General features: G+C 58.5%; 48 protein-coding genes and 2 pseudogenes (1 of these 50 only partly in view). 19 read left to right on the top strand and 31 right to left on the bottom strand.

Going from position 1 to position 57,671, the window contains the following annotated elements:
- Positions 1-46: 46 nt before the first annotated feature.
- A complete protein-coding gene (gene tssM / locus QIY50_25520; GenBank protein ID WGV20572.1) occupies positions 47-3,712 on the top strand; it encodes a type VI secretion system membrane subunit TssM in 3,666 nt (1,221 codons plus the stop codon).
- A gap of 69 nt (positions 3,713-3,781) precedes the next feature.
- On the opposite strand, the gene tssK is transcribed toward tssM, so the two are convergent.
- The 12 genes from tssK to QIY50_25460 all read right to left on the bottom strand — a co-directional run bounded on the left by tssK (position 3,782) and on the right by QIY50_25460 (position 16,350).
- Positions 3,782-5,119 (bottom strand): type VI secretion system baseplate subunit TssK, encoded by a 1,338-nt coding sequence (gene tssK, locus QIY50_25515; GenBank protein ID WGV20571.1) that lies wholly within the window; start codon positions 5,117-5,119, stop codon positions 3,782-3,784.
- A gap of 26 nt (positions 5,120-5,145) precedes the next feature.
- Entirely contained in the window at positions 5,146-5,895 is a 750-nt protein-coding gene (gene tssJ / locus QIY50_25510) for a type VI secretion system lipoprotein TssJ (GenBank protein ID WGV20570.1), read from the bottom strand.
- On the bottom strand, positions 5,892-6,470 hold the full coding sequence (locus QIY50_25505; protein ID WGV20569.1) for an FHA domain-containing protein: 579 nt from the start codon (positions 6,468-6,470) through the stop codon (positions 5,892-5,894). The genes tssJ and QIY50_25505 overlap by 4 nt, the downstream gene beginning before the upstream one ends.
- Positions 6,467-7,480 (bottom strand): type VI secretion system baseplate subunit TssG, encoded by a 1,014-nt coding sequence (gene tssG, locus QIY50_25500; GenBank protein ID WGV20568.1) that lies wholly within the window; start codon positions 7,478-7,480, stop codon positions 6,467-6,469. Before tssG ends, QIY50_25505 begins: the two co-directional genes overlap by 4 nt.
- 459 nt (positions 7,481-7,939) lie before the next feature.
- Positions 7,940-8,494, bottom strand: a complete 555-nt coding sequence (locus tag QIY50_25495; protein ID WGV20567.1) for a DUF2589 domain-containing protein — start codon at positions 8,492-8,494, stop codon at positions 7,940-7,942.
- Between the two features lie 71 nt (positions 8,495-8,565).
- Entirely contained in the window at positions 8,566-9,225 is a 660-nt protein-coding gene (locus QIY50_25490; protein WGV20566.1) for a DUF2589 domain-containing protein, read from the bottom strand.
- Between the two features lie 515 nt (positions 9,226-9,740).
- Positions 9,741-12,146 carry a hypothetical protein gene (locus QIY50_25485; protein ID WGV20565.1) on the bottom strand — a complete coding sequence of 802 codons (2,406 nt, stop codon included), beginning with the start codon at positions 12,144-12,146 and terminating at the stop codon, positions 9,741-9,743.
- Complete coding sequence (locus tag QIY50_25480; protein ID WGV20564.1) at positions 12,140-13,081, bottom strand: ATP-binding protein; 942 nt, start codon at positions 13,079-13,081, stop codon at positions 12,140-12,142. The genes QIY50_25485 and QIY50_25480 overlap by 7 nt, the downstream gene beginning before the upstream one ends.
- Positions 13,071-13,514 (bottom strand): hypothetical protein, encoded by a 444-nt coding sequence (locus QIY50_25475; GenBank protein ID WGV20563.1) that lies wholly within the window; start codon positions 13,512-13,514, stop codon positions 13,071-13,073. The genes QIY50_25480 and QIY50_25475 overlap by 11 nt, the downstream gene beginning before the upstream one ends.
- A gap of 4 nt (positions 13,515-13,518) precedes the next feature.
- A complete protein-coding gene (locus QIY50_25470; protein ID WGV20562.1) occupies positions 13,519-15,006 on the bottom strand; it encodes a transposase in 1,488 nt (495 codons plus the stop codon).
- 27 nt (positions 15,007-15,033) lie between these two features.
- Entirely contained in the window at positions 15,034-15,663 is a 630-nt protein-coding gene (locus tag QIY50_25465) for a hypothetical protein (protein ID WGV20561.1), read from the bottom strand.
- A 39-nt stretch (positions 15,664-15,702) separates the two neighbouring features.
- Positions 15,703-16,350, bottom strand: coding sequence for a hypothetical protein (locus QIY50_25460; GenBank protein WGV20560.1), 648 nt, complete (start codon positions 16,348-16,350; stop codon positions 15,703-15,705).
- A gap of 712 nt (positions 16,351-17,062) precedes the next feature.
- Between QIY50_25460 and QIY50_25455 the strand changes: the two genes are divergently transcribed.
- Positions 17,063-17,929: a hypothetical protein gene (locus QIY50_25455; protein WGV20559.1), complete on the top strand. Its 867-nt coding sequence runs from the start codon at positions 17,063-17,065 to the stop codon at positions 17,927-17,929.
- Between the two features lie 63 nt (positions 17,930-17,992).
- Here QIY50_25455 and QIY50_25450 read toward each other — a convergent pair whose 3' ends face one another.
- The 3 genes from QIY50_25450 to QIY50_25440 all read right to left on the bottom strand — a co-directional run bounded on the left by QIY50_25450 (position 17,993) and on the right by QIY50_25440 (position 20,288).
- Positions 17,993-19,000, bottom strand: a complete 1,008-nt coding sequence (locus QIY50_25450) for a DNA-binding protein (protein ID WGV20558.1) — start codon at positions 18,998-19,000, stop codon at positions 17,993-17,995.
- A 119-nt stretch (positions 19,001-19,119) separates the two neighbouring features.
- Positions 19,120-19,881: an NAD-dependent deacylase gene (locus tag QIY50_25445; protein WGV20557.1), complete on the bottom strand. Its 762-nt coding sequence runs from the start codon at positions 19,879-19,881 to the stop codon at positions 19,120-19,122.
- Positions 19,882-19,982: 101 nt separating this feature from the next.
- Positions 19,983-20,288 (bottom strand): hypothetical protein, encoded by a 306-nt coding sequence (locus tag QIY50_25440; protein WGV20556.1) that lies wholly within the window; start codon positions 20,286-20,288, stop codon positions 19,983-19,985.
- A gap of 417 nt (positions 20,289-20,705) precedes the next feature.
- Here QIY50_25440 and QIY50_25435 point away from each other — a divergent pair, with 417 nt between their 5' ends.
- The 3 genes from QIY50_25435 to QIY50_25425 all read left to right on the top strand — a co-directional run bounded on the left by QIY50_25435 (position 20,706) and on the right by QIY50_25425 (position 24,498).
- A complete protein-coding gene (locus QIY50_25435) occupies positions 20,706-21,614 on the top strand; it encodes a site-specific integrase (GenBank protein ID WGV20555.1) in 909 nt (302 codons plus the stop codon).
- A 611-nt stretch (positions 21,615-22,225) separates the two neighbouring features.
- Positions 22,226-23,668 carry an AAA family ATPase gene (locus QIY50_25430; protein ID WGV20554.1) on the top strand — a complete coding sequence of 481 codons (1,443 nt, stop codon included), beginning with the start codon at positions 22,226-22,228 and terminating at the stop codon, positions 23,666-23,668.
- Between the two features lie 53 nt (positions 23,669-23,721).
- Positions 23,722-24,498 carry a hypothetical protein gene (locus QIY50_25425; protein ID WGV20553.1) on the top strand — a complete coding sequence of 259 codons (777 nt, stop codon included), beginning with the start codon at positions 23,722-23,724 and terminating at the stop codon, positions 24,496-24,498.
- 514 nt (positions 24,499-25,012) lie between these two features.
- Here the strand turns inward: QIY50_25425 and QIY50_25420 are convergent.
- Positions 25,013-25,135 carry a hypothetical protein gene (locus tag QIY50_25420; protein ID WGV20552.1) on the bottom strand — a complete coding sequence of 41 codons (123 nt, stop codon included), beginning with the start codon at positions 25,133-25,135 and terminating at the stop codon, positions 25,013-25,015.
- 104 nt (positions 25,136-25,239) lie between these two features.
- On the opposite strand from QIY50_25420, the gene QIY50_25415 reads away from it, so the two are divergent.
- Positions 25,240-25,671, top strand: a complete 432-nt coding sequence (locus QIY50_25415) for a DUF1524 domain-containing protein (GenBank protein WGV23119.1) — start codon at positions 25,240-25,242, stop codon at positions 25,669-25,671.
- 19 nt (positions 25,672-25,690) lie between these two features.
- Positions 25,691-25,810 (top strand): DUF1524 domain-containing protein, encoded by a 120-nt coding sequence (locus QIY50_25410; GenBank protein ID WGV20551.1) that lies wholly within the window; start codon positions 25,691-25,693, stop codon positions 25,808-25,810.
- A gap of 121 nt (positions 25,811-25,931) precedes the next feature.
- On the opposite strand, the gene QIY50_25405 is transcribed toward QIY50_25410, so the two are convergent.
- From QIY50_25405 to prpR, 4 genes are all read right to left on the bottom strand, one after another.
- Positions 25,932-26,837 (bottom strand): plasmid partitioning protein RepB C-terminal domain-containing protein, encoded by a 906-nt coding sequence (locus tag QIY50_25405; protein ID WGV20550.1) that lies wholly within the window; start codon positions 26,835-26,837, stop codon positions 25,932-25,934.
- Positions 26,834-27,727 carry a plasmid partitioning protein RepB C-terminal domain-containing protein gene (locus QIY50_25400; protein WGV20549.1) on the bottom strand — a complete coding sequence of 298 codons (894 nt, stop codon included), beginning with the start codon at positions 27,725-27,727 and terminating at the stop codon, positions 26,834-26,836. Before QIY50_25400 ends, QIY50_25405 begins: the two co-directional genes overlap by 4 nt.
- Positions 27,727-29,280, bottom strand: a complete 1,554-nt coding sequence (locus QIY50_25395; GenBank protein ID WGV20548.1) for a recombinase family protein — start codon at positions 29,278-29,280, stop codon at positions 27,727-27,729. Before QIY50_25395 ends, QIY50_25400 begins: the two co-directional genes overlap by 1 nt.
- Positions 29,281-30,317: 1,037 nt before the next feature.
- Positions 30,318-32,270, bottom strand: coding sequence for a propionate catabolism operon regulatory protein PrpR (prpR, locus tag QIY50_25390; protein WGV20547.1), 1,953 nt, complete (start codon positions 32,268-32,270; stop codon positions 30,318-30,320).
- Between the two features lie 202 nt (positions 32,271-32,472).
- Here prpR and QIY50_25385 point away from each other — a divergent pair, with 202 nt between their 5' ends.
- The 7 genes and pseudogenes from QIY50_25385 (at position 32,473) to QIY50_25355 (ending at position 39,649) form a co-directional block, all read left to right on the top strand.
- Entirely contained in the window at positions 32,473-33,531 is a 1,059-nt protein-coding gene (locus QIY50_25385) for a phosphotransferase family protein (GenBank protein ID WGV20546.1), read from the top strand.
- Positions 33,528-33,884: a 4-hydroxypentanoyl-CoA kinase subunit LvaB gene (gene lvaB, locus QIY50_25380; GenBank protein WGV20545.1), complete on the top strand. Its 357-nt coding sequence runs from the start codon at positions 33,528-33,530 to the stop codon at positions 33,882-33,884. Before QIY50_25385 ends, lvaB begins: the two co-directional genes overlap by 4 nt.
- Positions 33,885-33,937: 53 nt before the next feature.
- Positions 33,938-35,110, top strand: coding sequence for an acyl-CoA dehydrogenase family protein (locus tag QIY50_25375; GenBank protein ID WGV20544.1), 1,173 nt, complete (start codon positions 33,938-33,940; stop codon positions 35,108-35,110).
- Complete coding sequence (locus tag QIY50_25370) at positions 35,110-35,877, top strand: SDR family oxidoreductase (GenBank protein ID WGV20543.1); 768 nt, start codon at positions 35,110-35,112, stop codon at positions 35,875-35,877. Before QIY50_25375 ends, QIY50_25370 begins: the two co-directional genes overlap by 1 nt.
- A gap of 83 nt (positions 35,878-35,960) precedes the next feature.
- Positions 35,961-37,614 (top strand): annotated as a pseudogene (locus tag QIY50_25365) (acyl-CoA synthetase).
- Positions 37,615-37,670: 56 nt separating this feature from the next.
- Positions 37,671-37,994, top strand: coding sequence for a DUF485 domain-containing protein (locus tag QIY50_25360; GenBank protein WGV20542.1), 324 nt, complete (start codon positions 37,671-37,673; stop codon positions 37,992-37,994).
- Positions 37,991-39,649 carry a cation acetate symporter gene (locus QIY50_25355; GenBank protein WGV20541.1) on the top strand — a complete coding sequence of 553 codons (1,659 nt, stop codon included), beginning with the start codon at positions 37,991-37,993 and terminating at the stop codon, positions 39,647-39,649. Before QIY50_25360 ends, QIY50_25355 begins: the two co-directional genes overlap by 4 nt.
- A 49-nt stretch (positions 39,650-39,698) precedes the next feature.
- Here QIY50_25355 and QIY50_25350 read toward each other — a convergent pair whose 3' ends face one another.
- The 11 genes and pseudogenes from QIY50_25350 to QIY50_25300 all read right to left on the bottom strand — a co-directional run bounded on the left by QIY50_25350 (position 39,699) and on the right by QIY50_25300 (position 51,134).
- Positions 39,699-39,851: a hypothetical protein gene (locus QIY50_25350; protein ID WGV20540.1), complete on the bottom strand. Its 153-nt coding sequence runs from the start codon at positions 39,849-39,851 to the stop codon at positions 39,699-39,701.
- 66 nt (positions 39,852-39,917) lie between these two features.
- Positions 39,918-40,826, bottom strand: a complete 909-nt coding sequence (locus QIY50_25345; protein ID WGV20539.1) for an NAD(P)-binding domain-containing protein — start codon at positions 40,824-40,826, stop codon at positions 39,918-39,920.
- Positions 40,827-40,880: 54 nt separating this feature from the next.
- Positions 40,881-42,260 carry an aspartate aminotransferase family protein gene (locus tag QIY50_25340; GenBank protein ID WGV20538.1) on the bottom strand — a complete coding sequence of 460 codons (1,380 nt, stop codon included), beginning with the start codon at positions 42,258-42,260 and terminating at the stop codon, positions 40,881-40,883.
- A gap of 96 nt (positions 42,261-42,356) precedes the next feature.
- A complete protein-coding gene (locus QIY50_25335) occupies positions 42,357-42,566 on the bottom strand; it encodes a hypothetical protein (protein ID WGV20537.1) in 210 nt (69 codons plus the stop codon).
- Entirely contained in the window at positions 42,563-43,567 is a 1,005-nt protein-coding gene (locus QIY50_25330) for a diaminobutyrate--2-oxoglutarate transaminase (GenBank protein ID WGV20536.1), read from the bottom strand. The genes QIY50_25335 and QIY50_25330 overlap by 4 nt, the downstream gene beginning before the upstream one ends.
- A 91-nt stretch (positions 43,568-43,658) precedes the next feature.
- The gene (locus tag QIY50_25325; protein WGV20535.1) at positions 43,659-45,083 is read right to left on the bottom strand and encodes a gamma-aminobutyraldehyde dehydrogenase; all 1,425 of its coding nucleotides are present in this window, start codon (positions 45,081-45,083) and stop codon (positions 43,659-43,661) included.
- 79 nt (positions 45,084-45,162) lie between these two features.
- The gene (locus tag QIY50_25320; protein WGV20534.1) at positions 45,163-46,494 is read right to left on the bottom strand and encodes an APC family permease; all 1,332 of its coding nucleotides are present in this window, start codon (positions 46,492-46,494) and stop codon (positions 45,163-45,165) included.
- Between the two features lie 12 nt (positions 46,495-46,506).
- Positions 46,507-47,664 carry an iron-containing alcohol dehydrogenase gene (locus QIY50_25315; GenBank protein ID WGV20533.1) on the bottom strand — a complete coding sequence of 386 codons (1,158 nt, stop codon included), beginning with the start codon at positions 47,662-47,664 and terminating at the stop codon, positions 46,507-46,509.
- Between the two features lie 194 nt (positions 47,665-47,858).
- Positions 47,859-48,734 (bottom strand): alpha/beta hydrolase, encoded by an 876-nt coding sequence (locus tag QIY50_25310; GenBank protein ID WGV20532.1) that lies wholly within the window; start codon positions 48,732-48,734, stop codon positions 47,859-47,861.
- Positions 48,731-50,258, bottom strand: a pseudogene (locus tag QIY50_25305) (NAD(P)/FAD-dependent oxidoreductase). Before QIY50_25305 ends, QIY50_25310 begins: the two are co-directional and overlap by 4 nt.
- Before the next feature lie 294 nt (positions 50,259-50,552).
- Positions 50,553-51,134 carry a TetR/AcrR family transcriptional regulator gene (locus tag QIY50_25300; protein ID WGV20531.1) on the bottom strand — a complete coding sequence of 194 codons (582 nt, stop codon included), beginning with the start codon at positions 51,132-51,134 and terminating at the stop codon, positions 50,553-50,555.
- A gap of 464 nt (positions 51,135-51,598) precedes the next feature.
- On the opposite strand from QIY50_25300, the gene QIY50_25295 reads away from it, so the two are divergent.
- The 5 genes from QIY50_25295 to QIY50_25275 form a co-directional block, all read left to right on the top strand.
- Positions 51,599-52,516: a phytanoyl-CoA dioxygenase family protein gene (locus QIY50_25295; GenBank protein ID WGV20530.1), complete on the top strand. Its 918-nt coding sequence runs from the start codon at positions 51,599-51,601 to the stop codon at positions 52,514-52,516.
- A gap of 36 nt (positions 52,517-52,552) precedes the next feature.
- A complete protein-coding gene (locus tag QIY50_25290; protein WGV20529.1) occupies positions 52,553-53,920 on the top strand; it encodes an FAD-binding oxidoreductase in 1,368 nt (455 codons plus the stop codon).
- Positions 53,921-53,937: 17 nt separating this feature from the next.
- Positions 53,938-54,645 carry a hypothetical protein gene (locus QIY50_25285; GenBank protein WGV20528.1) on the top strand — a complete coding sequence of 236 codons (708 nt, stop codon included), beginning with the start codon at positions 53,938-53,940 and terminating at the stop codon, positions 54,643-54,645.
- 392 nt (positions 54,646-55,037) lie between these two features.
- Positions 55,038-56,459, top strand: a complete 1,422-nt coding sequence (locus QIY50_25280; GenBank protein ID WGV20527.1) for a DUF1329 domain-containing protein — start codon at positions 55,038-55,040, stop codon at positions 56,457-56,459.
- 84 nt (positions 56,460-56,543) lie between these two features.
- On the top strand, positions 56,544-57,671 hold the 5' portion of the coding sequence (locus QIY50_25275) for a DUF1302 domain-containing protein (GenBank protein WGV20526.1). Its footprint extends 459 nt past the window's final position; 1,128 of the gene's 1,587 nt are visible here — the first part of the coding sequence; its start codon is at positions 56,544-56,546; its stop codon lies beyond the right edge, outside the window.

The following is a 57,671-nucleotide window of genomic DNA, read 5'->3' as shown; positions in this document are numbered from 1 at the left end:
AGCGTGCGTCAATTCATCGAAAGTGCAGTCGGTAAGGTTTGCCGCTATGAAAGTGAAGAAGGACAGTCTGCTGCGTGGTTTATCGTTGTTGCAGCGTCAGGCGATGCCCGTAGTTGTTATCGCCACAGTGCTCTGCGTGGCAGCTGCCGTGATCGGGGTATGGTGGTGGGGGCCGCAGTGGCAGTGGCGTGACCAGCAGCCATTGGCCGAGCAGCCCATGCGTATTACCGTCACCGTGCTGCTTGTGGTGTTACCGCTGCTGGTGTGGAGCGCGTGGGTGCACCGTCGCAATCGCTTGATCGTGCAAGAGCAGCAACGACAGCAGCGTGAGGTGGAGGACCCCGGCCTGGTGTACCTGCAGGCCCAGCAGCGCGCCCTCGATGGCAGCCTGACTCGCCTGCGCGACAGCCAAGGCAGCCGCAGGCATCGCTACGATGTGCCGTGGTACCTGATCCTGGGCGAAGAGAATGCGGGCAAATCGAGCTTTGTCAGTCGCTCGGACCAGCGCTTTGCCTTGGCTCGCACCGAGCGCAGTTCGACGCAACGGGCCAGCACCGATCCAGACCTGCTGTTCGATATTGACTGGTGGGTGGGGGACGATGCGGTGCTGATCGATCCGCCCGGCGAGTTCATCAGCCAACCGGAGCGGCCCGTGCCGGTTCCCGATCCGCTGCCGCCTCCGGCAACGCTTGCAGACGGTCAGAACGATGCGCCTGTACCTGCAGAGGCAGCTGCCCCCGTCGAGCTCAAGCCGGCCGATCGGCCAGGGCTGCCGGCAGGTATCGAGCGCCGCCTGTGGCGGCACATGATCGGTTGGTTGGCGCAGAATCGCAGTCGTCGGCCGCTCAATGGCGTGGTTCTGCTGGTGGACATGACCAAGCTGTCCGCGCAAACCGAAAAAGAGCGGCGTCACCTGGCCTTCGTGCTGCGCGCACGCCTCACGGAACTGGGTGGCGAGTTAGGCACGCGCCTGCCGTTGTACGTGGTGATGAGCAAGTTCGACCTGCTGGACGGCTTTGAGGAACTGTTTGCCAAGCTGCCTGCACGCGAGCGCGAAGAGGTGCAGGGCTTCACCTTTACGCTGGCGTCGGTGAAGGATTTCGACAGCTGGCTGGAGGAGCTGGGCGAGGCCTACCAGCACTTCATCGAGCAGCTTGAGGATACGCTGGAATCCGCCAGTGGTGCGATGCCTCCAGCGGCGCGCAAACGTGCCTACTCGCTGCTCAGGGAGCTGAGTGGTGTCCGCAAGATGTTGCTGAGTTTCCTGGGCGACGTGTTGAGCAGCAATCGATACACCACGCCTGCGCTGGTGCGAGGGCTGTACTTTTCCTCGGTCTACCAACGCGGCGAGGTACGTAACCTGCTCGCGGATGCCTCCGCTCGTGCTTTCGCCTTCAACCCACCGGCGCTGTCAACCAAGCCACAAGGCACCTCGGTGGTCTATTTCGCTCAGCAGCTGTTGCAACGTGTGATCTATCCCGAGGCTGGCCTGGCCGGCGACAACCAACGGGTGGTCGAGCACAAGGCCCGGTTGTTGAGAGGCGGCGCCATTGCTGCGAGCGTGTGCGGGTTGGCCATAGCCGGTGGTTGGCTGTACTTCTACAGCGTCAACCGTGACAAGGCCGAGCAGGTGCTGGAGAAAAGCCAGGCGTTCACCAACACCCGCGCCGACGGCAAAGGTGACCTGACCGGGCGCAGCCTGCTGGCACCGCTGGATGAGATCCGCGATGCGGTGAGCCTGTACGGTGACTATCGCTCAGGCTGGACCGTCTTCACGGACATGGGCTTGTACCAGGGCAAAGCCATCGGCCCCCAGGTGGACCAGGCTTACCTGAATGCATTGGCCCGGCGCTTTCTGCCAGCGATTGCGGGCGGAGTGGCGGCGACCATCCAGCGGGCGGCACCCGGTAGTGACGAACAGCTGGCCGCCCTGCGCGTCTACCGCATGATCGAGGATCGCGACAATCGCCGACCGGAGCTGGTTGAACAGTGGATGGCCCGTGAATGGCAAAAGGCGTTTCCGAATCAAGGCCAGTTGCAGGCCGCGCTGATGCGTCATCTGCAGTACGGCCTCGCTTACGCTGATGTCGAGCTGCCGAACTACCAGCGCGTAGTAGCTGAGGCACAACAGCAACTGCGCAAACTGCCCCTGGCCCAGCGTGTGTACATCAGTTTGAGGCAGCAGGCCCAGGAGCAATTGCACGGCGAACTCGACCTGCGCAACGAAATCGGACCGGCCTTCGACATCGTCTATGTGCCGTTGACTGAGCGCAACCATCAGGCGGCCGTCGATGGCAGCCTGTCGCTGCCGCCCCTGCTCACCGCGCGGGGCTTCCGGGATTACTTCGACCAGCATAGCCAGAACGTGGCCGACCTCGCCCTGATCGACCAATGGGTGCTGGGCGAGCGGCGCACCCTGGACTATTCCGAGGCGGACCGCCAGGCCCTGACGGAGCGCTTGCGCGCCTTGTACAGCGCCGATTACATCGACAGTTGGCGGCGGGTGCTGAACCAGTTTTCGGTTACAGAATTTACCGACATGACCCATGCGTTGAGTGTCCTGGAGCAGGTTACCGGCCCGGCAGCGCCCATGCGGCGATTGTTGGAAACGGTGCGCGGCAACACGCTGATCTACGCTGAGCCTGCGGACAGCGAGAAGCAGCCACAAAGCACTCAACCAGGCCGCCTACAGGCCATGGGGATCTATCGGTCGTTTGCCGGGCTTTCGGGGATGCTCGATGTGCAGGGTGACAAGCCGTCCTACTATGACGAAACCCTGCAAGCCGTCAGTGCCGTGTACGACTATGTGAAAGCGGTGCAGGACAACCCGAATCAGGGCAAGGCCGCCCTGGCGGTGGCGCTGAGTCGGTTCTCGGAGAAAGAGCCTGATCCCATCCGTAACCTGCAGCGCGTTGCCACTGGCTTGCCGGAACCGCTGAACCGGCATGTTCGACAATTGGCGCACCAGACATCTCAGGTGTTGATGGTCATGGCGCTGCGCGAGCTGGAGCAGCGCTGGGAGGCGGAGGTGTACAGCGTCTACCAGGAGCGCCTGGCTTCACGCTACCCCATCGATCCGGCCGGGCCGGATGTTTCGCTCAAGGACTTCGAGGCGTTTTTTGGCCCGCAGGGGCAGCTCAAGCGCTTTGAGGATCAGTACCTCACAGTGTTTTTGAAAGACAACCTCAATGCGCTCTATTCCAGCGCCGATGACGGCTATCTGGTGCGGCCTGAGGTGATGGAGCAAATGAAGCAGGCGGAATCGATTCGCAACGCGTTCTTCGACAACCGCGGTGAATTGAACGTGAGTTTTGGCCTGGAGCCGGTAGCCATCAGCAGCGGGTTGCGCGGCAGCGTCTTTGGTGTGGATGGTCAACTGCAGGCATTTGCGGACAAGAGTAAAGACCCGATTGGCATGATCTGGCCAGGCCCTGGCGGGGAGAGTGGGCATAGCCGCGTCACCTTGGTACAGGCAGCGGGTACGACGGTCAGCCTGGGCTATCAGGGGCCGTGGTCGTTCTACCGCCTGCTCAGTCGAGGTGGCTTGAACGCTCGCACGCCTACCAGCGTCGATCTAAGCTTCAGGATTGCTGGTGAGACTGGGCGTTACAAGTTCCACGCCACCGGCGCGAACAACCCCTTCACTCGCCAGTTGTTTGCAGGGTTCGCGTTGCCGCAGCGGTTGTTGCGCGACGGTGCGGCAGAGCGCTGACATAGACCCAAAATGAAAAATCCCGATGCCTGGAGTGGATCGGGATTCTTCTTCAGCTGCACCAGCGGTTCAGTCTGGCCTGATCGCCCAGAGCTGCATTTCAAGGTTCGGGAACTCCCCCGCGATGTGGAAGCCAAAGCCACTCGCATCCTTGAACTGCTGCCAGGTTTCGTGCTGTCGATCCAGCTCGAAGTACACGAAGCCGGAGTGATGAGGCAGATAGCGGGGCGTTACCAGCTGAGGGATCAACGGTAAACCCGGCATTTGCAGTTGGATGAAGTGGTGCAGCTTCTCAAGCGGGGCGACCTTGCCCTGCTGCTGGAACCGCTTGCGCAGATCGTCGCCGGGCAAGTCGGCACGCACGGCAAGAATGAACGTCGCATCCTCCAGCAGCTTGCGCTCATGCAGAACGGCTGTCAGTTCACCGTACTTTCTCTCCTGGATCGGCAGGGAAACGGCCCGAGGCTGCAGGACCGTGCTCAGTGATCGGCGCAGGGTTTCCTCCAGCACATGGAAGGACTCTGAGAGGTTGTCATGCTGGTAGGCGGGGTAGTCCATGGGCAACCGACCGTCATCGGTGAACGTCACCAGTTCACCGCAGGCCTGGCCCAGGGCGATATGCAGCTGCTCGGGGTGCACGTTGCGGCGACGCGCCAGGTGATGGAAGTAAGGGTGTAGGCGGTTCAGTACCTGCAACAGGGCGAAATCGGTGACATCGGCGATGCCGGACTGGCCGGGTGAGCAGATCCGTTCGGCGAGGTTGCGTGCGCGTTCTCGGATGAGCCCCGTGGTTTCCTCAAGGAACCGGTGCAGGGCAGGGGCGCCCTTGAGGGAAACGCTGGTGGGGTAAAAGTGCTGATCGAGCAACAGGCTGCCGTCGGCGCGCTTGTCCAGGACCTTGGCCGTTGCAAGGCAGCTGTAGGCGCTGTTGTCGTCATCCTGAAGCTTGAGCTGCAGGTTAGGAATGGCGACATCCAGGATCATCGAATCGCCGCTGCCGCCGTGGTTGTCCATGACGGGAACACCTTTGGCGATGAAGCGGCCGTTCACATCCTCGCTGTCGGGCCAGCGTACTGCAGGGGCGCCTGGAGCATGCAAGGGAAGTGTCAGGTACACCTTTTTATTGGCAGTGCCTTGGGGAATTTCCAGTGGCGCGGGCGGTGGCATGTCACCGGGGATGTCGAAGACCGTGCCATCGGGCATCACGCCACGAGCGCGGACGATGGCCACCTTGCCGAAGCTCAGGTACTCCGCATTCAACTCCAGTTCGCTGAACCCATAGAAGGCATCGTTCAAACTGGACACGCGTTGTTGCAGTGCCGATTCGGCGGCGAAGGCCATCTGCTGGAAGTGCTGGGGTTTGACGAACACGCCTTCTTTCCACAGTACAGCGTTACGTGAAGTCATCGGGTATTCCTTCTTTCAATAGGGCTTTACGGGTTGCGGAGAAGTTCGCTGTCCTGACGCAGTTCGACGCCGTTGTTCTCGAAGTGGACGTGCACGGTGTGGCTGTAGCCGCGGGGCTTGATGCGTATGGAATCCTTCCACTTGCCCTGTGGGTCATCCAGGCTCGCCACGACAGCGATGTAACGCGTCCGCTCGTTCATCTCTTCATGCTCAATGAACTTGAAATGGCCCGGCATCAACCGGAAGTCGTCAACGCTGATCAGGGTGCTGCCCAGTGCTTTGTCCAGATCTTCTTCCAATTGCTCATACGTGGCGTCCAGCAACAGGGAGTCGTCCCTGAGTTGAAGCACTTTGAACGCGATGGAGGAAGGTGCTTGTCGCTGCGCTTGGCTGGCGGGTTCTGGCGTCTCGGATTGCGCTGCTGTGTAATTGGCCAGCTGGGCAGGCGCACTGGGTGAGGCGGGGTAGTTCTGGTGCAGTTGTTCAGCCAGCGCCCCCATCTTGTCGGTCAACCCAACAGCATCTGTGGCACTGAGGGTCACTGCCAGCCTCGCCGATTGGTCAGGCGGCGGAGCAGGCTCCTCCAGGGTTGCGTGAGCTGAGCGGGCAACAACAGGTGGATCAGCCGCATACAGACTGAGCCCCACATGGCTGATGTCATTGTTGGGCCCGCCGACAGGGAGTGTCGGGTCCTTGATCAACTGGTACGCCTTGCTGATCGAGGTACAGCCGCTGAGTGCCAAGCAGGCCAGAGCCAGGCCGATGCGCTTGTTCATCGCATCTCCCCGCCGAAGATCTCGGCGATTGTGGGGTCAATGCGGGATTGCGCGACCCGGTCCAGATACGCCTGGGGATCAAGCTCATCTGTATGAACGGGCTCTGAGGGGCGGAACAGACTCAATGTATCGGTAGCCGGTTCGCCGAGGACCTGCAGTGGACACAGGCGCTGTGTGGCCTGCATGGCTGAAAGTGGATTGTTGGCAGAATGAAGTTCCGGCCGTTCTTCTACCTCGTTCTCATTGCCCAAGCGAATGGCAATCTGGTAGTCGCCGATTTGCAGCCTGTCGTTGTGCCTGAGGCGGATGGGCGTGCCAGCTAGTAGAGCGGTGTCACTGCCGTTCATGAAGCTCATGCTGCTGTGGTTAATGAGGCAGAAATGGCCTTCATGCCAGCGGATTTCGCAGTGCACCGGCAGGATGCGTGCCTTGCGATCATGCAGCCGCCAGGTCGCTTGCGTGCCGAGGGTGCCACCTGCTGTATCGAAGCGGTGCTGTGGCTCGCTGCCATGCAACAGGGTTTGTGGGTTGAGGACGGCCAGGGTCAGGTTGGGGGAGAGAACATGTGAACTCATGCGCGTACCATGATGCGAACAGGGGGGGGAGTGGAGTCTTTGTGGTCAGCTATGAAGCTGGTCCAACCCAGGTGAGTGCCATGCTCGGCCCGGAGGCTGAAAGGCGGCGCCTCTTCGGCACGCATGCGCAATTCCAGGTCGTACGCCCCGACATCGCGAAGCAGAAACTCCACCAGCCGGGCCAGGCGGTGGTAGTTTTCACCGCTGGGCAGGAATTCGCGAAACTGCTGTTGGTCCAGCCCTGCGATCACGATAGTGAACTTGCTGCTGCGTGACTCGGTGCTGCCGCCCACCAGGAAGTTGTCGTTGAGCGTGCAATTGCGCAAACCCAAGCCATTGCGCTGAGACTGCGGTATCCGCACGACGCGTTTCTCGAACTCGCGGATCGTCACGTCCTGAAGGTCGAAGCAGTGCGCGATCATGCCAGCCACCATGCCCGGTGATCGGCTGCGGCTGGCGATCATTCCCACGAAGCTCAGCAACCGGCTCCAGGGCAGGGGAGTCGCCCCGCGCAACGCCGCGTCATCCAGACCGATCATGGCAAATACGTAGCGGGAGAATCCGTCCGTGGCACCCGGTTGGAAGCGCCGGTAATAGCGATACTTGCGCCAGCCCTGATGCAACAGGGTATGCATGCGATGATTGAAGAAGTTGAAGTAGGCCGGGCGTACACCGATGCCCTGCGCATTCTCATAGGCCACTTGGTCAAGGTAATAGCTGGGCAGCGGCGAGTCGGTGCCATGCAGGCCCAGGAAGGTGACTTGGATGCGGTAGCGATCATCCTTCAGACGGTCGGCACTCAGCACATCTGCGACGGGGAAGGACAGTTTCGGCGAAACCTCCAGTCGCAGCCGTCGTCGTGTCTCGTGAGACAGTGGGCGTTGCTCAAGATCATCCCCGTGGATTTGATACATTAGCTCCAAGAGCTGGAAGTACGAATACTGGTGGGCGTCGTTTAACAGGATATCCGCTATTTTACGGACTTTTCGTTTGTCAGATTCAGCGTCCATGTGAATTCCTAAAGGGAGAGAAGCGCTTATATAAGGTGATTTGTAGGAATACATACCAGCCGAGCTCGGCTGATTAAACAAAACTGCCTGATGGTTGTCAGCGCCGAAAAAGAAAACCATGCAATAAGGAAGGGCTTCTGGTCGAGGAGCTAAGTGTAAGGAGATGTTTTAATTGAGGATTCTCCGATCAAGTCAGCACAGGCCGTCTGACCTGTGCTGAACTCGAAATCGGAAGCGCTCATCTTGAGATGGAGGGCACGCTTTTCGGCATCCCCAAGCCGTCCATTTCCGGATGATGGGTAACTTGTTCGGAGTTCCCTTAAGTTGTGGGGCTCTATTGCGCAGGGCTCAGGTTTTGAGCGCGATATTGCTACATATCTTTTCGTAGAGACCTCAATCAAGTTTATCGATTAATTCGAGGTCTATGGATTAGCAAAGCTTGGCCAGTACGTGCTGTCGTCAACGAACGGTGGCCGCCTCGATGAACTCATTGGTATCGGGTGAGGGTGGCGAGCCGGGGGTCCGTACCGGGACGATCAGGCTGGTGTATTCCTCGATCAGCCGGTTGAGCGCTTCTGGTGGTTCGCTGGCCTGGAACTGCATGCGGATCTGTACTTCGTCGGGGTCACGGCTGTCGCCCTGACGGCCTTGGCCGCCGATGGTGACCTTGAAGCTTGCGGCCTTGTTTTCATCCGCAGTCAGCAGTGCCTGTCGCGCTTCGGTGCCTTTGACCCGCACCGACAGGTCGACCTGCATGCGCTCCAGGGCCAGGCCCTTGGGTGACACCAGTGCGAACAGCGGCACACGCATGATGTGCTGGCCGTCCATCGCCACCTCGACCATTTTGGCTTTCATCGGCGCTCCCAACGCCTCGCTGTCGCATTCGAAGAACTGATCGAACAGTTTGATGTACTGCTGCGCTATCAGGCTGTTGGTAGCGCTGGCGGCTTCCTGCAGGCCGCGGGTGATTTCGCGCAGGTCGATGGAGGTCATGGGGGCGGGGGAACTGTCCATTGGTTCGACTCTTCAGGCCAGGTGGTGCCCCCTGGTTGGTCAGGGGGCTGTTGGGGGCGGGGAGGCGCGCCTCAAGGGGTGCCGGCACTAACGGCCGGAGTGGCTTCGGCGGTTGGGTTCTTCAAGATATCGGCCTGGGAGATCTCGTCCGGGCTGTCCAGTGTGGCGGTTTTCACGACGGTCGGTTTTGTCGCGGCGTCGGTCAGGAATTCGATCACTCGCATCATCGCTTCAGGCGGCTCCTGGCGTTTCAAGGTCGTGTTGAAAGCGTAGCGGGCGCGGGTGTCTGTCTTGCGCGTTTGCGTGGACTTGTGGCTGACGCTGCCTTTCACGTTCAACCTGAACGGCCCCCAACCCAGCGAGCCGGTCGCCTCGGCGTTCATGTCCTTGCTGGAAACGTCTTCCGACATCTGGTTGATGACCAGCTCGAACTCGACATTACCTTCTTCGATGGAGATGTTCGGGTGGGTGATGGCCGCCACCAGCGGCACTTTCATGGTCTTGCTGACCACGCCCTTGTATTCGCCTTGTTCGTCGACGATGGTTTCGTCGTAGTCGAACTGGATGGCAACCGCCTTGCCGTCCTGGACGCACACTTGCATCAGGAAGTCGGCGTACGATTTGCTCGCGGTGACCTGTGCCTGGACCATGGCCTGCAGAGGGCCTGCAATCATGCGGTCCATCGGCAGGGCATTGATTACGGAGCCGATGAGGCTGTTATCTATTGACATGGCTGGATGCTCTTTCTAATGGGTAAAGTGGCCGTCAAGTGCGGCCACGATGAGTGGGCTTCAGCGAGCGCAAGGTTCCTGGCGTAGCTGTTCAAATTTCTTCGAAATTGCCTCGTTGAAAAAGCACAAGTTTTATTTGCGATGTTCAAAGAATATTTGAAGCCCTTTTCAAAAAAATTGTAATGTAGGTTGGTTATGTCAATTAGGGCTGAACTGGGTAGCCTCAGAGTGAGGTTCTGAGTGAGGCCTGGTTTCGAAAGTTTGAATTTCTTGCGCAGGATCTAGAGAATAAGATGGCATTTCGGCGCGAAAATCGTCACGGCTCTGGATTTGAGGCTCATGATTTATCATGGGTCTGATGGAATTTTTTTGAGAACTCTTGTGTTAGGGAAGCCCGGGTAACACAATTCGTGCTCGGATTAATTAGATAAAGTTGGATTGCGGCAGGCGTAGCGTGAGTGCTTTTGAGTGAGAGTCGCGAGAGGCTATCGTCGTACGGAGATACAGTGAACAGTCTATTGGCGAGGTTTGGTATAAGTGTTCGCCATAAAAGCATGCGTCTGCAGTGAGTGCGAACGACTATGAGTCAGAAAGCGTTCGTGGACTTTCTGTAATGCGTTTTTTGTAATCATGATCTCGGAGCTTTTTCCGCCTAGTGGTATTTTGGCGGCCTTTATGAATCCAGTCCATACGAGATGGTGTAAGTAACCATTGGCGGCGCCGATGATTGCTGTAGCTTCAGCTAAGGAGTAGTGTGTACTATAAAAATGCTTGATGGCGTTGAAGTCGTGAGGCTTTATATAAATCTGTTGGTTAATTGTAATCCGGAACAGGTGTGCTGGTTTTATAAAGGTGTTGTAGATCTTTTTTTGTTCTCGGTGCGTGATTTTTTCAAGCTTGGCAAGGGGTTGAAGGTTTTTAATGGCGTTTTCGGCGATTTCCACCTCGTTAGGGGTTAGGGTCGTCTGGAAGGCCAAGGTTCGGAAATGCGCTGGGCGCGCCAAGATTAATTGGTCAGTTATTTTTCGTAACTCAACAGGATTGATTTTGTATTTCTGGCACAGTGAACTGCTTTTGATCAGTTGGCCATGGTCTCGGAGGTTTCGGTAGTCCGAAGTGTTGGGGTTCAGCGTTGCGATGATTTCTGGAGTAATGTCTTTGCGATAGTAGACACTATAGAATTTAGGTGTTGTGTTTTTTGTTTCAATGGGGAAGATGCCAAGGTGGGCAAGGTGAATAGGTGGGAAGCTTTTTTGGCTTCCTATCAGAAGTTTTAGTTCTGTGGAGAGTACCAAGTTTTCACGGCACTTTGATACCACGGATTTTGGTACCTGCAGCTTACCGTTTTGTCCGGAATAGCATGGGGTCAGCAGATTGGAGTGAATGAGAAAACGTACCTCGTTTTTTGTGCATTCCAGATATTTCGAGATTTCGACCAGATCCATTACCGGACTATTTATATCGGGTGGTAATGGTGTGATCTTAGCTAGGGAGACCTTTAGGTTGGTGCTTGCAAACAGGGGGTGCTCGTTGGAAACTATTTCGACAGTGCTTACGTCTTCGTTCAGAATGAATGAGGGCGTCGGGGAAATGTTTCGGCGTGAGAGTGCAGTGGAGATGCACTCAAGGTTAAGGTAGTTAACGATTCTTCGTATATGACGAGTCTCTTTGTGGAGATTGGCGGCAATTGACCGCACAGATGTATATCTTTCTAGAAACCTCTCTACCGCTTCACGCTCGAGATAAGCTTCTCCTGGCATGATTTTTGTGGGCCTTTTGCCAAAATAACCTTGGCTGACAAGCTGCGCGAAGTGAGGTCTTGGAATATGCAGTAGTAGTGCCGCCTCGGAATAAGAGATTTGATTGATTGGTGTTGTTGCTATCACTTTGCTGTGATGTGGTGAAATAATTTTATCCGCAATTTTTTTTATGAGAATGATCTCCTCGCGACAGTAAGATGGCTTGGTCCGAGATGAGTGTGGGAAGGTGGGGTGTTTACGTACTTTATGCCAGTTATGCGGACTAATGCTCAGGAAGTTACGGGTCTGTTCCGTTGTCAAGGTCAGATTTTGTGGGGGTGGATTTTTTGAGTGGGACAAAGGCCGTAATTGATCAATGGTCGCACAGAGTGCTGAGTAGGCTTTGGGGCTCAAGATAGGCAGCAGCTTCATCAGGAACATACGTTTTCTAACTGTTGATAGTGGCCCAATCAGGAAGCGGAACGAGGGTGCACCCAGATCAAAGTGCTCTCCTGCAATGCTGATTGCAGTTATGAATATGTGCCTATTCTCAATCTCGGGCTTTGATTCGCTATGACCCAGCGTATGCATGATGTCAGCGTACAAATCGAAGCGTTCCTGCTGCTGAGTTTGCACCCAGCCCAAGAGCAGTTGCTCGGGGGATGCGTCCATTGTTGTAACGGGTGGCGATACCAACTTGACGCCGCAACGACAACGGTCCGCGATCTGGTTGGACCAGGTAAACTGCCGGCTACAAGCCGGGCAGCGGGTCAGATAGCGTCTAGCATGGACAGGACATACTCCAGTCCCTCTGATATCCTTGAAATATTTTTCAACGCCAGTCTCCCAGCATTCCGTACAAATAGCACTCTCGTTGAATCTCAGCAAGGAAAGTGGTATCACCAGAGCATCGAGCCTGGCGCACAGTGCTCTGCTTGTTGGGTGTAGCAACGTGGAATAAAATCCGCTTGAAACGGTGATCCCATAAGTTGTAGCCGCCCGATCCAGGTGCTGGGCTAGGGCCTGTGATGCGAACAGGCAATTCTTCATATAGTCCTTACCAATTAGTCGATCGATGAACACTGTACAGCTGGAATATCCGTTATTGAGAGCTCCCCGTCTGATCACGCTACTAGGAGACTCTCCAGCTTGAGGGATCGGTATGAAGCCGAGCGTCAGCATGTGTATGCCTCCAGCATTTTATCTAAACGGGAAGGCGCTAGTTCGAATGGGTTTTCATCGGTTGCCAAATTCTCGGAAATGTACAATTCAGCTGTTGCGTCACTCAGGTCACTGATGCGCAAAATTCCATCGTTGCGCAGAAGGCAAAACTCTAAGGCATTGCAAATAATGAGTTTCAAGTACTCGAGATTACCTTTTGTCGCCAGATAGAGCTGTGTAGAGACCATGTGGTCGCAAAGATGTAAGCCGCTGCTCAACTCTCCAATCGTGTAGAGCTTTTGGTCCAGAGTGGTGAGTAACGCTTGATAGTCTGAATCAGGGTCGACGCTGAACGCAGGGTAATGGAGTTCAGCGCGGAAAGGGAAGCGTCTGGCAAGGACAGCCCTACTGTAAATCAGGTCCAGGCATTCATCGGTTCCGATGATAACAAACGGAATGTTTGTCAAGTTAATGAGTGTGACAAGGCAGTCGATGATACCTTCCCGCATCAACACGGCATTCGCACGAGTTAATCGTTGAAACTCGTCGATGATGATGACCTCCACCCCTCTGGTCAGTAATAGTCGAGTGCAGCGATGAATGAGATCGACTGTATCGCCTTTGGTATCGCTATTACCCAAATTGATCAGCAGGGTTTTAATGAACGACTTAACGGTCACTTGGGCCGGAATCGTACACAAAAAAGCTGGTGTGATGGTGTACACACCGTCATCGCGAACAACGGTCGATGGCGGGGGGAATGAGTCGCTGAAGAACTTTGCCAGCGTGGATTTGCCAGAGCCTGCAGGACCTGTCACCACCGCGCAGCTTGGAATATTCCTATTTTTAGTACAGGCAACAGATTTTTTCATGATCGCAAGAGCGTTACGGTAGGCGCTGAAGAATACGATCTGATTGGAGAGCTTAAGAATCTTTTCCGACATGTTAGTGTTCATGATCGTCTCCGGTGGTTGTTGGAGGGACATCAACGAGTCTGACTTCCACAACTTCTGCGTTGTTGGGTATGCTGTCAGTAAACGGCAGCCTTGCAGGCGCGGGTCGGCTCTGTTTCCGTGCAGATGTTGGTTTGCGCTCGGGTGTGGCAGTTGCTTTCGCCATTTTCGACGAGTCTTTGGGCTTGTGAGTCGCCTTTTTGTGTTTGGCGCGCATTTTGAGGTTGAGCAGCCGCCGTTGCTCTTTAGCTTTAGCGAAGCTAAAAGCCTTACGACGTTCAGACATAGCGGCGCGAATTTCATCGTGCATGGCCATTGTCAAGCCCACTTGATAGTCGGGATCCACCGCCTCAGCGGCATACAATTTATTGGAGTCTTGAGGGTCACAGACCCAAATGGTGCCTAGTTCACTGACGTCGTAGAAAAACGTCAGCATCACCTCATTCCGACTGCGGGTGGACAAATATGGAATTGCGGGGCAGGTCCATTGCAGATGGTGGTAGCGCACACCGTCCATTGACTGGCTTGGCAGTGGCTTTGCTAAGGAATATCTGGTGAATGTCTTCCAAGCTATAGGTCTTTGGCGGAAAGCAAGGGTCGACGTTATTGTCCCAGACATCGTTGGGGCTCGTGTCATCCAGCGACGAGTGCGGCGTGGCATGGTAGATTTCCAACCACTGCTCAAATAACTCAGTGAATTGCTCGAGGGTGTAAACCGCCTCTTTTTTTGACTCATAATCGCCACACTCGATGGGGTTAGAAAACGTGGTGCCAGGCAGATTATGGGTCAGGTGGGTGTTAAGGGTCTTGAACCAGCGCTCGACGTGAGGTTTCTGATCAGGCAAACCAGGCTCACAGAAAATGACTCGAGCTCCAATCAACGCCAAACTATCAGCCAGCTTTTTTTTGATGAAGTCCGGGCCGTTGTCGCAGGTATAAGAGGCTGCCGCACCCCGTCGGTCGCCAGGCGTCAATGAAACCTTGATGGCACGGATTGTTTTCTCAATGCTTGGATGATTGTGTGAAAGATCCCAGCCGATAATTCGTCTCGACGTTACTTCCAACAACACGGTCAGCCACGCCCTGCCGATATTGCGCCCTTGGTCGTCGACCAACTGCAAATCTACTCGCTGGCTGTCACACTCCACATGTTCCAGCAGATAATTGGGCGTCTTGGCTTTTTTGCTCCACTTCTGCCGCTGCTTGGCAAACTTGTTACCATGCTGACAACTGTCGACGCGAAACTGATCCAGTTCTTTGATGAGTCGGTAGAACGTAGAGTAAGAGGGGATGCGCACTTGCTGGTGCACCGGTCGCTTGCTGTTGTCGACTTGCAGTTGGGCAATGATGCTGTCGATCACCTCGGAAATGGGGAGGGGTGTCCTCGTTAAGTAGAATAATTCGACGTTGTAGTTGAAAACCGATCGCACTTCTTCTGGCTGCCTTGATATCCGGCTTTGACCACGTCTGGGACGAGGCACCAGGGCAATGGCGCTTCCACCTGCTAACCGATAAGCCCTGCACCAGCTATACAGCGTTGGATAGGTCGGACCGGCAGCGTCCCCGCGCTCTAGCTTAACCTGGTTGATCAACTGCAGGGTCTCATCCACTGGCAACTTTGTGCCGAAACGGGCCTCAGCAGCTCTGACATAAGCCAGTCGCTTGTTGTGTGCATGCTGATGTGCTTCGGACAGGCCAGACACGATCCTATTGGGCTGGCCTTTCAAAGGGGCCTCGGCAACCTTGATGTAATAGCCGCGGCTGCAGGCAACTTTGAATCGGTCGATTGATTTACAAGTAATCATGCCGGTGCGGCGCAAGCTGCGCAGTTGCACCGTGCCTTGTTCTACAGACGTGACCTGATAGTCTTCGTCGCCACAGCGATAGTGTTCGCCTGGGGTCACAGTGAAGTCAGCGAGCGTGCGCATTTTCAACCTCCGCCAAGGATTAGTGTGTCACGCTGAGAAATTGCGGTGAGTCTTCAGACTCTGGAAGAAACGCTCGACGTCGGATTTCCGGTCATGCACGCGGGGTGTGACGAAATTGATCTGAACCCCGATCAACGCCAAGCTATCCGCCAGCACTTTAGCGCTGTAATCCGCGCCGTTATCAGGGGTGTACTCCAATCCCGCGCCAAGTCGCGCCCATGCAGTCCATGAGGGTGAGTTGTTCTTGATAAGCCCGGCATCCACAATTATCCGGCTTAACCGATCAACTATTAACCACGACGTGATACCGCGACGGGCGAGAGGATCAATGAGTTTCAGCGATAAAAGAAGGCTGTCGGGCGACCCATGGCTCAGGGGCCCTGAATACTTGTCCTTGTAGCTTCTGAGGTGTGAAAAGAATGCGGGCAAAGCTACTCGGAGGTTTGAGACCGCTGGAAAAACTCTGATGGTGTGTTGCACCATGTCTATCTCATCCACCAGTACACGATGCTCGTGCGGTGAGAAATAGTTGGGCATAGGCACTGATGAAGTCATCTCCACTTTCAATGGTGGACTCTGGCGACGTTGTTTTGCGTGCCCTGGGTAAATATGTTTCCCTTGGCTTGGGGTAAAGGGATAACGGAGAGACTGTCTCATACAAGTGCCTCCTATTTAGCTTAGATTAAATACAAGCAGTCAGTGACTGATGATTTTCGAGCCCAAATGCAATGGCCCAGTGTCCACTCTAAAAAGCATGCGGTAAAACAGTCCGTAAGCAATCTCTTGCATTCGATATCCTTGGCTGAGCAACTGGCCAATTGTTTGGGGGTCCCTAGCCGTAGTGGGAAGAGACTTGGCTAAGAGCGTGGCTTGAGCGGCTACGGCACCGAATGAGTACCAATAGAGTTTTTTCAAATCACAGTCGGCGCCGGCTTGTTGTATTTCGGATTGTCTGATTGTCTTCAGGAAAGAGCCGCACTCAGCAAAGAGCGGTTCGTACAGATGGCGGCGAGCTACGTTGCGCGGACTGTTGTATTTATTATCATGTTTGATTTCGTAGTAAGCCACTTTGCCGCTTTGATACACGACCTCAAAATCTGGGGTGTAGCGAGTGTGTGGTGCCAGCAGTTCTACGGTGCAGGGTTGTGTGGTGTAACTCCTGATATTCGGATTTCGTTCCAGGAGGAGGCAGAAGTCAGCTTCGAGTAATGAATCACAGCCCATGACACGCCCGTTTTTTCGCGAAGGGAACTGTGTGACGCGCCTGCCGTGGCGGCCTCTACTCGGGGCTACAGCTTCGATAATGCTTAGGTTGATGGCTAGGCTCGGCGGTACAGTAAGCATGTTCTTGCTCCTGAAAAGTTTCGCTGAGTTAATGGTTTTCTCTATCATTTGAAATGCGTCTGGCAAGAGCACTCTCTGACTTTGTGGCCTGTAATGGAACAGCATGAATCAGCAGTAGACTCTGCAGTAACTTTGGTGGGCGCGCGTATTGAGGCTTAAATCAAGGTGATCCTGAACGCTTGGATCACCTTGAGTTCACCTCGAACAAAATTACGTTTTTGTAGAAAAGCCAATTTCATCGTTTCGTTTATAAATTCCGCGGAGATTTTTGTTATTGGTTTCTAGCATAAGTCGTCGGCCAGTGGCATGAGCCTTGATGTTGTTCAAAGCCTATCGCTGGGGGAGGACGGCGAGGCAATTTTGCCTGGCACATTTCACCATTTGACACCAGCTCGAAGTAATACATCGGGGCCGAATCCGGGCTGCTAGATAGCTAGGGATATATTCAATCCATTGCTATTTCCTATTCGATAGAGATAGTAAATGGTCTCCTATTAGCTATTGGTCAGCGGTGTCAACACTTGAGAGTGTTGTTCTCGATGACTCCATTGTAGGATGTAACGATGGTGATTTCTAATGGCCAAAAGTGTTGCAGAAGGGCCTCTTTCCGTTTTCCGCGCAAGGCTCTAGCTAAGGCGTTTCAGCCGGATATTGGAGGTTTTCAAAGTCGCGCAAAGGAGATCGCGTACCGAACGTACTCGAGGTGTACAGCGTGGCCATCCTGAACGTTGGATCAATTGGCTCAGTGTTTCGTAGCAAGGTATTGTTTCACGCCACGGCACAATCGATGGGCTGCCCCCACACGCCATACAGCATGGCAAACTGCTGGCATCATTCTCACCCTCACCCTGATAGCGTGTCGCTATGGGAAGGTATGCGGGCTGGTGCGAAACCACAGGACAATAACCAAACCAAGTTATTTGGCGATTTCCCACATCTGCACACGCTGTTTGAAAATCCGTTTTGGTCAGCCATCTCACACCCCGAATGGACGATGGAGTGGGATGAGCTGGCAGATAGCATTCGAGTGGGCGGGATAGCGCTAGATGGTTGCAGCGGCAAGTTGACGCGGCTGTTGCGTGATCGTGTAGATTGGCCTTGTTTAGGTGTTCACTTGGTTTTGCATCAAACGCAAGATACCCGATTTTTCCATCACCGATTGTGGCTGAAGGATAACTTAGCCGCCATGGTTCGCCTGTGCAGTATGCAGCGACCTATGAGTTTCGTTCGCACGGAGTTTCAGGACTTTCTCTTTCGAATGATCTCCGGTGGGCATGCACCGAAAGTCATTATGCAATCTTGTGCCGCGGAAAAGTTCGCAAATGAAACGCTGTTTGAATTTCTGCTGCGGAGGCAGTGGCTACATGGCGAGGATCAACATCTCGCGCTACTGATTTGGAACTTCCGTCAGCAGCTTCAGCACGAGTTGGATATTGGACCTCCCCAGACTATGGGGCCTGCAGGATGTGGATTGCCCCATTCCTTGCGGCAAAAGTGGTACCGCAAACGCTCGCAATGGATGGATCACCCTATCCACTTAAACGGTGTTTGCTGCGAATTCGGCGACCAGTATGCATAGATTGCTGTTTTTTGCGATAAGCAAGCAGCCTCGTCGGTGGTGGAGCCGCCGACCTTTGTTCATTCAGGGAGTGACGTTATCGGGGCCTGAGGCTTGGCGGATGGAAGCTGTTGCGCTGGGCAGGCGGGCCAATAGCTGATGGACCTGGTGCAGTTGTTGCGTGAGGTCGCGAAGACTGCGACGGTCCTGGCGACGATCGAGCAAATACCGGTGTGCGCGTTCCCGTAAGCTGGTCGCTTCAAGCTGCAGCAACTGCTCCCGCTGTTGCAGTTGGCTGATAACTGTATTCAGCTGTTCGTGACTCGCGTGAAGCTGCTTCACCTGTTTCTGTTCGGCCTGCAAGGCGAGGCGATGGGCTTGGTGTTCAGCGTTTTGACGCTCCAGATCACGGTACAGGTGGGTCAACTCTTCCTGTTTGCTCATCAGTTGCTCCTGCAGACGCCGCTGCTCATGCTGGAGCTGCTGTACCTGTGCTTCATGGCGCTGGATGTCAGCCTCTCGCTGCTGACGGCTCTGCTCCCGGAAGTGCACCAACGACTCGCGCGCCTGTTGGTACTTTTCCTCCAGCGACCGAAGCTGTTCGTCGCGATCGCGGACGGCTTGCTGGAGATGGGATTCAGTGGCGAGCAGTCGCTGCCGGTCACCCTCCAGCTGTTCGATGCGCTTGGCAAGGCTGCGCTCTTGCTCGCGTGCTTCCACACGTTCCTCCAGAAGCAATTGATGGTTCCTTTTCAACTCATCATGGCGGGCGCTATCGACCTGCCGTTGCTGTTCGTAAACCTGTCGTTGCCGTTCAAGACGAGCGCGGTCGGCGCTGACCGCTGCTTGTGCATCTGCCGCCAGGCGCTGTACTAAACCGCTTATATAGGTCTGGACCTCTTCGTTCAAGGTGACCGCAGGCGGTCGCGGCTCTTCGCTCGCCAGTTCACGCAGGTAGCGGCTGATCGTGGTTTTCGAACCCGTGTCGCCCAGTTCGACCCGCACCGCGTCAATGCTCGGCGCTTCACCCCGCGCAAGCAGTGCGTCGCGCGCAGATTGCACCAGCGCTTTGTTGATTCCGCTACGGGCCATGGCGTTGATCCGATAGGGTGGTTCCTACACAGTATGGTGCAAACCAGATGCGCTGCTTTATTCACGGTCGCGTGTTGTCTGGGTGGCGCCTTGAGAAGACGCTCTCTGAATGCTGTTCCCTAATTAGCGAGTACCCGTTCGAGCAGGGTGGGCAAGACTTGTCCAGCATTGCCAATCAGCATCAGTTCTTTGGGCTTGTCCATGCTGACGTCGATCGGATTGATGTGGATGACCACGCCGCCTGCCGCGAGGACGAGGTCGGGCAGGCTGGCGGCTGGCATGACCACGCCGGAGGTGCCAATCGACAGCAGCACGTCGCACTCACGCGCCGCTTGCGCGGCGGCTTTCCAGGTTCCCGCCGGCAGATCTTCGCCGAACCACACCACGCCCGGTCGCAGCCGGCCATTGCAGTGGCTACAGCGCGGCGGTTCGACCAGCTCGCCTTCCTCGGAGATGGGCTGCTCAGCGGCAGCGAACTCGGCGGGGCGGTGACAGGCAAAACACTTGGGCGTGATCAGGCTGCCATGCAGGTGTACGACGTCCTGGCTGCCAGCGCGCTCATGCAGGTCGTCGATGTTCTGGGTAATCACCGTGAGGTGGCGTCCGCTGCCGGCCAGCCGGGCGATGGCGCGGTGCGCCGCGTTCGGCTGGGCCTGCAGCATCTGTTGGCGTCGCCACAGGTACCAGCCCCACACCAGCGCCGGGTTCTCGCGAAACGCCTTCGCCGTTTCCAGGCGCTGCGGATCCTGGCGCGCCCACAGCCCCGTCAGCTGATCGCGAAACGTCGGAATCCCGCTTTCGGCCGAGATCCCCGCGCCGCTGAGCACCACGACATGGCGCGCCTGCCGCAAGGCAGTGGCGGCGTCTGTGAGCACATCCATCGACAGTTGGCCTCCTTCGCTAGGGCCTGGATCAACTCAGCGGAGCTGGCCGGTTTTACCCACCCACCAGCGAGTGGTCTGGCGAGTCCTGGTTGCACCTGTTAGCCACCGTCGTGGAACCAATCGTTGCGGCTGACCAGGCCCAGATCCGCTTCGCTGGAGTTGGGGGCGCTGTCAAACAGGTGCGCGGTCCGTCGCTCCTGTTTGAGGAAGGCGAGGGTGGTAAAGAAGCAGCGCTCGCACAGGTGCACTTCATAGCGCTCGCCGTCGTGCGCCGTCCCATAACCCCACTGCGCCTCCAGCGTCCCGTACTGCAGGTTGCCGTTCGTCAGCCGGGTGGACGCATCACAGATATCGCAGCGCACATCGGTCACGGCCTGCTGTTCCACGCGTTCCAGGATTTTCATGGGGCTGCCTCGTTTGCCAGCGTTTCTTTAAGCGTAGAGGTCGGCGGCGTGTGCAATTGGCCATCGGTCGCGCGGGTTCAGGTGTGGCGGGCGGCATTGTGCGGGGACTGCCGCGACGTTTGACTACACTGAGAAATGGATTCGCTCCTGGCGCTGTGCCGCATGCGCGTAAACCGGAGCGACCCGAGCGTCGATCCCGGTTCGGTGAAGGCCGCCGCCGATGGCGTGGTACAGCTGCCCTCGCGGTGTTACGGCCGATTATTTCGTACTGTTTGAGCGGTACGAAATTACAGGTGTACAGCCAGCCGTCCTGAGCGCTCAGCGGGCAGAATACTGAGGTGTGAGAAGCCCAGATTCTCGAACGTGATAGCGTCTTCTGCGCTTTATCTACCGTCAAGGGGTACAACTGGAGGAGGAGTGGACACTTCGTCTGAACGCTACATACGCGCCGCGCGTCGAGCCAGTACAGACAGGCGCTATGCCAAGGCCATTGAGCACTTCGAGGCTGAGTGGGGCGGGCTACTACCGTCTTCCAGCGAAACTGTCGTGCGCTATCTCACACACTACGGCGACCAACTCACGACCAGCACGCTGCGCGTGCATTTGGCGGCCTTGGCCCGCTGGCATCAGCAGCAGGGCTTTGTTGATCCCACCAAATCACCACGCGTCCGCGACACACTGCGCGGTATCCAGGCCCTAAACCCACAGCCGGTGCAGCAGGCCGAAGCCTTTGCGCTGAAGGAGTTAGAGACCTGCATCGCCCAACTGGCGATGGAACTCGATGAACCGGTGCTCGCGGTGAGGTTGCGCGCTGCACGTGACCAGGCATTGATCTTGCTCGGCTTCTGGCGGGCGTTTCGAAGTGATGAGTTGTGCCGGCTGCGGATCGAACACATTCAACTGCGCCAAGCGAAAGGGTTGGAGCTGTTCTTGCCAAGCAGCAAAACCGACCGCAGTAACCGCGGCCGCGTGGTCAAGGTGCCGGCCCTCAAGCGCTTGTGCCCCGTAGCGGCATATGAGGTGTGGTTGGAAGAGAGTAGGCTCAGCGAGGGGGCGCTATTTCGTTCCATCGACCGCTGGGGGCATATCGGGAAGAAGGCGCTTAATGCCAACAGCCTCTCGCGTTTACTACGGCAGGTACTTCTGCGAAGCGGTGTCCACTCGGTAGGTTACTCAGCGCACTCGTTGCGACGAGGGTTTGCCACCTGGGCGAGCGCAAATCAGTGGAGCAGCAAGGATCTGATGGATTATGTCGGGTGGCGCGATGTGCAGACAGCAGTGCGGTACATCGAAGCCGATGCGCCTTTCGGCGATTGGGTACGTTAAGGCTGGGGACCTCATGCTGAGTGCGCTCTTCTTGTTTTCAGTTTCTCGTTCGGAGTAGGTACCTGCGAATATGGTTCCCTAGATTAACGTAGGCACATTGCGTTTTATCAAGTTTTTCATTGCGTAGGTCACGAGGAGACGCAGAGCTACGGTCTAGGTCGAGACTTCAAAGGGAAAGGGGGGGCGGGGCTGTATATTAAACCAGTAATCGCACAAGGCCATCATCTTGTAACATTAGGGAGGTGGTCTTTGGCCTTTTAACCCTCTGATGCGACTTGGTCAGGATGAGGTAATCTCGTACTCATCGTTGAAGCACCCTTCGCCCAGTCAGGTAGCCGAGGAACTGCAGGACCAACAATCTAAATCAGTTGGTTATGATGCGGCCCTCCACGCGATGATAGCGGGGCTGTTGGGAGAGCCGATGACGTATCTACTCCGAGTAGTGGATTCGTACCTATGCTACCAGAGCGAGGGCAGCCCAACCGCATCGACCACATTTTGAACTCCCAGGGTACTCCCAAGGAGAATGAGGGAGGAGGACCAGCAAAAGGTTAATAATCAAATTAGAGCTCAGTTCCGGTTTATGCAGTCATGTCAGAATGGAGATTGATGTGAGTTTAGAACAAGTATTTGATAGTCTTAGCAAGCCAGTCATGCAGGCCTCGCCTTTGATTGCGTCCATATCGGTAAAAGGTTTGTTTGGGCTTTATAATTATGATCTCCCCGCTAGTGGTCTATTCTCTAACGCTGCAATTCTATATGGAGACAATGGTGTCGGGAAGAGTACCCTTCTCCGGTTAGTGTTTCATCTGCTCTCTCCAGGGCCAAGAAATGGCCACAGACAGGCGCTATATGACGCAGAATTTGACGAGCTGAGTGCGGCGCTCGCAAATGGAGTGACTGTTCGAGCTAAGAGACAACTGACGAGGAATCGACTTGCATCTGGAGAGCATTTAAAAAAACTAGTTCTTACCGTAGAGCGTGACACTGCAATCCTTGCGCTCTGGGAGTTTGTTCCCAGAAATCACCGGGCGGATACTACCGACTATTATTACCATGATTCGGATAGTGGGTTGGTAGTAAGAAGCACTAAGAAGAGTATTGCTGATCGATATAAAATCGCAGGTGAGCTTATAGGTGAGGGGCCTTTTTTAAGCAAGTTGTCAAGCTTTGTCCCAAACATATTTATCTTGAATGCTGACAGGCGCTTAGATAGTGATGCTGTAGCAGATCCAGGTGACGAGGTTGAACTTCGGCGGTTCATGCGTATGGATGAGCCCAAGCGATTAAATGACATCGTTACCCGCTCTAGGCAAATAGCTCTTATGCAAGCGTTAAGCTCTGCGAGCAAGTGGATCTCTCGCAAGGCTATACACAGCGCAAACCGTGGGTCTGAAAATGTTCATACCGTTTACACAAATGTAATCAAACAGCTGACTTCTGCCAATTCTTCACCTCTTGAAGACACCGATTTCACAGAGCTCCAAAATCAGCTATCGGGGATTGAGCATAAAACGAATGAGCTCTCACGATATGAGTTGGCCACTCCTCTCAATACTCTCGAACTTAAAAAATCTCTTAATGCACGGTCTAAAAGTAAAAAACGCATAGCTGCTGAGCTATTAGTTCCATATATTGAAAGCCTGCATAGCCGTCTGGCCGCCCTTGATCCTATTTATCAGTTGATCGAAAAGTTTGTCACAACCATCAATGAAAATTATTTAAGGGATAAATATATTACGTATAAGGTAAGTCAGGGTTTCAGTATATATAGCGCAAAAAATGAACCTCTTGATGCCAGGCACCTATCCTCTGGTGAACAACAACTCATGCTGCTGTTCTGCTATGTTCTTTCTGGGCGGGATAAGCCTTGTGTCTTTATGATCGACGAGCCTGAGATCTCTCTGAATGTCAAATGGCAAAGGCAGCTTGTCCAATCCTTGCTTGATATCACAAAGGAGAGCAGGATTCAGTTTATCTTTGCATCGCATTCTATGGAATTGCTTGCGCAACATAGAGACCGGGTGGTGCCTATGCAGAGTAGGGCACAATGATTCCTAGAAGAAAAATAGATGAGCTAATCGTCCGTCACCAGTATGAGCCAACGTTGCAAGACATCTATGTAGAGGGCTTGTTTGATAAGGAGGTTCTTACATCCTTCATATCTTCTGTCGGAACCGATCATGTGGTTTATGATATCGATGGAATAGACATTGGGCCGGATATCTTAGCTAAGCATGGTCTGACTGACGGCAATAAGCAGCGTGTAATTGCTCTTGCAAAAGAATTGTCTGTCATTACTGAAGATAGTCAGTATCGTTGTGTCGTTGATAAAGACTTGGATCACTGGGTTGAAACGGTCGAGCAAGTTCCACGATTGAATTGGACTGAGCATACATCAATTGAGCTTTATTTTTACACGAAAAAAATACTAACTGATATAGTTGTTGTTTCTGGTCGAGCCAAAATTAGTGACATTGACGAATTTATGAACTCATTGGCTTTGGTGCTAAAAACACTATATGCCTTACGTGTTGTGGATCGCGAGCTAGCCTGGAATATGGAGTGGGTCGAACCTTTTAAGGATCTTTCGACTCAAGGAAGTGGGCTTGCGATCAACATTGGTACATACCTGAATCGGCTTCTTTCCAAGAATCGAAGGCATCAAGATCAGGCCGAATTCGTCAAGCTATTAGATGTATGGCTGGCACGATTGACTGGGGATCCGCGTTCATATATTAGAGGGCATGATTTTGTAAGTGTTCTTGCATGGAGCACCAAAGAGTTTAAGGGGATTAAAGAGGTTGGAGATTCAGTTATAATTGAAAGAATGCTTGTTCTCATTTCGCGGTCGGTCGAGGAGTTAGCGCATCTCATGCGTTGAGATGTATCGGTTTCGCGGGCTGAAGTGACCTTAGCCTCTAAAGCTCGTTAAATTAAACTAAAAAATTAGCCCCTTGAAGCTGCGCTTTAAGGGGTGAGTGGCCAAGTTGGGGTTCGCCAGTTGCTTAAGTTAATCGGCGCTAATGAGGCTGATGGCAATTCCTCATTCGCTTTTGAACTATGTCAATTTCGATGTTGGCTAGCTGATGTAGATGTTCGTATAAATGCGTTAATTTCACATTGCCCCGTCGTATTCTTGATTTGATATGGCTGAAGGTGCGTGGTTCAAGGCTTTGAGTTGATATTCGTTCACTGCTCTGAATTGTGACTCTGCAATCTGACGCAGCCTCTCGATCTCTGGCAAGGGGCCGGTGGGTGGTCGTTAGAAGCCTTCGCGACCGACCGCTATCGACCCAGGCTGTGGGAAAACCTCTCGACCGATGTGGCTGTTCAAAAAATATCCTAAAAATCGCGCGTCTACGCAAATTCTGGGTCTGCTAAGCCGACATCTCTTTTCAGATTTCGCTCTGGTAGCTACGCACGGTGTTGGCCGCTGTACCGGCGGCGATGAATGCGTCCGCAGCGGCATGGGTGCTGTCGGCCAACTCTGTTAGCACCAACGGCTGGGAGGAGGGCATCTGTACCGGCTCTGTCAATTTCATCTCGCTCAACGCTGCAATAGGTTCGGATAACCAGTGCTTATCAGACCTAATATAACGAAGAGGTCGGCATGACGATATCCATGATCGTGAAGGGCCGTTATCGACCCATAGCTGCCCTTCGCAAAGTGCCGCAATCGGCAAAAGCTGCTAGTCACGAACGCTGCCTTCGGCCCAGCGCAATCCTTCATCACGTTCGACTACAGCTGACGCTGATCCTTGAATTCCGTAACGCTTGCATCAGTGCACCGCTGTACCCAAACCGGCTGGATACCGCAAAAACCTGTTCGCTGCTAACGGAACTCGAGGGCGGCTCACGGCTATCCGTTAAAAGCGAAGAACCGGAAACACCAGACCTATCAGCGCTTGATATAGACCACATTTTGCCGCGTAGTTGGCACGTCCCGCTGGACGCAGAAAGATGGCAGCGTGGCAGCCGACAGCGACGAGTCGGATATCGAAGTGATTGTGCGCTCTTGCGGCACATTGACGCCCTGGCAGCTCCTGATTCGTGAACGGCATGAGAGCATCCCAATGCTAGGCAACTTGACGTTGCTGAACCTTGGCGTCAATAGGACGGCGCAACCCTGCAATTTCGCGACGAAACGCGACAAGCTGATGCCATTGCTAGCCTTGGTCTCAATGCCCCACTGATTGCCACCTCTGCACGGGACGAAGCCGCGATTCCAGCCAAAGCCCATGCCCTCGCCAACATAGCACTGACGATCTGCCCCCGAAACGAATGATGTCCTCCCACTAAGCACAGCAGGTAGGTCTATTCACGCTCCAGACTACGAGCATCTGCGGTGACCGCCTCCACAACCCCCGCCAGCTCCCGCACTAGGTCAGGCTCGAAACGCTCCAGGTAAGCTGCGATAGTCTGATTGCGCAGCATGCGAGACACATAGCCCTTGGCAACCACGAGTACCAGCATGGTTTCGCCGAGGGTGTCCTCGACCAACCGGTAATCGTGGTAGAGTTTTTCCATCTCTCGCTCCATGCGTGCAATGTCTTCAGCAGTCACGCCCTCACTGACTTTCTTTGCCTCAACCAGCTGTTCAGGACGCGTTGCGGCTAATACCATTTCGGCGTAGCGACCAGTAAAGCAGTTGGCGGAAATCATCATCTCGACTAGTTCTACCTGGCGCATCGGCTTCATCTTACGCAACACGCGAAAGACCGCCTGACTAACCATTCGCGTTTTCAGCATCTCAGCGACTTCCGGCGCAATCCCCCGCAACAAATGCTGGCGCTCGCGGATGCGTCCGACGTTGACGCTCAAGACTTCGGCAATCCGCTCGGCAGTCGTTCCTTTGCGTATCGCCTCCAGAATCATCTTGTGCTCTTGAATCGGGGTAAGTCGGTTGACCTGCCGGTTGTAGGTAAAACCTTCGTCATCTGTCGCCAACAGGCACAACGTGTCTTCCGCCCCCAACTGTGCGAGCGCAGCTAGCCGCAAATGACCATCCAACAGTAGATAACGAGGCTCCCCTCCCGTCCCGTGAACCGGCTCGGGATAAACCGCGAGCGGCTCGACCACGCCCAATTCACGGATGGAGGCTAAAATCGCTGCGAATTTGACGGACGTCAGCATGTCGTGGGTGACTTGGCGAGAGGGCAAGATCAGCGGTAAGCGGACGGTAATCAACTCGGGGGCAAAGGCACGCTTGACGACAGTCATGCGTCCCCCTGAATTCGCTCGGCCAATACCTGCGGCATATCATCAATACCTTCACTGCGTAACATTGACCGGAAAAATTCATCGGCCAACAACCGACGCAATGCAGTCACGACGAAGAGCAATCTTTGCTCACCGATGTCCGCCTTCTTTACCATCAGGCGCTGACGGCGCACCTCAGTCTGATAGGCAGTCAGCAACTGGCGAGGAGTGGTCATGCGCTCGCCTCCATGCTGCCTACCATAGCCCTTGCCAAGAACGCGTCTTCGGTCGATCAGGCGGCGCACCTTGATGAGTTCATCTCCTTTTAACAATCCACTTTCATAGGCTTCGACCATGGCGGCCTGGACCTGGGCATCGTCGGACCGTGCCACATGGATCGCGACTTTAATCGGTAGCCAGCCCTTTTCGACGGCAGCGATCAGGCGCTCCTCTCCCTGCCGCAACAAGATCAAAATGCCGCCAACATAGGCACGGTCCAAGCAGGTTTTCTGGGCAATCTGCCTGATGGAGTAACCACGCTCGTGCAGTACGTTGATCGCCATCAGCAAGTCGCGGTTCGAATGCTTACGTCGCGCCAGATTCTCTACCAGGCTGATGAGATAGCGGTCTGCCTCTGCCGCCGTCACCACGACCGCTGGAATGGCCGACTCCCCCAGGACCTTGAAGGCTTCGAAGCGCCCCTGCCCACAGATCAGGTCGAAACTCGAACCGTTACGGGTCACCGTGATCGGTCGTTTCAACCCCAGACTCGCAATGTTTTCCACCAGGCGTGCAAACACTTGTTGATTGCGACTACGCGGATTGAGCACGCGAATATCCGCGAGTGGGATCTGCGCAATAGGCGCCGCCTGCGCCACATGAAGTGCAAGATGCTCTTCCGATGTGGCCATTACGCAGCGCTCCCCAGGGGTATACGTCGACTCAGGGCCGCTAGGATATCCAAGCTGTTGAACCGGTAGAGTTCCAATTCGCGCGGATTAGTATCTCCCAGACGCAGGTGAGGTGCCGCCAAATCGATCATGGGAAAGAGGTAGTAATCAAGCACCTCCTGCTCACCTGGGAGCATGCGAACAGCGACAGTAAGGTCAGGTAACAAGCCGAAATCGAAGCGTAGCTGCCAACGCCTGCGCACTGACTCTGAACATTGACAGCGGCAAAGCACCACCGAAATCGAGAACTCATCATTAACCCAAACCAGCTGGGTCTGGGGATCGACCGAGATGTGTCCACCGACAAGACGAATGCGCTCCTGTGTGTCGACCAAGATGTGCGGATACAGCTCTCGCAGCCGACGATTGGCCTCCAGAAAGCTGTAGTCCCGTCCGGGGGAATAGCCAATTAGGCTGTAGCTGCGTAGCAGACTACCAAAGCGCTGGCGATAACAACTGCTGGAGGGGCAATCCTCTTGCTCATCAATGATCAACCCAGACAGACAACCTCGCTCCGCAAATAGTTGTTTCAGCGTCGCCAGCATTTGCTCGTCAGTCCAGTGCCGTGACCGCGCTCGGATGATGGCCTGCGCCGCGAGAAACAAAGCGTGGTCGACCACAGAGGAGAAGGCACCGTCGGACCGCACCAACTGATCAACTGGATTGGATGTTCGGGGCTGTTTCAGCTTGCCAGACGTGCGATTCCAAACATTGTTACCGATGTACTTTTCGTTGATCAGGACCTGATGCACCACTCCCCGTGACCAAGGTCGCTGGAAGTCTGTAAGCAGTCCACGCCGATTCAGTTGAGTTGCAATTTCAGCTTCGGTTCGACCTTCCCTGACAAATGCCTGGTAAATGTCTTGAACGACCTGTTGTTCGGACTCAGGACCAGGCGTGAGAATCACCCGATCCGTCTGAAGGCTTTTGTACTCTCCCCGATCCAAGATTGCTTTAGGCTGCCCTGTCTGATCTATAAGTTGACGACGCAATCCATATCCAGCCGGGCCACCTTGTCGGTATCCCAGCTGGATCAAGCGCGACTGCCCCGCAAACACCTTGACGGACAGCTCACGACTGTACTCACCAGCCATCATGCGTTTAACACTCTTGATGATGCTGGATACCGGTGAGCCATCGTTAACGAACTGTTCGGCGCAATATTCGACCCTGACACCCGCCTGCCGACATCGAACTTCGTAGCTGGCGCTCACATCAGGGTCCTGAAAGCGCCCCCAGCGACTTACGTCATAGACCAAAACTACAGAGAACTCGGACTGACCAGCGTCGACATCTAGAAGTAGCTGTTGGAGAGCTTCCCGACCATCCAGGCTCAAGCCACTTTTACCCGCATCGGTGTATACCCGGACGATCTCCAGCTCATGTGCTGCCGCATAAACGCGAATGGCATCCAGCTGATTTTCAGTGGAGTACTGCTGGTGCTCCGTCGACATGCGGACATAGGCAGCAGCTCTATTGCTGCCTTCGGTCGTGGATAGATGTGCTCGTCTCATTTGTAGATCGATGCCCCCTTAGCGACTTGGGGTCTACACCCATGCCAAGCCGTAGACCGCACCACACCTACCGGCCTACATCAGATGCGCTACTCACGAATATAAAGAGGAGATACGGAAAGATGATCACTAAAATGGGTAATTCATTTCCAATCTGCGCCCAAACTTACGCCGGTGCCCTAGCTGCTGCCTTGCGCACCGAATTAGGCACGTCACATCGCGCAATCAAGACGCTGCGCCATTGGACCGATGCCAGTGAACGTACGGCTAAGCATTGGCTGGCGGGCAGCCATGGTCCGAGTGGCCCTTCATTTGATTGAATTAATGCGGCATTCCGAACATGCCCTTCAGGCGGTGCTTGAGTTGGCGCAGCGGAACTCGTCCGTAGCAGTGGTCTGGCTTCCCGCTTTGCGCGAGCGTTTGCTTGACGTCGCGGAAATGATCGATGTTTGCCTGGGTCCTGGCAGCGCTCACTGACAGCCATTTGAGCGGTCTCCGGCCTCTCTATCGCTGTAGCCTGAATCCTCCGTGCTCAGAAGATTCCAACCCATTTAAAGTATGAGGATCCAGCATTTGAAGAGTGCAGGATGTCCAAGTCTAAAAAACTGGTGGCGGGACTACTGTTCAGCTGAATGTCCGTAGTTGGCCGATTGCTGCCGCTCTCCACAGGCAGCTTTGGGTCGAAAGCGGTCAGTCGCGTCCAGACCGGCTGAATATGCACATCGCGAAAACGCACCTCCGGACGCCATACTGTCCTACTCCGACTGCTCCGACTGCATCAGCATGGTCCTCAGGCGACTGAGCAAGAATGCCGGACGATACAGTACACCGCGCATAGTCGCCGGATCTGATAGAGGGCAAGCGCTCGCAGAATGAGTATCTCAGGTAACTAAACAGGTTGAGCGCCCCCACAACAAAATCGCTAGCAACCCGGCGATGTACGTCGAGCCAGTCAGTTGGCGGATGATTAGACGGTATCGGGCCTTGAGACTGTCCAACCAGACGTCATGGGTTGAACATGGGATTGGGGCTTTCATTCAATTGGCAGATCGCAAGCGCCGCCACAAGGTTGTGCGGCTGATGCCGAGACGGCGGGCGGCTTCGTCGAGGTTGCCGTGGCAGCTTTCCAGCGTTTCCTTTACATGGCGCAGTTGCGCGATCTTGCCGATGGTGTGCAGGTCCGTTTCGCCTGGCGACTTTTTCCGGGCGGGTGAACGGGGAGGGCCTTCGCACAGTTCAGGTAGCACGCGTGCCAGGTACTGCTCTTTCAAGCGGTGTTCCTCAAGCAGTTCGCGTGCCGAGAGCATCGCGCGCTCGATCACATTCTCCAGTTCCCGGACATTGCCCGGCCAGGCATAGCGTTCAAGGTACGGCAGCAGCGCGGCGGGGATGTCTGCAGCTCCCGGTGGTTGCCCCTGAACAAGCAGGCGCTGGCTAATGACCCGGCAGATCAGGGCAATGTCCTCAGGGCGCTCTCGCAGCGGGGTGGTCTGCAGACGCAGGATGTTGAGCCGGAAATACAGGTCGGTACGGAAATCGCCATCGTCCATGGCGCTGCGCAGGTCCTGGTGGGTGGCGGCAATGATGCGCACGTCGATGGCAATCGGTTCGGTGCTGCCCAGGCGCAGGACTTCGCGCTCTTGCAGCACGCGCAGAAGGCGTGTTTGCAGCGAAACCGGCATGTCGCCGATCTCGTCGAGGAACAGCGTGCCGCGGTGTGCCGCTTCGAACAGGCCTGGCTTGCCACCTTTGCGCGAGCCGCTGAAGGCGCCTTCCTCGTAGCCGAACAATTCACTTTCCAACAACGACTCGGGAAACGCCGCGCAATTGATGGCGACAAAGGGGCCCTGCCGGCGTGGGCTTTCGTTATGGATTCCCTGGGCGAGCAGTTCCTTGCCGGTGCCGCTTTCACCGGTAATCAGGATGGTCGAATGGCTGGTGGCAAAACGCTTGGCCAACTGCAGCATCTCGCGGTTGGCCTTGCTGTTGCCGTTGAGCTGGTCGAGCCGGTAACGGGCAGTGAACGCACCGGGGCGGCGGGTGGATCGGATGCGCTGGTCGGCACGTTGCACAACAGTGATGTCCTGGCAGGTCAGGACCAGGCCGGTACGTTCGCCGTTCTCCAGGATAGGCAGTAAATTGCTCACCACGACGTGCGAGCCGAGCCGCATCACACGGTTTTCTTCACCCGTGCCTTCCTGCAGCGCCTGCTGCATGTCCAGTTCCGGGCACAGCTGCTGCAGCGGCCGGCCCAACGCTGCGCTAACCGGCAGGTCCAGCAGCTGCGCAAGGGCCGGGTTGAGCGACTGCACCACGCCTTGGTTGTCGACCGCTGCAACGCCGGCGGGGATATGCCGCAGCACGGCATTCAGATGCCGCCGTTTGGCGATCTCGACGCGCTGAGTGTCGAGAATGCCCAGGGCTTCCTCCAGCGCTTTGCGCGCGGTTTCTTCGCTCAGCGACAGCACGCCATGCAGCCCTGCCTGCTCCGCCAGCCCCACCACCGTCGACGAGCCGATGATGCTGCGACAGCCTAGCTGGGCCGCCTGTTCGACGGCCTGGCGGGCCTCTTCCAGGGAGGTGTAGGCGGCCTGGTGAACCTGGACGGTGAAGAGCGCGGCCATGGCTTGCAGGTCGTGGTTGATGTGGTTGTAGCTGAGCACGGCCACTTGGGAGGAGCGTTCGCGGGCCTGCCCCAATGCCCGTAGCAGATCGCCGCTGCCCACGCGCATCGCCAGTACCGGGCGTGTCAGGTGTTTGCGCAGGTAGGCGGCGGTCGCCCCGGCGCAGACGAACACATCGACCTTACCTGCCTGCTCCAATTCTTGGGCGGTCTGCAGTGCTTCAGCCACCGAGGTGTCGAGGACTTCGATACGGGTATCGGGGTAGTCCGTCGTGAGCCCGGCCACCACATGGGCGAGCCGGCTCCGTTGTTGGGGGCGCTGCAAGTGGCTGATCAACACGACGACCTGGGAGGCAAGAGCATCCATCACGGGGCCTATTCATATTTGAAATGTTTCGATATTGAATCAATACCTTGCAAATATGCAACGAGCAGCCTGACTTTCGCTCGGCGGTGAGGCGTCAGAACCCAGGCTGTATGCGGCCTGTGGCTGACTTTTGAAGAGTTGGCCCAGGCCTTGCTCTTGGGCTTGTGCCAACCCAGAAACCAAAGGCAGGGCCTACAGACCCATGAGCAGTTCACCAACGATTTCCCCGGCCAGCGATACGTTCGCGGCCATGACTGACGATCACCGCCTGGCCGAGTTCATCCGAGAGCAGGCCTCGGCAACGCGGGTGGTCATCCAGGCGCGCAAGCGCCTGAGCGGCGGTGCCATCCAGGAAAACTGGCTGCTGGACCTGCTGATCGAAGGCGGCCCGTGGGCTGGTGTCCGGCGTTGGGTACTGCGCAGCGATGCGCTTTCAGCGCTACCCGCCAGCCTTGACCGTGAACAGGAGTTCGCCGTGCTGCAGGTGGTTTACCAGGCCGGCGTGAAAGTGCCACGCCCGCTCTGGCTGTGCCGCGATGTGCGCGTGCATGGGCGGGTGTTCTTCGTGATGGAGTATGTGCCGGGTAGCGCTACCGGCCGCGCGCTCAGCACCGGCGCCGGTCCTCAGGGCCGGGCGCAACTGGCGGCGCAGCTTGGCGCCAACCTGGCGCGTCTGCATCAGGTCCGCCCGCCGTGCGCCACGCTGGGCTTCCTGTCCGTTCCGGACAGCTCGCCGGCCCTGGCGACCATCGACGCCTACCGCCGCTACCTCGACACCCTCGCCGATGCCTATCCGGTGCTGGAATGGGGCCTGCGCTGGTGCGAGCTGCATGCGCCGCGCAGCAGCACCCTGTGCTTGTTGCACCGTGACTACCGCACCGGCAACTACCTGGCCAGCGAAGAAGGGCTGGAGGCCGTGCTCGACTGGGAGTTCACCAGCTGGGGAGATCCTTGCGAGGACCTCGGCTGGTTCACCGCCCGCTGCTGGCGTTTTACCCGTCCAGACCTCGAAGCCGGCGGCATTGGCCAGCTGGAGGATTTTCTGCGTGGTTATCACGAGGTGTCTTCGCTGTGCATCGAACGCAGTCAGCTGCACTACTGGCAGGTCATGGCCACCCTGCGCTGGGCAGTCATTGCCTTGCAGCAAGGGCAGCGCCATCTGTCCGGTGAAGAACCGTCGCTCGAGTTGGCACTGACAGCCCGGCTGTTGCCGGAGCTCGAACTCGACATCCTGCACATGACTGGAGCCGAAGCGCCATGACCCAACCCAACGCCCACCAATTGCTCGAGATCGCCCGCGCGACGCTTCTGGAGCAGCTGTTGCCAGCGCTGCCCGGCGAGTTGCGTTACCCGGCCTTGATGATCGCCAACGCCATGGCCATTGCGGCCCGCGAAAGCCGCCTGGGTGCTCAGGCCGAGGATCAGGAGCAGGCGCGTCTGGTCGCCTTGGTCGATGACGCGCCGTCGACATTGCCCGACCTGCGCCGCCAACTGGCTCGCGCCATTCGCCAGGGCAGCCATGACGCCCCGCAAACCCGGCGCACCCTGGTCGAGACATTGCGCCAGATCACCGTTGCCCGATTGGCGATCAGCAACCCCAAGGCCTTGCCCTGAAACTGCATCGACCACCCCATTCCTCCGATAGACAAGAACACACAAGGACAGCCATGAACTTCACTCTCCCGGACGAACTGCTCGCCTTGCAGGCCAAGACCCGAGACTTCATTGCCGAACAGGTCATCCCGTTCGAGAACGACCCCCGCCAGGACAGCCATGGCCCCAGCGACGCCCTGCGCCAGGACCTGGTGGCCCGCGCCCGCGCCGCCGGCTTGCTGACGCCTCACGCCAGCCGCGAAATGGGCGGCCTGGAGCTGAGCCATGTGGCCAAGGCGATCGTTTTCGAAGAGGCCGGTTACTCGCCGCTGGGCCCGGTAGCGCTGAATATCCATGCGCCGGACGAAGGCAATATCCACCTGATGGACGTGGTCGCCACCGAGGCGCAGAAGGACCGCTGGTTGCGCCCGCTGGTCCAGGGCCATGCCCGTTCGTGCTTCGCCATGACCGAGCCTGCTCCGGGCTCCGGTTCGGATCCGTCGATGCTGCGTACCACTGCCACCCGCGATGGCGACGACTATCTGATCAATGGCCGCAAGTGGCTGATCACCGGGGCCGAAGGCGCGGACTTCGGCATTATCATGGCGCGCATGGAGGATGGCACCGCGACCATGTTCCTGACCGACATGAAGCGCGACGGCATCATCCATGAACGTCAGCTGGACTCGCTGGACGGCTGTTTTACCGGTGGTCACGGGCAGCTGCGTTTCGACAACCTGCGTATCCCGGCGAGCGATGTCCTCGGCGAGATCGGCAAGGGCTTCCGTTATGCCCAGGTGCGCCTGGCGCCCGCACGCTTGACTCATTGCATGCGCTGGCTCGGTGCCGCGCGCCGCGCCCACGACATCGCCTGCGACTATGCGCGCACCCGTGACGCCTTCGGCAAGCCGCTGGGCGAGCACCAGGGCGTGGGCTTCATGCTCGCCGACAACATGATGGACCTGCACGTGGTGCGCTTGGCGGTCTGGCACTGCGCCTGGGTGCTCGACCAGGGCCGGCGTGCCAATGTCGATTCGAGCATGGCCAAGGTGATCAGCGCCGAGGCGCTGTGGCGGGTGGTCGATCGTTGCGTCCAGGTATTGGGTGGCCGCGGGGTGACCGGGGACACCGTGGTGGAGCGGATCTTCCGCGACATTCGCCCGTTCCGCATCTATGACGGTCCGAGCGAAGTGCACCGCATGAGCCTGGCGAAGAAGCTGCTCGACCAGCGCCTGGGGGCCCACTGATGCAGCCGAACCTTGTCCGACTGTTCGCCCTTGACGGGCGCCGCGCCCTGGTGACCGGGGCCTCCAGCGGCCTGGGCCGTCACTTCGCCATGACCCTGGCCGCTGCAGGCGCCGAGGTGGTGGTGACCGCCAGGCGCCAGGCGCCGCTGCGGGCGTTGGTGGAGGCCATCGAGGTGGCTGGAGGGCGGGCGCAGGCCTTTGCCCTCGATGTGACCAGCCGTGAGGACATCTGCCGGGTGCTCGATGCCGCCGGCCCGCTGGATGTCCTGGTCAACAATGCGGGGGTGAGCGACAGCCAGCCTTTGCTGGCCTGCGATGATCAAACCTGGGACCACGTGCTCGACACCAACCTCAAGGGCGCCTGGGCCGTGGCCCAGGAAAGCGCCCGGCGCATGGTGGCGGCGGGGAAGGGGGGCAGCCTGATTAATGTCACCTCGATCCTCGCCTGCCGTGTGGCCGGTGCCGTAGGCCCTTACCTGGCGGCCAAGGCCGGCCTGGCCCACCTGACCCGCGCCATGGCGCTGGAGTTGGCGCGCCATGGCATCCGGGTGAACGCCCTGGCGCCCGGCTACGTGATGACTGATTTGAACGAGGCCTTCCTGGCCAGCGAGGCCGGTGACAAGTTGCGTTCGCGTATCCCCAGCCGACGCTTCAGCGTGCCGTCGGACCTGGACGGCGCCTTGCTGCTGCTCGCCAGCGATGCTGGGCGGGCGATGAGCGGCGCCGAGATCGTGGTCGATGGCGGCCATCTGTGCAGCAGCCTGTAACGCGCCCTGGCGCAATAATAACAAGAACAGGAGGTAGGTATGTGCGTGCAAAACCTGAGCAAAGTGTCGATGAGGTGTCTGCCATGATGGTTCCAACCCTCGATCACGAGCTTGCCCCCAACGAAGCCAACCATGTGCCGCTGTCGCCGCTGTCGTTTCTCAAGCGGGCCGCACAGGTATATCCGCAGCGAGATGCGGTGGTCTATGGTAAGGCGGCGTTACAACTATCTTCAGTTGCACGAGCGCAGCCGTGCTCTGGCCAGTGCCCTGGAGCGGGTCGGTGTGCAACCGGGCGAACGGGTGGCGATACTGGCCCCGAACATCCCTGAAATGCTCGAAGCCCACTATGGCGTGCCCGGTGCCGGGGCGGTGCTGGTATGCATCAACATTCGGCTCGAGGCACGCAGCATCGCCTTCATCTTGCGGCACTGCGCGGCCAAGGTATTGATCTGCGACCGCGAGTTCGGTGCCGTGGCCAGTCAGGCGCTGGCCATGCTCGATGCGCCGCCCTTGCTGGTGGGCATCGACGATGATCAGGCCGAGCGCGCCGACCTGGCCCACGACCTGGACTACGAAGCGTTCCTGGCCCAGGGCGACCCCGCGCGACCCTTGAGTGCGCCACAGAACGAATGGCAGTCGATCGCCATCAACTACACCTCCGGCACCACGGGGGACCCCAAGGGCGTGGTGTTGCATCACCGCGGCGCCTACCTAAACGCCTGCGCTGGGGCGCTGATCTTCCAGTTGGGGCCGCGCAGCGTCTACCTGTGGACCTTGCCGATGTTCCACTGCAACGGCTGGAGCCATACCTGGGCGGTGACGTTGTCCGGTGGCACCCACGTGTGTCTGCGCAAGGTCCAGCCTGATGCGATCAACGCCGCCATCGCCGAGCATGCCGTGACTCACCTGAGCGCCGCCCCGGTGGTGATGTCGATGCTGATCCACGCCGAGCATGCCAGTGCCCCTCCGGTGCCGGTATCGGTGATCACTGGCGGTGCTGCCCCGCCCAGTGCGGTTATTGCGGCGATGGAGGCGCGTGGCTTCAACATCACCCATGCCTATGGCATGACCGAAAGCTATGGCCCCAGCACATTGTGCCTGTGGCAGCCGGGGGTCGACGAGTTGCCGCTTGAGGCCCGGGCGCAGTTCATGAGCCGCCAGGGTGTCGCCCACCCGATGCTCGAGGAGGCCACGGTGCTGGATACCGATACCGGCCGCCCGGTTCCAGCCGATGGCCTTACCCTTGGCGAGCTGGTGGTGCGCGGCAACACCGTGATGAAAGGCTACCTGCACAACCCAGAGGCCACCCGGGCCGCATTGGCCAATGGCTGGCTGCACACGGGCGACCTGGCCGTGCTGCACCCGGACGGTTACGTGGAAATCAAGGACCGGGCCAAGGACATCATCATCTCCGGTGGCGAGAACATCAGTTCGCTGGAAATCGAGGAAGTGCTCTACCAGCACTCAGAGGTGGTTGAGGCGGCGGTGGTGGCGCGCCCGGACTCGCGCTGGGGTGAGACACCCCATGCGTTCGTCACCTTGCGCGCTGATGCGCTGGCCACGGTTACGGAGGCCGACCTGATCCGCTGGTGCCGTGAACGCCTGGCGCACTTCAAGGCGCCGCGGCATGTGTCGCTCACGGAACTGCCCAAGACCGCCACCGGCAAGATCCAGAAGTTCGTCCTGCGCGAGTGGGCCCGGCAACAGGAGGCGCAGACCGCCGACGCCGAGCATTGATCGAGCTGCAACAGCTGCACACCCCATAACAACAAGTACATTGAGCGAGGTGTCCCATGTCCAGCCTGTTATACGCGCGCGTTCGCGCCAGTGCCCGGTTCCAGCAACTGGTGACGCGCAGAAACCGTTTTACCCTGAGCCTGTTCGTGCTGATCCTGGCCTTGTTCTATGGCTACATCGCATTGGTATCGTTCTGGCCCGAGCTGATCGCCAGGCGCCTGGTCGAGGGGTCGAACATGACCTTCGGCGTCGCGGCCGGCGCTTTCCTGTTCGTGTTCTTCTGTGCGCTGTCGGCGTTCTATGTGTACCGGGCCAATGGCGAATTCGATCGCCTGACGCAGACGCTGGTCGCCGGGCTGGAAGAGGAGTGGGGCGCATGAAGAAACTACTGCCTCTGGCTTTGTTGCTGCACTCCGGCCTGCTGTTGGCTTCGCCTGCGCTCGGCGCGGGCCAGCGTCAGCCGCTCAACCTGCATGCGATAGGCATGTTCATGGTGTTCGTGCTGTTCACCCTGTGCATCACCTGGTGGGCAGCGCGGCGCACCCGCTCGACGGCGGACTTCTACAGTGCCGGTGGCGGCATCCTGGGCTGGCAGAATGGCCTGGCGCTGGCCGGTGACTACATGTCCGCCTCGACGCTGTTGGGGATCACCGCGCTCATCTACACCTCCGGCATGGACGGCTACATCTACCTCATTGCCTTCTTCGCGGGCTGGCCGGTGTTGCTGCTGTTGATGACCGAGCGGCTGCGCAACCTGGGCCGCTTCACCTTCGCTGACATCACTTCGTACCGCCTCGACCAGGGCAAGGTGCGCACCATGGCCGCCATCGGTTCGCTGACCGTGGTGTGTTTCTACCTGGTGGCGCAGATGGTCGGGGCCGGGCAGTTGATCAGGCTGCTGTTCGGCCTGGACTATCACATCGCCTTGGTGATCGTCGGTGCGCTGATGATGCTGTATGTGACCTTCGGCGGCATGGTGGCGACCACCTGGGTGCAGATCATCAAGGCATTCCTGCTGCTGGTGGGCGGCTCCGTGGTGCTGTTCCTGGCGATGCGCGAATTCGACTTTAGCTATGACACCCTGGTCAGCAAGGCCATGCACACCCATGCCCTGGGCGAGCGCCTGCTGGCGCCCGGCAGCCTGCTGGCTGACCCATTGACAGCGCTGTCGCTGAGCCTGGGGCTGGTGTTCGGCACCGCCGGGCTGCCGCATATCCTGATGCGCTTCTTCACCGTCAGCGATGCCCGGGAGGCACGCAAGTCGGTGCTCTATGCCACCGGGTTCATCGGCTACTTCTTCAATGTCATTTTCCTGCTGGGCCTGGCGTCGATCGTGATCGTCAGCCAGCAGCCGCAGTTCTTCGAAGGCGGGCAGGTGGGTGGCAAGCTGGTGGGCGGGGGCAACATGGTGGTCATGCACCTGGCCCAGGCTGTAGGCGGCAACCTGCTGCTGGGCTTTTTGTCTGCCGTGACCTTCGCCACCATCCTGGCCGTGGTGTCAGGCCTGGCCCTGGCCGGGGCGTCCGCCATCGCCCATGACCTGTATGCGCGGGTGATCATGAAAGGCGCGGCCAGCGAGGCCCAGGAGCTGCGGGTGACCAAGCTGGCGACCCTGGGCCTTGGCCTGGTGGCGATAGCCCTGGGCATCGTGTTCGAAAACATCAACGTGGCCTTCATGGTCGCGCTGGCCTTTGGCATCGCCGCTTCGGCCAACTTCCCGGTGCTGTTCCTGTCGATGTTCTGGTCGGGGTTGACCACGCGCGGCGCGTTGGCCGGTGGCTACGTGGGGTTGGTCAGCGCCATGGGCTTCGTGGTGTTTTCCAAGCTCGTGTGGGTGGATGTGTTGCACTTTCCCGAGCCGCTGTTCCCTTATACCCAGCCTGCGCTGTTCTCCATGCCGCTGGCGTTTGCGGTGGCGTATGGCGTTTCCCGGCTAGACCGGACTGCGAGAGCCAAGGCAGAAAGGGCGGCGTTCGCCGACCAGTTCGTAAGGGGCCAGACCGGCCTTGGTGCCAGCGGTGCGGTCGATCATTGATTACCTGCGGCCGCTGGCGGATGCGTGCCAGCGGCCAGGTGAAACCTCGTTAATACCCCCTGAAAATCTCGCCGATGCTGGTGATCGGATGCCCCATGCGCTGCGCCGCCGCTCGGTTGACGAGAGAAGGCCTGGGGGCAAGCAGGGCACTCAGGAAAACGGCCAGCGTCAACACGGCCAGTAGAAAACCAAATCGGCGCATATGATCCTCCAGCGATTTTTATTGTTGTTGTCTTCAGGTTCGATCCGAAAGGCCAGTATCACGCGGTTAGTGCCCGGGCGCTTTGTCGTGGGCGAATGACAGGGTGATGGCTGCAATGTCCTGGTTGCCATAGCCCATTGATGCCGCGCGCTGCGCGACTTGGCATACCGCGTCGAACACTGGCGTCCAGGCCCCTTGTGCATGCAGGGATTGGGCAATGTGCGCGAAGGCATCTACATGTACATCGAGCCTCGCCTGGTCGCCTGCGAAATCCTGCGCTTCGAGCCGGCGTGCCGCTTCCTCGAGTGCGTCGGCGACGAAAAAGCGTGACGTGTCGAGCAGGAGCCTGGCTGTCTTCGAAACCGACAGGCCAAACCGTTCGCTCGCACCCACGGCCTCGAAGAACGCAACCATCGCGGCAAACGCATGGGCGTGGAGCACGCTCGCGAAGGCCAATGCTTCGCCCCAGGGAAGGAACACCGTATGGCCGGCGAGCCCTTCAAGCAGCGACCGGTGCTGCTCGAAGGCCTCACGATCGCCGGTATGAATACTGTGGCTTTCGCGATGGCCGACGTTGCGCGGGTAGGCCACGATCATCCCTTTGACGTAATGGCCGCCCGCCCGATTGACGAGGCCCTGAAGCGCCGGTCCCTCGTCCTGGGCGTTGGTGGTGTAATCGACGATCGTACGGTTGGCCAGTGCATGCATCACACCTGGCATCCCGAGCACCTCGTGGGTCGCGTGGTTGTCCAGGAGCACGAAGATCGTGGCCGGGCTTGCAACCAGCGCGGTTTCAACGCTGTCGCACAGGTGAGCGCCAGCGGCGACGAGCGACGCAGCCTTGCCGGGTGATCGATTCCAGATCGCCACGCGTTTGCCTTGCTTGAGCAACGCGTGTGCCATGAGCGTTCCCATCGCACCGAGCCCGACCACGGACACATCAAACTCGAAACTTTCATCATTTTGTTCGCGCACGTTCAAAGCCTCTTGATTGTTGTTTTATGTGATGCCCCACGGGAGAGCCTTTGCTCACCGCAGGTTCTGCGATCGGGCCCAGTCCGTTGCATCAGCCAACGTGCGCTCGAAGGCGCTGAAGATCGCTTCGATGTCGCCCTGCGTGGTAATCAACGGCGGGCAGAACGCGATCGTGTCGTAGAGGGCGCGAATGATCAGCCCATGCTTGTGGGCCTGTGTGAACACGTAGCCACCCAGTGCACCTGGCTGGGCGAACGGTTGGCCGGTGGCCTTGTTCGCAACCAGTTCGATCCCGCCCATCAGCCCGACGCCTCGGACGTTGCCGACCAGCGGGTGGTCTTCGAACGTGCGCAGGTGGCGCTGGAACATGGGGGCCAGGCGCTGGACATGGCCAACCAGGTCGCGCTCTTCGATGATGCGGATGTTTTCCAGCGCAACCGCGGTGGCGACGGGGTGGCCCGTGCAGGTCAGGCCATGGGCGAATGCCCCCAGGCGCTGGCTCTGGCTCACCAGTACATCGTTGATGGCATCGGACACCACCACGGCCGCCAGCGGCTGGTAGGAAGAGGTGAGCTGCTTGGAGAGCACCATGATGTCGGGCTGGATGTCGTACAGCTGAGCCCCGAACATCGTGCCCAGCCTGCCAAAACCGGTGACGATCTCGTCGATCACCACAAGAATGTCGTAGCGCCTGCACACTGTCTGGATCGCCGCCCAGTAGCCAGTGGGAGGAGGGATCACGCCGCCCGCTGCGATCACCGGTTCGCCGACGAAGGCGGCAATGCTTTCCGGCCCTTCGGCGAGGATGTAGCGCTCCAGTTCGTTCGCCAGGCGGGCCGAAAAGGCTTCCTGCGTTTCCCCTGGCCGGGCGAACCGGTAGAAGTTCGGGCACGTCAGATGGTGAACCGGGATGGCCGGCAGGTCGAAGTCGCGATGAATCGAGGGGATGCCGGTCAGGCTCCCGGCAGCGATGGTGGCGCCGTGATAGGCCTGCTGGCGAGAGATGAATTTCTTCTTGTGCGGTTTGCCCAGCGCGTTGTTCACGTACCAGAGCATCTTCACCACCGAGTCGTTGGCTTCGGAGCCTGAATTGGTGAAGAAAACATGGTTCAGGTCGCCCGGCGCCAGCTCGGCCAGCTTGGCGGCGAGCGCCGCCGCCGGGGCGTTGGTCTTGTGGCTGAAGCTGTGGTAGTAGGGCAGTTGCCTGAACTGCTCGACGGCGGCGTCGACCAGGCGCTTTTCACTGAAGCCCAAGGCAACGCTCCACAGGCCCGACATCGCCTCGATGTAGGCGTTGCCTTGCTCATCGAAGACCCGCACGCCGTCGCCGCCGGCGATCACGAGGGGGCCGATTTCCTGGTGCTGCGCCAGGTTGGTGTTGGGGTGTATGAATGAAGCCAAGTCATTCTGGATGGTTGAAGTGACGTTGCTCATTGGTGTGATTTCCTGCCACGGACGGGTTGTCGACTGCACGCGATGAGCCTGCATGCGGCGCTGTATCGATACAGGCCGCACCGCAGGCCCGTGCAGTTACTGGCTAAACGCTGCCGCGACCGATTCGCCGAAGGCTTTCAGGCCTTCTTCGAGCTGGTCGGTCGGGGTGTTCACCGGTGGCATCAGCTTGATGATTTCGCCGTTCGGGCCGCAGCGGTCGACCAGCACACCCGCCTGCAGCACACGCTGCTGGGCATCCTTGGCGAATGCGACGTTGCCGCGACCGAAGTCGATGCCGGCGATCATGCCGCGACAGCGCGCGGAGGCGACACGCCAGGAATTTCCGCGAAACCGGCGACCGCGCGCTCCATGGCCGCGCAGTTGGTGGCCAGCAACTTCAGGAACGACTCATCGCGCCAATAGCCGAGCGCGATCTGGGCCGTCAAGAAGGCCAGTTGATTGCCGCGGAAGGTGCCGATGTGATCGCCCGGTTGCCACACATCCAGCCCGGCGCGAATCAACACGATCGCCATCGGCAGGCCGAAGCCGCCGATCGATTTGGCGCAGGTGATCAGGTCTGGCACCACCCCGGAGCGCTCGAAGCCGAAGAAGTCGCCGGTGCGCCCGCAGCCGGCCTGGATTTCGTCGCAGATGAGCAACACGCCGTGATCGCTGGTCCACTTGCGCAAGCGTTGCAGCCATTCGTTGGAAGCCGGGTAGACGCCGGCCTGGATCTGCACGGACTCGACGATCACCGCCGCCGGTAGCTCCGAGCCGCTGCCCTGGTCGTTGGCCAGGCGCTCGAGGAAGCCAATGCTGTCGAATTCGCCGTAGGGGCTGTCTTCGTACGGCACGAACACCACATCGGTGGAAAGCCCAGGGCCACGGCGAGTGCGGTTGCCGGTGACGGCCAAGGCGCCGGCGGTCATGCCGTGGTAAGCCCCATAGAACGAGACGACCTTGGTACGCCCCGTCGCCTTGCGCGCCAGCTTCAACGCCGCCTCGACGGCGTCGGCACCGGTCGGGCCGGTGAACTGCACCTTGTAGTCCCAGCCGCGTGGCTTGAACAGGTCGCGCTCGATCGCTTCGAGAAACTGGCGCTTGGTGGTGGTGTGCAGGTCGAGGGCGTGGGTCACGCCGTTGGACGACAGATACGCGATCAAGGCATCGCGCATGCGCGGGTCGTTGTGGCCATAGTTCAGGGCGCCGGCGCCAGCGAAGAAGTCCAGGTACTCGCGGCCGTCTTCACCTCGGATCTTGCTGCCTTGGGCGGTATCGAACACCAGCGGCAAGTCACGGCAGTACATCCGCACGTTGGACTCGAGCCTTTTCGAATGTCTCGATGTTGTTCATGCAAACCTCTTGAAAAATGATCTGGGCTATCTGGGTCGTGGGCGGTCAGTGCTTGAACATCACGTGGCGAACCACGGTGTAGTCTTCCAACCCGTACATCGACAGGTCCTTGCCGTAGCCGGACAGCTTCACGCCACCATGGGGCATTTCGCTCACCAGCATGAAGTGGGTGTTGACCCAGGTGCAGCCGTATTGCAGGCGAGCGGCCAGGCGATGGGCGCGACCCACATCGGCGGTCCATACCGACGAGGCCAGGCCGTAGTCCGATTCATTGGCCCATGCCAGTGCCTGGGCTTCGTCTTCGAATGGCGAAACCGTCACCACCGGGCCGAAGATTTCACGGCACACTACCTCGTCCTCCTGCGTAGCGCCGGCCAGGACCGTCGGCTCGAAGAAGAAGCCGCCGCCCGCAGCGCGCTTGCCGCCGGTGACCACCTCAATGTGAGGCAGTTCCTTGGCACGGTTCACGAAGCCCTCGACACGCTCCAGGTGCTCTTGGGTGATCAGCGGGCCCATCTCGGTCGCCGGGTCATCCTGAAGCCCGCACTTGATGCTGGACACGGCTTCGCCGAGCTTGCGCACGAACTCCGGGTACACCGCCTTCTGCACATAGAGGCGGCATGCGGCGGTGCAGTCCTGGCCGGCGTTGTAGAAGCCGAAGGCGCGGATGCCTTCGACGGCGGCGTCGATGTCGGCATCGTCGAAGATCAACACCGGTGCCTTGCCACCGAGCTCCATGTGCATGCGTTTGACGCTGTCGGCGGTGCCTTCGATGATACGGCTGCCGGTGCGCACGGAGCCGGTCAGCGACACCATGCGTACCTGGGGGTGGCTGGTCAGCGGCTCACCCACCGAGGCGCCGCGACCGTGCACGATGTTGACCACACCGGCGGGGAAGATGTCGGCGAGCAACTCGCCCAGTTTCAAGGTGCTCATCGGCGTGTGTTCCGACGGCTTGAGCACGACGGTGTTGCCGCCGGCCAAGGCTGGGCCCAGTTTCCAGGCTGCCATCAGCAGGGGGTAGTTCCACGGCGCGATGGAGGCGACCACGCCCACCGGGTCGCGGCGGATCATCGAGGTGTGGCCCGGGATGTACTCGCCCGCCGCCGAGCCCTGCAGGCAGCGCACGGCACCGGCAAAGAAGCGGAACACGTCGGATACGGCAGGCAGTTCATCCTGCAACACGGCGGTGAACGGCTTGCCGCAGTTGTCTGCCTCCAGGCGGGCAAACACCGGCGCCTGGGCGTCGATGCTGTCAGCGAGCTTGAGCAGCAGTGCCGCGCGGTCCTTGGGCGGCGTTTGCGACCAGGCGTCGAAGGCCGCATCCGCGCTTTGCACCGCGGCATGGACCTGGGCACGGCTGGCTTCGGTGGTCTGTACCAGGACGCTGCCCAGGGACGGGTTGTACACGTCGAGGTTTTCGCCTTCGCCGGCCACCAGGGCACCGTTGATCAAGAGTTTGGTTTGCATGTCGATTCTCGCCATTGAACGGCAAGGCCATGGCCTTGCCTTGTGGTTGTCGTCAGGGCATTCGATTGGAAGGTGGCCGCTACGCCAGCGCGTCAGGCACTGGGTTGCGGAAGAAGCTGGTCCGGCAGGCGAGGTAAACCGCGCCCAGGGCGAGCCAGCTACAACCCATGATCAGTGCGTCTTTATCCAGGCTGGCCAGCATCCAGCCGGCCGTGACCAGGCCGATGAGTGGGAAAAGCACGCCGTGCAGCAGGCCGGCCCCGTCCTTGACGCGTGCGTCAAAGGTGAGCCGCAACGCGCAGAGGTTGACGGCGGTGAAGGCTAGAAAAGCGCCGAAATTGACCAGGGACGTCGCGGTGGCGATCGTCAGGCCAAAACCTGCGGTGCCGAAAATGCCGCAGAGCAGGATGTTGAAGACCGGGGTCTTGTAACGAGGATGCAAGGCCCCGAATAGCTTGCGTGGCAGTTGGTTGTCCCGGCCGAGGGCGTACAGCAGCCGGCCCACGCTGGCCTGGAATGACATGCCTGCGGCGAAGTGGGCGATGATGATCCCCGCCAGGACCACGACGAAGAACAGGTCGCCGCCGATCATGCGGGCTATCTCGAAGGCAGCCCCGTCCACGAACTCGAATGTGGGGGAGGGGTGCGCCAGGTACATGAAGTACGAGGAGCCGACGTAGACCGAGCCGCCGATCAACGCGACCAGCAGGATGGCGCGCGGCAGTGTGCGGCCCGGGTCGCGGGTTTCCTCGCTGAGCGTGGACAGCGCGTCAAAGCCCAGGAACGAGTACGCGGCGATGGCGGCGCCGGCCATGCTGGTGGCGAAGGGCACGTTCTGGTTGAAGAACGGCTTGGCCGACAACAGCCCGCCAGGGCCGTTGGCCGCGACAATGTAGTGCACGCACAGGCCGATGAACACGACGATGATGGCCAGTTGCGCGACCATCAACAGCACGTTGAAACGGTTGGCAACCTGGATGCCCAGCACGTTCAGCAGCGAGGTGGAGACGATGAACCCGATGATCCACACCCACTGCGGCACTTCTGGAAACGCCATGTTGAGGTAGCTGGCACCGAGCAGCCAGATCAGCATGGGGATGAAGAAGTAATCGAGCAGGGCGGCCCAGCCCACCATGAAACCGAGGTTCGCGCTCAGCATCTTGCGGGTATAGGTGTAGGCTGAACCGGCCACCGGGAACACCCTGACCAGCCGGCCATAGCTCAACGCCGTGAACACCACGCCGGTCGCCGCGATCAGGTAGGCCATCGCCGTGGTGTTGCCGCTGGCCTGGGTAATCACGCCATAGGTGCCGAAGACGATCAACGGCGCCAGGAACGCCAGGCCGAACAGCAGTACCGAAAACGGACCCAGGGTGCGCTTCAGCGAAGCGCTAGGGATTGATTCGCTCATGACTGACATCCCTCACGCTACGAAGTGGTAAGCAGTGGCGACGATTTCACGGTAGGTCTCGACGGTCATTTCCTTGGCATTGCTGGCGTCGGAGAAGTTTTTCTTCGACTTTTCAGCGATGGTCAGGAAGTCTTCCTCGCGCACGCCCTTCACCTCGGCGAAGCGGGGGATGCCCAGATCCTTGCTCATCTGGAACAGGTAACCGACAGCGGCCTCGGCGGCCTCGGCCGGCGAGAGGTTGGGGTCGATCCCGAGCGCATAGGCGACCTGGGCGTGGCGGGTGATGTCGGCATCGCGGTTGTGACCGAACACGAAGGGCAGGAAGATCGCGTTGCCCACGCCGTGCGGTGTGTCGTACATGCCACCGATGGCTTCGGAGATGCAGTGCACGCTGCCGACGTCGGCGTTCCCGAAGGCCATGCCGGCGATCAGACTAGCCACCAGCATCTGCTGGCGGGCGTGCAGGTTGCCAGGCTCCAGCACGGCGGGCTTGAGGTGTTGGCTGATCAGGCGGATGGCGTGCAGCGCCAGGCCGTCGCTGATCGGGTTCGCCATGCGACCGGTGTAGGCTTCGATGGCGTGGGTGAGGGCATCCATGCCGGTTGCGGCGGCAATCGACGAAGGCAGCGTGTCGAGAATATGGGCGTCGAGCAGTGCCAAAACGGGCCCGACCCGGTAATCCTGGACGCTCATCTTGAAATGGCGGACGGTGTCGGTGATCACCGCGAAGCAGGTCACTTCACTGCCGGTGCCGGCGGTGGTCGGGATGGCGACGATAGGTGGAATGGCATGCTTAAGGGTGAAAGAACCCTCGTAGTCTTCGATCCGGCCCTCGTGGGTCAGCAGCAGGCTGATGGCCTTGGCCGCGTCCATCGCGCTGCCGCCGCCGATGGCCAGGAGGCCCTGGATACCTTTGCCGCGGTACAGCTGTGCCGCGCGGTTGATGTCTTCGCTGCGAGGGTTCGCCTTCACGTCCGCGATTTCGTCGAACGAAATGCCCGACCTTTCCAGGCTGGCGTAAACGCTGTTCAGCAGCCCGGCGGCCTTGACCCCGGCATCCGTGACGATCAGAACGTGCTTGAGCCCCAATTCACGCAGATGCTCGCCAGTGCGCTCACGCAGGCCTGGCTCCATCACGACTTTGGTGGGGAGTAAGAACTTGAATTCCATACGTACCTCTTGCTCAGTTGTTGTCGTTGTTGAACGGGCAGTGGAGGAGCATCGCGCCAGGCCGTCGTCGCGGCTCAGGTGTGCTTGAAACTGGAATGTTGTTGTTTTGGGTTTGGGTTAAGCCTGTTGCGAGAAACCTCTGGTGGAATAAAAAGAGGGGCGGCCAAGCAATCCGCCCCTAAATGGAAACGGTGTTAGCGCATGTGCCCTGCCAGCAGGGAAAGCAGTGTGCCCGACAGGCACGTTGGGAAGTCATGCCCCATCCCAGGCAACAGCACCAGGCTCGACTGGCGAATCGCCGCGGCCGTGGCGAAGCCTCCGGTGGTCGCGACCATGAGGTCTTTGTCCCCGTGGATGACCAGCGTGCTGCAGCGAACCCGCTGCAGCTCCTGGGTGCGGTCTCCAGAGTTGATGATGGCGCCGATCTGCCGGGCGGTGCCGAGGTTGCTCACCTCGCCGCCGCCGCGCTCCCAGGCCTGCGTGGCGTAGTTGCGCAGGGCTTGCTCGTCGCATTCGAGGGGCGAGCCGATCAGTCGCATGATGTCCACGTAGTCCCGAACGCTTTCCTGCTGGTTGCGCGGCGGGCGGCGCAGTAGTTGGAAAAGGGCTTTGAGCGCGGGCTGGCCGACGCGCAGCGAGCCGGTGGTCGAGAAGATCGAAGTGAGCGTCCTGACGCGCTCGGGGTACCGGGCCGCGAGGGTCTGGGCGATCATGCCGCCCATCGACATCCCCACCACGTGCGCCGTTTCCAGGTTCAGGCCGTTCATGAGCCCGATCACGTCGTTGGCCATGTCGCCCAGGTCATAGCCGGGAGTGCGCTTGCGCAGGAACTGCTGCATGGCCGTGGGAGGTACCACGTCGGTGAAGAACGATCGGCCCGAGTCACGGTTGTCCAGCGTGATGACGCGGAACCCGCGCTCGACCAGGCCGGCGATGATCGGTTGCGGCCAGTAGGTCAATTGCAGCCCCAGGCCGACGATGAGCAGGACCGCCGGGGCGTCGTCATCGCCGTGAGTGCGATAGCAGAGCTTGCGCTCCCCCGGTAGCTCGCAGAAGCGATCGGCGCTCATCGACGGCTACCTTGTTGCTGCAGCATGACACCAGCGTGCAAAGGCGCGTTGGGCACTGTGGTGAACGAGAGGCACTTGTCGGCAACGTTGCCCCGACGCAGCAGTTTGACGTCGCGGAAGTAGTCCATCGACATCACCCAGGGCTCACGCGGCCCTTGGCGCGGCATGCTGTCCAAGGCGCGTTGCACGTAGCCGGCGCCAAAGTCCAGCAAGGGGCGGGTTTCGATACCGGCTGGCGCCTTGGGTTCGCAGACGTTGTGGCCCTGTTTGTCCATGAAGCCCAGCAGGCGACAGAAATGATCGCACAGCAGGCACACTTTCAAGGTCCAGGACGAGTTGGTGTAGCCCACGGCAAAGGCGAAATTGGGCACACCAGAGAGCATCATGCCTTTATAGGCCAGGGTTTCGCTGAGTATCACCGGTCGGCCGTCCTTGTGCAGGGTGATGCCGCCGAACAGCTGTACGTTCAGCCCCGTGGCGGTGACGATGATGTCGGCCTTCAGTGTCTTGCCCGATTTGAGCAATACTCCGGACTCGGTGAACCGCTCGATGTGATCGGTGACGATGTCGGCTTTGCCTGCGCTGATGGCTTTGAACAGATCGCCTTCGGGGACCGAACACAAGCGCTGGTCCCAGGGGTTGTAGGGCGGGTTGAAATGTACGTCGACCGGGTAGTCTTTGGGCAATTCCTTGCGGGTCAGCCACAGCAGCAGCTTTTTCGAAAGCTTGGGGAAGCGTTGGCAGAATGCCCAGAAAGCCAGGGTGATCTTGGCGTTCTTGTAGCGTGTCAGGGAATAGGCGGTTTGCGCAGGCAGGATTTTGCGCAGAAACGCTGCAACGGAGTCTTTGGCGGGCTTGGTTGATGATGTAGGAAGGGGTGCGCTGCAGCATGGTGATGCTGGCGACCTTGTCCGCCATCGCTGGAATCAAGGTTACCGCCGTTGCACCGCTGCCGATGACGACGACACGCTTGCCCGTGTAGTCCAGGTTTTCCGGCCAGTGCTGGGGATGAATGATCTGTCCCTTGAACGCCTCCGTGCCCTCGAAGCGTGGGCTGAACCCTTGGTCATAGCGGTAGTAACCGCCTGCACTGAACAACCAGCGGCACTCGATGATGCGGGTTTCTGCCGTGTGACCATCCTCGACGCTCACTGCCCAGAGCCCTTTATCGCTCTGCCAGTTCGCCGAAACGACTTTCTGCCGGTACTGGATGAAGGACGCCAGTTCATATTCGTCGATGGCTTCTCGCAGGTATTCGAGAATGTCTGCGGCGTCCGCCAGGGACTTTGCCTTGGTCCAGGGCTTGAAGTCGAAACCGAAGGTGTACAGGTCCGAGTCGGAGCGAATGCCAGGGTAGCGGAACAGGTCCCAGGTGCCGCCCATTCGTTCGCGGGACTCGAGAATCGCAAATCGTTTGTGCGGCTGATGACGCCGCAGGTAGGCTGCCGCACCAATGCCAGACACACCGGCTCCCATGATCAAAATATCGAGCGGCTCAACCGGAAGAGCAGTGTGAGAGGACATGTCGCCTCCTATTGTTGTGTTATAGAGACTTGGTCAAATGACTTGATCGTTTGGCAAGAATAGGATTGGCAACGCAGGCGGATCAAGGTGCGAAATGCACCAGGTTTCTATTGGTTTGGGATGATTTGCACCATCGCGCCATGGCGCGGGGGCAGTTCTCTCAAGAAAGGGAGAGGCAAGGAGGGGGCAGGCTGGGGCAGTCGCCCGGTATGAGAAAGGCGGGAAGGTAAGCCAGGTTGATGGCTAGTCAGTACCGATCGCGCCGTACTGAAGCACGGCGCATTCGAACCTTGATCAGTAACTGGCCACCAGCAGTTTTACAGCTTGGCAGGCGGTTTCGGTCTCGGCTTCCAAGCGTTCCCGGTCGCCATGGGCGGACCAAGCCAGCAACAGGCCGTCGAACAGGTTGATGAGCAAGCGGCTGATGGTGGTCAGCCTGGCCTGGTCCAGCCCGGGGCCAGTGACCTTTTCGATGGCTTGCTTGGTCGCTTCGACGGATACGGTATAGATCTTGGTTGCCATGGCCGGGTTGTTGCGCAGGTTCCAGAAGAAGAGCTCGAACTGTGTGGTCGCCAGGTCAGGGTGGGCGGTGAACCATTTGACGAGCTGGCGCAGCATTTCCCCCACCGACTCTGCCGCCGTGGCGCCTGTGGGTACGTCCTGCAACGACTGTTGCGGCATGTTGATCAAGGACTCATAGACCGCATAGAACAACTCGTCCTTGGTATGGAAGACGTAGTGCAACGAAGCCAGTGGCGAATTCGCCTCGGCCGCGATACGGCGAGTGGTGGCGTTGGCTATTCCATGTTCCGCGATCACTTTCACGGTGGCTTCAATAAAGTCTTGTCTGCGCAATTCAGCGCCTATTCGAGCCATTGGGCATTTCTCCCTCTTCGGTATTGCCGCCAGCCATCGGGTCTGGCCTCGGCGGGGACGAATGCTAACGCATGGTTGTTTCCCAATCCATGCGTCGATGCGATTGAGCGTCAGGGGGCGGTCTGCGCGACGCCTTCCCTGGGAAACTTTAGATAACAAGTGTTTCGTTAATACACAATATGGCGTGCCGGGCGAACACGGGGAGGCACCGATTTGGGAACGCCAGTATCACTGTGCATCGGCAGGCCAGACGCTCGCCCCTGAATTTCCGTGGACGCTGGCGCGGGTCAGGAAAACGGCACGTGAATTGCTTTGGTCATAAGACTTGATCAAGTGATCATGTCGGTTGATCAGTCGATCGCTCTTGTCGGTAGTGCCGGATTTTCGGCGCTCGCGACAGGTGAGCGCAGGGTGCCTACGGCAACTTGTAGCCGGGCCCTGGGCCCAGATCCGCTGAGCAAACAATGACTCAAAGCACACAGGTAAATGCGCAAATGGATACACGGAAACTTTCGACGGTCAGCAGCGACACACCGGTCGAGCAGGTAGTGGAAATCATCAAGCGTGACGGTGCCGTAATCATTTCCAACTTTGTCTCGGAAGGCACCTTGAAGGCCCTGACCGAGGAGTTGGACACCTTTTTGAGTGTCACGCCTTGCGGTATGGACCCTTACTTTGCCGGCACCCAGACACGCCGCGTCGCCCGAATTCTCGGGCGAAGTGACACGGCGGTAGAGGTGGCGCTGAATCCGTTGTTTCTCGAGTCCGCCAGAAAGATCTTGCAAACACCTACCCATGTCTGGGTCGGAAGCGACCGCGTCGAGATCGAGCCGGATATCCAACTCAGCATTACCCAGGCTATCCAGATCGGCCCAGGCCAGGGTTTGCAACCTTTGCATCGCGACGATGCCACATCGCTCTGGCGGCATCCGCAATATGGTCGTGAGGCTCGGCTGCAAATCATGCTGGCCATTACGGACTTCACCGAAGAGAACGGTGCGACACGTGTCATTCCCGGCAGCCATCAATGGGATGACGAACGCATGCCAACGCAGGAAGAAACAATCGCCGCCGAAATGAAGGCAGGCTCTGCGCTGCTATGGATGGGGTCGGTCTACCACGGTGGTGGCGCCAATACATCCTCAACGCCTCGCACCGGTCTGACCATGGCGTATGACTTGGCTTTCCTGCGACTGGAAGAAAACCACTTCCTGTCCATTCCTGTTGAGCGTGTTCGGCAGCTCCCTGCGCAACTGCAACGTCTGCTGGGTTGGAGTGCCAGCTCCACGCTGCTGGGTTGGGTTGAAATCGATGGGCAGATGCGCGACCCACAAGAGCTTCTGGGCATGGCGTCTTTCTCCGAGCCAGGCAAAGGCTTCTAACCCTTCCCCTTGGCAGAATTCCCTGGAGCGAAGTGAATGAATGCGTCGAACAATGTGGCCGGGAACGGTTCGGAAACACTGAGGTTTCGCAGCCTCGGCGGGTGGGTGGAACGTCCTATCGACCTGCAACCTGAATTGAAAGGTCACGCGCATGCCGATGTGATCGTGATAGGAGCCGGGTTTGCCGGTTTATCGACGGCCTTGGAGCTGTCAGCCCTTGGGGCGAGCGTCATCGTGCTGGAGCAGGAGTTCGCCGGTTTCGGTGCCAGTGGGCGCAATGCCGGTTACCTGCTCGGCAGCATGGGAATCGAGTGCGAAGTCTTCGTCAAGCGCGTGGGGCTGGAACAGGCCAGGACGTTCGTCAGTTTCTACGACGAGGCTGTCACGTATGTGGAAGGGCGTTTCGCGGCGTTGGGTATAGATTGTGACTACATCCCCTCGGGGGTTATCCGAGCTGCCGTGCATCCAGGCCAGGAAAAGCGGCTGCGCGCGAACATGGCGCTTGGGCACACATTGGGCTCTGTGACCCGTTTCGTGGACCAGGCCGAGATGCGCGCCCGCGGGCTCCCACCTGCCTTTTTGTTTGGCAGCGAGCAGCGCGGTGGCACCCTGAACCCAGGGAAGTACATCGGTGGCCTGCGCCGTGCGGCCATCCAGGCCGGCGTGAAACTCTACGAACGCACCCCGTTGGTTTCCTACAGTGAAGGGCAAGTCATCACTTGCAAGACCCCGTTCGGCACTGCAACGGCGCCCGTGATGGTCATGGCGACCAACGCCTATACGCCTCAGGTGGGACTGTTGCGCAACAAGGTGGCGCCGATTCGCGTATCGGCAATCGAAACCGAGCCCCTGTCGACGGAGCAGTTGGCTGCCCTGGGATGGAAAGGGCGAGAAGGGATCATCACCCCGCACTACACGATGGAGAGCCACCGCCTGACGGCGCATGACACCCTGGTGTTGACGGTCAAACAGTTGGGCTATGCCTACGGTTCCAAGACTCCCAACATTCCGGACTACAGCGCCTATGCCGCGTTGGCGCGGGTGTTGCGCCAACGTTTTCCGGGTCTGCAAGGCCTTGGCATTCAGCACTGCTGGAGCGGTTATGTCAGTGGGGCTTACGACTTCCTGCCCGTCATCGGCACGACGGGGGCGAAACAGAACATTTTCTATACGGCGGGATGCTCGGGCCATGGCCTTGCGACGCAATCGCTCATGGGCTCGCTGTTCGCCCAGAGAATCAACGGCCAAAAGCCGCCACTGCTTTCGGCATTGCAGCACAAGACACCGTCCATGCTGCCGGAGCCTTTCCAATGGTGCGCTATAAACACGGCGCTTGCAGCGGCCCGGTTGTTGGATGCCTGGACCGATAAAAAAGTGCGCAAAGACAGTGCATTGAAAAACTGAACAGTGCCGGCGCCTCGATGGCGCAAGGCTGTGGCGCGGCATTATTTACAGAGGCGGTTATCGTGGAGCTCAGAGATCTAGGTGCACTGGTTTCGTGCATTCTGTTGGTGGTGTGCGGGCTGGGTTATGGCATGGCATTCGTCAGGCGGAAGAATTATCTGCTTGGCCTGGAGTTCCTGGTCGTGGGGATTTCCGCATCGAACTTCACGGCGTTCATCGCGACGGGTTGGCAGGCCAATTACAATGTCGCGATTTTTCTCGATGCGTTTTCGCGCGGGGTGGGCGTACCTGTTATCGCAACATTGGGGTTGATGGCGGTTACCCACGGTTACAAACCTTCTATAGCAAAAGACCTGCTGCTGTTCGTGGCCGGTTTTGCCGCCACCTGCGTCTACTACCTGTCTGGCATCGTCAACGATACATTGGCGTTCTTCTACTTGCTCATGTGGTCACTCTACACGGTGTACCTGTGCTACTTCACGTGGCGCCTGGCACGTGCCGGGGAGGTGTTCCATGCATTGGCTACCGTGCTGGGCGGGGCGGCGGGGCTGACGGTGGCGTTGCGGTATGACTTCTTTCCGATTCCGGGCGATGACACGAAGATGGTCTTCATGACCTTCGCCTTCCTGACCTGGTCCTATTCGATCGTGCAGTTGTACTACGCCTATGGCGCGCTTGAGCGCTCCAAGCGGGTTTCCTCTCAGTCGCTCGTTCATTCCCGATAACGTTTACTCCATGGCGGGCCACCGGCCTGCTTTTTTGCCGCCCCTCGGGGCGGTTTTTTTTGGGGGGGCATTTTATGCGCCGTACGGTTGTCGGGTGAATGGCACGCCTCAGCTGGTGTCGTTATGCCCAGCCGTCGATCATCTTTTGGTAACACTTGTTTCGATAATTCACATGATGGTGCATGAAAGCGCTGCGTCCACCGCAGGGAGTATCATCTAACTAATTGATATTGAAAGAATATATTTATTCATGAGGATTCTGGCATATGGCTTGCGTCATGATCTTGCGACATGATCGGTTGATCAGGTCAGTTGATCATGAGATGTGACAGGGCTGGTTTTCCGTCTGGAAAGTCGAGCCACGGTCAAAGCCCTTTGTTGAGGATCCTGCAATGAAAGAAGTGACTGAACGGCTGGAAGGTGAAGTGTCCGCTCGCCGTGTTTTCAGGCAACTGCTGCTGGCTTGCGCGGTATCGACCGCGATCTGCTCGGTTCAGGCAGCGACCCAGGAGCCTGAGGCGCTGGGTTCGAAGCTGACCCCTCTGGGCGGTGAGAGCGCAGCGAGTTCAAGCGGGGATATTCCGGCCTGGGCACAGCCAGGGCAGCAGGGGGCGGGGTGGAGTTACGGCCAGGTACGAGGGGAGCACTGGAAGTTCAAGGGTGATAAGCCCCTCTACAGCATCGACGCGAACAATGTGACACAGCATGCGAGCAAGCTGTCCCCTGGCCAGCTCGAACTGTTCAAGAAAGTCCCAGGCTATCGCATGGATGTCTACCCGACCCGTCGTACCTGCAGCGCGCCGGATTTCGTGATCGAGAACACCAGGCAAAACGTTGGCTTTGCCAAGCTCGACGCTGCCGGTGTAGCCCTTGAAGAAGCCCATGTACCCGGTATCCCGTTCCCAATGCCCAGCACTGGGGCCGAGGTAATGTGGAACATGAAGATGCGCTATCGCGGCGTCGGCGTGGAAATTCCCCGGAGCATTTCAGGCATTTCTCCGCGCAAGGGCGGGGAATGGTTGCGCCAGTCGACCGACACCTTCTTCCTGACCCCTTGGGGCAAGAAGGGGAGCGCGCTTTTCTCTTCCTATGGCCGGCTGGAGAACGCGACCTTCTTCAACTACCTGGAGCCCGCTGCGCTGGCCGGTCAATCCGCCGTGCAAACGGCTGTGGCCGGCGAGCAGGCCACGACCTTCTACTACTTCCCTGGTCAGCGTCGCGTGCGGCGCATGCCGTCGTATTCCTACGACGCGCCACAGATCGGCCTCGACAACCAGTACACCGTGGACGAGGCGAACATCTTCTTCGGCACCATGGACCGTTTCGACTGGAAACTGATCGGCAAGCAGGAACTGCTGGTGCCTTACAACGATTTCGGTGCCTACGACACCGCTGCCAAGGTGGAGGCGTTCGCTGGCAACGACTCGATCTCGCCGCAGTCGCGTCGCTATGAACTGCATCGCGTCTGGGTCGTCGAGGCCAATGTTCGCCAAGGCATGCGCCACCAAGCGCCCAAACGCATGTTCTACATCGACGAGGACAGCTGGAACCCGCTGCTGGCCGTCGACTTCGACAAGCAAGGGCAGATCTGGAAGGTGCGTGAAGGGTTCTCGATTCCCGTGTTCGAGACCGGCGCTTGCGACGTGCAGGCCCAGGTCCAGTACAACCTGGCCGAGGGTCGTTACCTCTTCGACATGACCTCCATCGGGGCAGGCAAGAACGATATTCGCTGGATCACCGAAGACAGTGGCAACCCTCGCCTGAAGCGCGACTTCTTCACCTCCGACAATCTGCGAGCCATCAGCGAGCGCTAAACCGACGCCAGATCGAGAGCCAACATGAAAAAAATAATTACGAAAGCGTCAGGCCTTGTCATCGTGTGCGCAACCCCCTTGGCAATGGGGTTCACATTTGAAACCGAAACCCTCAATGGCTCCTTCGATTCCACGATCACCGCAGGCATGGGCCTGCGTACCGAGTCGCGGGGCTGCAACCTGATCAACCAGGGGCCGATCGGGCACAACGTGCCCTCCGGCTGCCTGGCACAGAGCTCCGGCGTGGCGGACCAGGGCGACCTGAACTACGACCGCGGCGACATGTTCACCAACTACCTCAAGGGCACCCATGAGCTGTTGCTCAAGATGCCCGAGGACGTCACCTTCATGGCGCGTGGCACCTGGATCCGCGACTTCGCTGCCACCGATACCACCGGCACGCTGTCGTTCAACACCCCTGAGAGCGTCGGTAGCAACGGGCTGAGTGACGACGCGCGTGACGACCTCGCCTTCAAGGCTCGCCTGCTGGACCTTTGGGTGAGCAAAGGATTCAACGTGGGCGGGCAGCGGGTCCGCGCGCGCCTGGGTAACCAGGTGATCAACTGGGGCGAAAGCCTGTTCGTGGCCGGTGGCATCAACAACACCAACGCCTACGACTACCAAGCCTTGGCGCGCCCTGGCGTGCAGCTCAAGGAGGCCGTGCTGCCCGCGCCGATGCTCAGTGTCGCCTCGGGCCTGGGCTCGGGTGTCAACGTCGAGGCCTACTATCAATTTCGCTGGAACAAGAGCGAGTTGCCGCCGGTGGGCAGCTACTGGTCCACTACCAACGCGCTGGGTGAGGGCAGGGGAGACTATGGGTTCTCCGAAAAAGACGCCCGCGACAGCGGCCAGTGGGGCCTTTCGCTGCGTTGGCAGCCGGAAGACAGCGACATCAACTATGGCTTCTACGTGATGCGTTATCACGACAAGTTGCCATCATTGCGCGTCGCCATTCTTGACCCTAACACCTTCGCGGCGGCACCGACCTGGGAATACCAGGAAGACCGGATGATGTATGGCGTCAGTGCCAACATGCCGATCGGTGACTGGGCAGTGGGTACAGAGCTTTCTTACCGGCCGAAGGATTCGGTCATGCTCAACCCTGTTGTCGACCTGTGTTCCAGCAATGGGGGCAAGTGCTGGAAAGACGAAAAGAAATTCCAGTGGCACCTCACCGGCCTTTACAGCTTCACACCGTCCAACTCCCCGACG

It is taken from the genome of Pseudomonas putida (genome assembly GCA_029953615.1).
GTDB lineage: Bacteria > Pseudomonadota > Gammaproteobacteria > Pseudomonadales > Pseudomonadaceae > Aquipseudomonas.
Note: the sequence above shows the minus strand (reverse complement) of the source record. Positions and strands in the feature narration are given on the sequence as shown.

Bases quoted from the DNA above. Each gene is read 5' to 3' on its own strand.
- tssM (WGV20572.1), top strand. From the start codon at position 47: ATGAAAGTGAAGAAGGACAGTCTGCTGCGTGGTTTATCGTTGTTGCAG.
- tssK (WGV20571.1), bottom strand. From the start codon at position 5,119: ATGACTTCACGTAACGCTGTACTGTGGAAAGAAGGCGTGTTCGTCAAA.
- tssJ (WGV20570.1), bottom strand. From the start codon at position 5,895: ATGAACAAGCGCATCGGCCTGGCTCTGGCCTGCTTGGCACTCAGCGGC.
- QIY50_25505 (WGV20569.1), bottom strand. From the start codon at position 6,470: ATGAGTTCACATGTTCTCTCCCCCAACCTGACCCTGGCCGTCCTCAAC.
- tssG (WGV20568.1), bottom strand. From the start codon at position 7,480: ATGGACGCTGAATCTGACAAACGAAAAGTCCGTAAAATAGCGGATATC.
- QIY50_25495 (WGV20567.1), bottom strand. From the start codon at position 8,494: ATGGACAGTTCCCCCGCCCCCATGACCTCCATCGACCTGCGCGAAATC.
- QIY50_25490 (WGV20566.1), bottom strand. From the start codon at position 9,225: ATGTCAATAGATAACAGCCTCATCGGCTCCGTAATCAATGCCCTGCCG.
- QIY50_25485 (WGV20565.1), bottom strand. From the start codon at position 12,146: ATGCTGACGCTCGGCTTCATACCGATCCCTCAAGCTGGAGAGTCTCCT.
- QIY50_25480 (WGV20564.1), bottom strand. From the start codon at position 13,081: ATGAACACTAACATGTCGGAAAAGATTCTTAAGCTCTCCAATCAGATC.
- QIY50_25475 (WGV20563.1), bottom strand. From the start codon at position 13,514: ATGCTGACGTTTTTCTACGACGTCAGTGAACTAGGCACCATTTGGGTC.
- QIY50_25470 (WGV20562.1), bottom strand. From the start codon at position 15,006: ATGCGCACGCTCGCTGACTTCACTGTGACCCCAGGCGAACACTATCGC.
- QIY50_25465 (WGV20561.1), bottom strand. From the start codon at position 15,663: ATGAGACAGTCTCTCCGTTATCCCTTTACCCCAAGCCAAGGGAAACAT.
- QIY50_25460 (WGV20560.1), bottom strand. From the start codon at position 16,350: ATGCTTACTGTACCGCCGAGCCTAGCCATCAACCTAAGCATTATCGAA.
- QIY50_25450 (WGV20558.1), bottom strand. From the start codon at position 19,000: ATGGCCCGTAGCGGAATCAACAAAGCGCTGGTGCAATCTGCGCGCGAC.
- QIY50_25445 (WGV20557.1), bottom strand. From the start codon at position 19,881: ATGGATGTGCTCACAGACGCCGCCACTGCCTTGCGGCAGGCGCGCCAT.
- QIY50_25440 (WGV20556.1), bottom strand. From the start codon at position 20,288: ATGAAAATCCTGGAACGCGTGGAACAGCAGGCCGTGACCGATGTGCGC.
- QIY50_25420 (WGV20552.1), bottom strand. From the start codon at position 25,135: ATGCCCTCCTCCCAGCCGTTGGTGCTAACAGAGTTGGCCGACAGCACC.
- QIY50_25415 (WGV23119.1), top strand. From the start codon at position 25,240: ATGATCGTGAAGGGCCGTTATCGACCCATAGCTGCCCTTCGCAAAGTG.
- QIY50_25410 (WGV20551.1), top strand. From the start codon at position 25,691: ATGCTAGGCAACTTGACGTTGCTGAACCTTGGCGTCAATAGGACGGCG.
- QIY50_25405 (WGV20550.1), bottom strand. From the start codon at position 26,837: ATGACTGTCGTCAAGCGTGCCTTTGCCCCCGAGTTGATTACCGTCCGC.
- QIY50_25400 (WGV20549.1), bottom strand. From the start codon at position 27,727: ATGGCCACATCGGAAGAGCATCTTGCACTTCATGTGGCGCAGGCGGCG.
- QIY50_25395 (WGV20548.1), bottom strand. From the start codon at position 29,280: ATGAGACGAGCACATCTATCCACGACCGAAGGCAGCAATAGAGCTGCT.
- prpR (WGV20547.1), bottom strand. From the start codon at position 32,270: ATGGATGCTCTTGCCTCCCAGGTCGTCGTGTTGATCAGCCACTTGCAG.
- QIY50_25385 (WGV20546.1), top strand. From the start codon at position 32,473: ATGAGCAGTTCACCAACGATTTCCCCGGCCAGCGATACGTTCGCGGCC.
- lvaB (WGV20545.1), top strand. From the start codon at position 33,528: ATGACCCAACCCAACGCCCACCAATTGCTCGAGATCGCCCGCGCGACG.
- QIY50_25375 (WGV20544.1), top strand. From the start codon at position 33,938: ATGAACTTCACTCTCCCGGACGAACTGCTCGCCTTGCAGGCCAAGACC.
- QIY50_25370 (WGV20543.1), top strand. From the start codon at position 35,110: ATGCAGCCGAACCTTGTCCGACTGTTCGCCCTTGACGGGCGCCGCGCC.
- QIY50_25360 (WGV20542.1), top strand. From the start codon at position 37,671: ATGTCCAGCCTGTTATACGCGCGCGTTCGCGCCAGTGCCCGGTTCCAG.
- QIY50_25355 (WGV20541.1), top strand. From the start codon at position 37,991: ATGAAGAAACTACTGCCTCTGGCTTTGTTGCTGCACTCCGGCCTGCTG.
- QIY50_25350 (WGV20540.1), bottom strand. From the start codon at position 39,851: ATGCGCCGATTTGGTTTTCTACTGGCCGTGTTGACGCTGGCCGTTTTC.
- QIY50_25340 (WGV20538.1), bottom strand. From the start codon at position 42,260: ATGAGCAACGTCACTTCAACCATCCAGAATGACTTGGCTTCATTCATA.
- QIY50_25335 (WGV20537.1), bottom strand. From the start codon at position 42,566: ATGATCGCCGGCATCGACTTCGGTCGCGGCAACGTCGCATTCGCCAAG.
- QIY50_25330 (WGV20536.1), bottom strand. From the start codon at position 43,567: ATGTACTGCCGTGACTTGCCGCTGGTGTTCGATACCGCCCAAGGCAGC.
- QIY50_25325 (WGV20535.1), bottom strand. From the start codon at position 45,083: ATGCAAACCAAACTCTTGATCAACGGTGCCCTGGTGGCCGGCGAAGGC.
- QIY50_25320 (WGV20534.1), bottom strand. From the start codon at position 46,494: ATGAGCGAATCAATCCCTAGCGCTTCGCTGAAGCGCACCCTGGGTCCG.
- QIY50_25315 (WGV20533.1), bottom strand. From the start codon at position 47,664: ATGGAATTCAAGTTCTTACTCCCCACCAAAGTCGTGATGGAGCCAGGC.
- QIY50_25310 (WGV20532.1), bottom strand. From the start codon at position 48,734: ATGAGCGCCGATCGCTTCTGCGAGCTACCGGGGGAGCGCAAGCTCTGC.
- QIY50_25300 (WGV20531.1), bottom strand. From the start codon at position 51,134: ATGGCTCGAATAGGCGCTGAATTGCGCAGACAAGACTTTATTGAAGCC.
- QIY50_25295 (WGV20530.1), top strand. From the start codon at position 51,599: ATGACTCAAAGCACACAGGTAAATGCGCAAATGGATACACGGAAACTT.
- QIY50_25290 (WGV20529.1), top strand. From the start codon at position 52,553: ATGAATGCGTCGAACAATGTGGCCGGGAACGGTTCGGAAACACTGAGG.
- QIY50_25285 (WGV20528.1), top strand. From the start codon at position 53,938: ATGGCGCAAGGCTGTGGCGCGGCATTATTTACAGAGGCGGTTATCGTG.
- QIY50_25280 (WGV20527.1), top strand. From the start codon at position 55,038: ATGAAAGAAGTGACTGAACGGCTGGAAGGTGAAGTGTCCGCTCGCCGT.